Origin of the sequence: Streptomyces sp. NPDC088157 (genome assembly GCF_044741545.1) — a bacterium.
In the GTDB taxonomy this organism is placed as follows: Bacteria; Actinomycetota; Actinomycetes; order Streptomycetales; family Streptomycetaceae; genus Streptomyces.
This window is the reverse complement of the sequence record NZ_JBIUSU010000001.1, coordinates 402,693-459,013: the sequence shown is the minus strand read 5'-3', so window position 1 is coordinate 459,013 and position 56,321 is coordinate 402,693. Positions and strand designations below refer to the sequence as shown.

Here is a 56,321-nt window from a genome sequence, read left to right as displayed (position 1 = left end):
CGGCTTGGGAAGTTCCTCCCAGCGGACCTCGCTCGTCTCCGCGAGCTCTTCCTCGATGATCTCGTTGCAGAGATCGATGCACTCGTCGCAGATGTACACACCGGGCCCTGCGATGAGCTTCTTGACCTGCTTCTGGCTCTTGCCGCAGAACGAGCACTTGAGCAGATCGCCGCCGTCACCGATGCGTGCCACGGTGTGCTTCCCCTTCGCCTGGGAGACGACTGGACGCTTACGAATCCAGCGGCTCCTGGTGCTGCCTTATTCCGACGGTACCTTGCCTGGCCCCCCGTTCGGGCCCCCCTTGGCACGGTTCACTGTGACGTGGACCGTGTCACACCGTGCCGAGGGGCGCCGAACGGGACGACCGCGTGCGTCAAACGAGCGAGTTGTTGTTCAGCTTGCGGGTCGAGATGATCTGGTCGATCAGGCCGTACGCCAGCGCGTCCTCGGCCGTGAGGATCTTGTCGCGCTCGATGTCCTCGCGGATCTTCTCGATCGGCGTGGTCGAGTGCTGGGCCAGCATGTCCTCCAGCTGCGCGCGCATCCGGAGGATCTCGTTGGCGGCGATCTCCAGGTCGGAGACCTGACCGCGGCCGGTCTCGCTGTACGGCTGGTGGATCAGCACGCGCGCGTTCGGCAGCGCCATGCGCTTGCCCGGCGTACCGGCGGCGAGCAGGATCGCGGCGGCGGAGGCCGCCTGACCCATGCAGACCGTCTGGATGTCGGGCTTCACGAACTGCATCGTGTCGTAGATCGCGGTCAGCGCCGTGAAGGAACCGCCGGGGCTGTTGATGTAGACCGAGATGTCCCGGTCGGGGTCCATCGACTCCAGGCACAGCAGCTGCGCCATGACGTCGTTGGCGGAGGCGTCGTCGATCTGCACGCCGAGGAAGATCACGCGCTCCTCGAAGAGCTTCGCGTACGGGTCGTACTCGCGGACGCCCTGCGAGGTGCGCTCGACGAAGCGCGGGATGACGTAGCGGGATTCGGCGCGAGGGCCGGTGTACTCGGCCTCGGTGCGGGCGAAGAGGCCGCTGCCGGGGAAGTCGTTCACGGTGTCTCCTGGAAAGAGGGCTGGGGCGGGTGGCTGGAGGGGCTGGGTGGGGCACTGACGGCTTCCGAGGCCTTGGCGGCCCGGGAGGACCTCAGCGGCCTCGGCGGGCCCTGAGAGGTCCCCAGGGGCTCCTGAAGCCCTCCTGGAACCCCGGAGGGAGCTCCCCGGGGTCCCGGGCCCTCTGTGCGGCTCCCGGAAGTCCGCTGGGGTCCAACGGGCTTCCGGAGGCTCCGGAAAGGGCTCAAGGGGCTCCGCGGGGCATCCTGTGGGGCCACGCTGCCGTCAGTGGTCCTCAGGCCGCCCCGGTCCCGCCGCCGCCCGGCATGCCGGCAGCCGTCGGGATGACGTCGTCGATGAGGCCGTACTCCTTGGCCTCGAACGCGTCGAACCAGCGGTCGCGGTCCGAGTCGCGGGTGACCTGCTCGACCGTCTGGCCGGTGTGCTGGGAGGTCAGCTCGGCCATGCGCTTCTTGGTGTGCAGCAGCCGCTCGGCGTGGATCTTGATGTCGGATGCCGAGCCGGCCAGACCCGCGGAGGGCTGGTGGATGAGGATCTCGGCGTTCGGCAGCGCGAAGCGCTTGCCGGGAGTGCCCGCGCTCAGCAGGAACTGACCCATGGAGGCCGCGAGGCCCATGGCGATGGTCACCACGTCGTTCTTGATGAACTGCATCGTGTCGTAGATCGCCATGCCGGCCGTGATCGAGCCGCCGGGGCTGTTGATGTAGAGGTAGATGTCCTTGTCCGGATCGGCGGCAAGGAGCAGCAGCTGTGCAGTGATCTTGTTGGCGATGTCGTCGTCGACCGCCTGGCCGAGGAAGATGATCCGCTCGCCGAGCAGCCGGTTGTAGACCTGGTCGCCGAGGCCACCACCGATGGGGTCGCCGGCGGCTGTGGGCATCAGATTCGTCACGTATCCACCTGCTCGTCTATCGACGGCGCCGGGGCCGTCTCACGTGTACTGCCGGGGGCAACGGAGACTCCCCTGCCCTCGTACTCATGGACCCTAACGCGCGGGTCCCTTCGGGGAATCCCGGAGAGGAGGGTGTTCGCCGGGGGCGTAGACGTGGGGCTCCCGTCACGCGGTGGCCGCGGGCCGTCACGCACACGGTCCCGGCCGGTCGCGCTCCGCAGCGGAGCCGCACACCGGCACCCCGCCCCGCGCCCGTGCGCAGGCCGCCCCGCCGACCGCCCCCACGTCCGACCCGCCGGTCAGCCCGCCGGACCTCCCGCCGGGTCATCCCGCCGTATGACAGAAGGGCCCCGGAGCGCATACGCCCCGGGGCCCTCGTGTCTGCGTCAGAGCTGACGCGAGGCCGCTCAGGCCTCGGTCTTCTCCTCGGTGCTCTCCTCGGAGGTCTCCGCCTCGGCAGCGGCCTCCTCGGTGTCTTCCTCGTCGTCGTCCAGGTCGACGACCTCGCCGTTGGTGTCCTTCACCGTGGCGGACTCGACGACCGTGGCCAGAGCCTTGCCGCGGGCGACCTCGCCGACCAGGAGCGGAACCTGGCCGCCCTCGACGACCGCCTGGGCGAACTGGTCGGGGGACATGCCGGAGGAGGCGGCACGGCGCATGAGGTGCTCGGTGAGCTCCTCCTGGTTGACGTTCAGCTTCTCGCGCTTGACGAGCTCGTCGAGCACGAACTGGGTCTTGATGCCCTTGACCGCGGCCTCACGGGTCTCGGTCTCGAACTCCTCGGCGGACTTGCCCTGGATCTCCAGGTACTTGTCCAGGTCGAGGCCCATCTGGCCGAGCTGGTGGTGCTCCAGGTTGTGCTTGCGGGTGTTGACCTCGTCCTCGAGCAGCTTCTCGGGGACGGGCACCTCGACGAGCTCCAGCAGCTTCTCCAGGACGCGCTCCTGGGCCTGCGTGGCCTGGTCGTACTGCTTCGTGTTCTCGAGGCGCTTGCGGCTGTCCGCCTTGAGCTCCTCGAGGGTGTCGAACTCGGAGGCGAGCTGCGCGAACTCGTCGTCCAGCTCGGGGAGCTCGCGGGCGGCGACCTGGGTGACCTTGACGGTGACCTCGGCCTCCTTGCCGGCCGCCGAGCCGCCCTTGAGCTCGGAGGTGAAGGTGGTCTCGCCACCGGCCTCCAGGCCCTTGACGGCCTCGTCGATGCCTTCCAGCAGCTCGCCGGAGCCGATGGTGTAGGAGACGCCGCTGGCGACGCCGTCCTCGAGGATCTCGCCGTCGACCTTGGCCTCCAGGTCGACCGTCACGACGTCGCCGTCCTCGGCGGCGCGCTCGACCGGGGAGGTCGAGGCGAAGCGCTCGCGGAGCTGCTCGACCGCCTTGTCGATGTCCTCCTCCGACACCTCGACGGCGTCGACCTCGACCTCGATGGAGGAGAAGTCCTCCGGGAGCTCCAGGGCGGGACGGACGTCGACCTCGGCGGTGAAGTTCAGCGTCTCGCCGTCCTTCAGCTCCGTGATGTCGACCTCGGGCTGGCCGAGGACGTCGATCTCGGCCTCGTTGACCGCCTCCGTGTAGAACTTCGGCAGCGCGTCGTTGACGGCCTCCTCCAGCACGGCACCACGGCCGAAGCGCTGGTCGATGACCCGGGCGGGGATCTTGCCCTTGCGGAAGCCCTTCACCGTGACCTGCTGGTTGATCTTCTTGTACGCCGCGTCGAGGCTGTCCTTGAGCTCCTCGAAGGGCACCTCGATGCTGAGCCGAACCCGAGTCGGGTTCAGGGTCTCCACGGCGCTCTTCACGGTTCGGTCTCCTTGGGGGCTGACTTCTTGGTTTCTGCCGGAGCCAGACCGGCTCCCGCGGATTAGCCGCCCGGAGGACCTACCAGAGGTTGAGGCATACGGGCGTGCAGCTTGCATAGTAACGGCAGCGAGGACACGCCCCAAAGGCGATCAAGCGAGGTGGCCCCGCAGATGGTCGACGACGGCCGGTCATGGCCGTTCTCGGGCCGGTGCCTTCCGGGTCCGCGGCCGGTGATGTCCGGTGTCGTCCGGATGGGCGGCCGGCGCCGTCCGGGCCCGGGGCGCCGGCGGTGGCCGCCGACGGCCGTCGGTGGTCGGGGTGGCGGGATTTGAACCCACGGCCTTCCGCTCCCAAAGCGGACGCGCTACCAAGCTGCGCCACACCCCGTCTGGTGCGTCACGTAGGGTACATGGCCGCAAGCCGTCTGACCGCCGCTTTTACCGAGCCGCGGGGCCGGCGGCGGCGGACGGGCAAACGGGGTGTGCGCCGGGGGGTGCCGAACCGCTACGATGCTCGAAGTGCCGGGGTCGGCTGACCTGCGGCGCGTCATGTGCGGGCGTAGCTCAATGGTAGAGCACTAGTCTTCCAAACTAGCTACGCGGGTTCGATTCCCGTCGCCCGCTCTGTACGACGAAGGCCCGGGTGAGAGGTCGATTTCCTCTCCCCCGGGCCTTCGGCGTTCCTGGGGGCGTTCAACCGCTAGCCAAGGTGCCGCTTGACGGAGGGGCGAGATGGCAGACAAGAACAGTCGCAGTCGGTGGAATCACCCCCACTGGCACCTCGTGATCGTTCTACCGCTTCTGATCTTCCTGATCACCGAAGACGACCCGATCACGCGATGCTTCCTGGCTTCAGGGCTCACGCTGGCGGCTGTCCGCCACGGACGTGAGTCTGCGCGGTGGGCCCGAGTCGAGTCCGCCCCGGTTCCCGACACCGGCAACTGACACCCACAGCCGCGAACGACGACGGTCGAAGCCGAACCCCGGCGACCGACCGGCCGAGGCACAGCACCCGTTGACCGACAGCGCTCCGTGATCGACCTGTGGTGAGTTGATGCGGGGCCGCAGCCCGAGGTGGGGCAGACGTGCCAAGGGTGGCCACGGCCCGGATTCGAACCGGGGTTTCCGCATCGGGGCGAACCCGAGTGCGACGTCCTGGGCCGCTGAACGACTCATGGCCAGGCGGATCGTACTGACTCAGAAACCGGCGGGCCCATCCCTTTTACCGGGGTGACGCCTCAGGGCACCGGCTCAGGTCGAGCCCTTCGACTCGCCTGGATGGCCACCTGCGCCCCTGATCGTCGAAAGAGGCCAAATCGCGACCTACTGGGACCTGGTCGGATTCGCTCACACTCAAACACATGGGGGCGATTCGGGATCGTGACCAGTTGGCATGCCATCGCTGCGGGGAGACCGGCCACGCCGTGCGTGAGCGCGGACGGTTCGGCCTCATGGCGAGCTATTGCGAGAGGTGCTGGAACGCCTTCGCCAACGAGATGGCCGAAGCCGACGGAGCGACAGCCGCACCCGGACCGGATCCCGACCCCGACGACGTGACATGGATCGAGCCACCACTTTGCCCCGAATGCGGCGCATTGATCCGCGTGTATCCCACCAACTACGACCGATGGGTCAGTCTCGCCATGGTGCGGTTGCCCGCCAAAGACGTCCCAGAGGCCTTCAGGTGGCGCCTGACGAGGCTTCCGGGCCGATCCCTCATCCCCACGGACATCGTGGCCGTACGGGTCCGTGGAATCGATCCGCTACCGGGCGAACCCGTCGTTCCGGCTCACCGGATGATGTGTATCCCCGAGTGGGGTGAGCCGTAGAGCACACGGCAACGAGCAGGAGGCCCGGCCTCGTGCCCTCCGCGTGCCCGATCGAGCAGCGACCGGCGGGGGGGGTGGCGGGGAGTGGCGGGGAACACCGGAGAGGGACCCGAGAACCTGCACGTCAGCGACTTGCCGGCTCAGCCCGGGTCCACGTGCGCGATCTTCCAAACTGGCCACGCGGGGCCGGGCTCAGAAGCTGATCGAGTTGATCGTGTCCGCGAGGGAGTCGAGGAAGCGGTTGATCGACGGGGCCATGCCGGTCGAGGCGAGGAAGAAGCCGAACAGGATCGCGACTATCGCCGGGCCCGCCTTGATCGACCCTCCCCGGATCAGCACCACCAGGATGATCGCCAACAGCAGCACCACTGACAGTGAAATGGCCACAACTGATCACACACCCTCGGTCGGTCCGCACTCCCGAGACCATCGTGCCACCAACAGGGCCTCCCTATGCGGCCCGTGACGCATCATCGCGTGGCGTCCTCCCGTCGGGGGTGCGCCGCACAGCAATTCGAGTACGTACCCGCACAGGAATCGGGACAGTTCATTGCCGTGTCCACACAACGCCTGCGCAGGGAATTCGAATTGTGGCGACGGACGCGGCAACTCAGGCGCACAACCGGCGTTATGCACCTTTTAGTCGGTATGAATCATGACATCACGGTCGACCGCGCAGTGCGTTCATCTACCCCGGCGGGCAATACGGCGGTCAATGGGCGAGCAATCCGGAGGGCAATAACTGGGAATGACCTGGGGCGTTTTACGAATACGCCCGCGCGGCGCTAGGGTGCCTCAAATGTTCCACGCCGCCTCGTCTCTCGTTCCGAGCCCGCGCTCGCCCCAGAACCAGAACGATCAGCACGACCAGTCCAGGGACAGATCCGTCGAACGACCGTCCCCGCGGCCCGCCGCGAAGCGCGACGCGTTCTTCGACAACGCGAAGTACCTGGCGATCGTGCTGGTGGCCGTGGGTCACTCCTGGGAACCGCTCAAGGGCGACAGCCGGGTGCTGCAGGCCGCGTACATGCTCGTGTACGCGTTCCACATGCCGGCCTTCATCGTCATCTCCGGCTTCTTCTCCCGCAGCTTCGACGGCAGCCCCGGCCGGCTGAAACGGCTGGTCACCGGAGTCGCCGTGCCGTACGTCGTCTTCGAGAGCGCGTATCCGCTCTTCAAGCGCGTCGTCGACCACGACCCCCAGGCCGCCATCACCCTCCTCGACCCGTACTACCTGACCTGGTTCCTGTGCGCGCTGTTCATCTGGCGGCTGACGACCCCCATCTGGAAGATGGTCCGGTACCCGCTGCCGCTCGCGCTGGTCATGGCGATGCTGGCGTCCCTCACCCCGAACCTCGGCAGTGATCTGGACCTCCAGCGGGTCCTGCAGTTCCTGCCGTACTTCGTGCTCGGCCTGTGTCTCAAGCCCGAGCACTTCCGGACGGTCCGCCGCCGCTCGGTGCGGATCGCGGCAGTCCCGGTCTTCGCCTTCTCCCTGGCCTTCTGCTGGTGGGCGGTGCCGAGGATGGACACCGGGTGGCTCTACCACCGCGCGTCCGCGCAGGAGTTGGGCCTCCCCTGGTGGGTCGGCCCCGCCATGCAGCTCGCGCTGTTCGGCTGCTCGCTGCTGCTGACGGCCTGCTTCTTCTCCTGGGTGCCGGGCCGCACGATGTGGTTCACGGCGCTCGGCGCGGGCACGCTGTGCGGCTATCTGCTGCACGGCTTCCTGATCAAGGCCGCCGACTATCGCGGCTGGTTCGATCACGCCGCGCTGCACCGGCCGCTCGGCGAGATCGCCGTCACCGTCGCGATCGCCGCGGCCGTCACCCTGCTGTGCACCCCACCCGTACGGCGGGTCTTCCGGTTCGTGATGGAGCCGAAGATGGCGTGGGCCTTCAAGCGGGACGCCGCCGCACTCGCTCGGGAGCGCGAGACGCGGGAGGGGCAGGAGACGCGCGAGACGCGGGAGGGGCAGGAGACCCGGGAGACGCGAGAGGCGCGGCGGGCGAAGGCTGAGGCCTGACGTCTCAGTCCGTGTGGCCGGTGTGGTTCGTGAGGCCGAGGAGTGCGCGCATCCGTGCGTACTTCTCGGTCAGTCGCGCCCTGGTCGGCGCGTCCAGGACCGCCAGTCGCGCCGGGTCCGCGTTGTGCGCCAGGTCCGCCTCCTTCACCAACAGCGCGCCCGGCGTGGCCAGGACGCGCCCCGCGTACGCCTCAGGCGTCTCCCCCGCCCGTTTGGTGACCGCCAGGACGACGGCCTTCGTACGGTCGCTCAGCGCTGCCTCGTGCAGCCAGGTCTCGGACAGGGCGTCGTCCTCGACGGCGTCGTGCAGCCAGGCGGCCGCGATCTGCTCGGCGTCGCCGCCACGCGCGCGTACGCCCTCCGCGACCGCCCGGAGGTGCTCGGCGTAGGGCCGGCCCGCCTTGTCGGTCTGTCCCTCATGGGCGGCGCGGGCGAGGGTCTCGACCTCGGACAGGGTGAGCATGGTGGTTCTTCCCTCGGGAGTCGCGGCAGAGGTCAGGACAGCGGGACCGACTGGGAGGTCGGGCCCTCGCGGCAGACCAGCAGCAGGGCACGGTCGTCGTTGACGTCCTTCGCCACCGCCTCGATCAGGTGCCAGGCGGCGCCCTGGAAGCCACCGGCCACGTAGCGGTCGGCCTCGCCGGTGAGGCGGTCGATGCCCTCGACGATGTCCCGGTCGGAGGTCTCCACCAGACCGTCGGTGAAGAGCATCAGCACGTCACCGGGGCGCAGCGAGCCCTTCACCGGGTCGAACTGGGCGCCGTCGTAGACCCCGAGGAGGGGGCCCTCGGCGGCCTTCTCCTCCCAGCGGCCGCTGCCCGCGCTGAGCTGGAGGCCCGGCGGGTGTCCGGCGGAGTAGAGCTCGTAGTCGCCCGAGTCGAGGTCGAGGACCAGGTGGATGGAGGTCGCGAAGCCCTCGTCCCAGTCCTGGCGGAGCAGGTAGCCGTTGGCGGCCGGGAGGAAGGCGTGCGGGGGCAGGGAGCCGAGCAGGCCGCCGAAGGCGCCCGACAGCAGGAGTGCTCGCGAGCCGGCGTCCATGCCCTTGCCGGAGACGTCCGTGAGGACGACTTCCATGGTGCGGCCGCCGTTCGTCCGGGCCGCGACGACGAAGTCGCCGGAGAACGACTGGCCTCCCGCCGGCCTCAGCGCCATCTCGCGGTGCCAGCCCTGCGGCAGGCTCGGCAGCTTGCTCTGCACCCGGATGCGTTCGCGCAGGTCGAAGAGCATCGTGCCGCCGCGCCGCCAGGGCACGCCGACCCGACTGCGGAACTGGGCGATGAGGAGGCCGAAGAAACCGCATGCCGCGACGACCAGGACCACGCCCGGGGTGACTCTGGACGGGCCCTCCGTGTACGGGCCCAGCTGTACCGACTCCACGATGAGGGCCGTGGCCGCCGCCGCGTACAGGCCGAGCAGGCTCGACGGGCGCAGCAGCAGCCCGCCGGCGACGATCGGCAGGACCAGGGCGGCCGGTGAGCACCACACCGAGTTGGCGAGCGTGGTGACGGCGATCAGCGGGACCGTGAGCAGCAGGAAGGCCAGCGCGATCCAGTCCGAGCCGTCGCCGCGGAAGTAGTCCACGGCGCTTCTGCGCACGCCGGTGCGGACCCGGTGCCACAAGTGCTTCAACCGGGCCGTCAACGTCTCGGCTTCCGCGCGCCGCTGTCGTCCTACTGCCATTAGTTCGGGACCCTATCCATCGAACCCGCCGCTTGGCACGGGAGGTCCCACTTGTCCCCCCTCAGAGGCTCAACTTCACAGTGAACTTCACGGAAAGCGCTCGCGCCCCGAGGTGGGGGAAATTTGCTGGCTCGCCTCGCACCGGACTGCTAGGCATGAGTCCATGACAGGTGACGCGGCGGGCCGTTCGACCTCTTCCGCGGCCGGGCGGCGGGAACAGCGGAAGGTGCGGGAGATGCGGGAGTTGCGGGAACCACGGGTGCTGCGGCGGGACGAATGGGACGAGTGGTACGGAACCCTGCTCCGTGCCTTCGGCGGGATCGGGGAATCGGCCGAGGAACGGGACCTCTTCCGGGCGCTCACCTCGCACGAGCGCTCCCTGGGCGTGTGGGACGGCGACCAGTGCGTGGCCACCGCGGGCGCGTACGACTTCCGGCTGACCGTGCCGGGCGGGGCGTCGGTGCCGGCGGCGGGTGTGTCGATGGTCGGTGTGAGCGCGACCCACCGGCGGCGCGGACTGCTGACGTCGATGATGCGGCGGCAGCTGGACGATGTGCGGGCGTGGGGTGAGCCGCTCGCGATCCTCACCGCCTCCGAACCGGACATCTACGGACGGTTCGGGTATGCCGCGGCGACCTTCGGGCTGCACGCCGAGATCGACACCAGTCGGGTACGGCTGTCCGTTCCGGCCGGCACGGACGATGTACGGCTGCGGTACGTCGACCCCGGCACGGAGCTCGAGGTGTGCGAGGCGGTGTACGCGCGGACCGTGCCCGCCCGGGCCGGGATGCTCGCGCGCCGGCCCGGTTGGGAGCGGCTGGGCCTGCTCGATCCGGAGAGCGAGCGGGCCGGGGCGTCGCCTCTCCAGTGCGTCCTCGCGGAGCGGGAGGGGGAGGTCACCGGGTACGCCCGCTTCCGGGTGCGGCCCGAGTGGCGCGACAGCGGGCACAACGGGCGGGTGCTGCTCCAGGATCTGGCGGGGGTGGATCCGGTGTCGGAGGCGGCGCTGTGGCGCTTCCTGTTCGGGATCGACCTCACGACCTCGCTGAAGGTGCGGGGGCGGCCGGTGGACGAGGCGTGGCAGCATCTCGTCTCCGACATCCGGCGGTGCGAGCTGCGGGTGCGGGACTCGCTGTACGTGCGGCCGGTGGAGGTGGGCGCGGCGCTCGAGGCGCGGACCTATCAGGCGCCGGTGGACGTGGTGTTGGAGGTCGAGGACGCCTTCTGTCCCTGGAACTCGGGACGTTGGCGACTGTCGGGGGACGCCAAGGGAGCGGTCTGCGGGCGCACTTCCGACGCCGCCGATCTCGCCCTGTCGGTGCGGGAGTTGGGGGCGGCCTACCTCGGGGGTGTCAGCCTCGCCTCGCTCGCGGGGGCAGGGCGCGTGCGGGAGCTGACGCAGGGCGCCTTGGCGGAGGCCGCGGTGGGATTCGGCGCGGCCACGGCTCCTTGGCTGCCGCACGGGTTCTGACGGGCGCCGGGGCGTCGGCGGGGGCTGCGGGGCCCGGTCAGTTCTTCTGGCAGGTCGGGCACCAGAAGAGGTTGCGGGCGGCGAGGTCGGCGGTGCGGACGGCGTCGCCGCAGAGGTGGCAGGGCTGGTGGGTGCGGCGGTAGACGTACACCTCGCCGCCGTGGTCGTCCACGCGGGGCGGGCGGCCCATCGCCTCCGGGGTGTGCTGCGGGCGGACCGTGTCGATGCGGTTGTTGCGGACGCCCTCCCGCATGAGGGCGACGAGGTCGGCCCAGATCGCGTCCCACTCGGCGGGGGTGATGTCCCTGCCCGCGCGGTACGGGTCGATGCGGTGCCGGAAGAGGACTTCGGCCCGGTAGACGTTGCCGACGCCGGCGATGATCTTCTGGTCCATGAGGAGGGCGGCGATCGTCGTACGGCTGCGGGAGACGCGGGTGTACGCGGCCAGGGGGTCGGCGTCGGCGCGGAGGGGGTCGGGGCCCAGGCGGGCGTGTATCGCCTGCTTCTCGACGTCCGTGATCAGGGCGCAGGTGGTGGGGCCGCGTAGGTCCACGTAGGCGTCGGCGTCGGCCAGGCGGAGCCGGACCGTGTCCGTGGGCGGCGGTGCGGGGGCCGGGCCGAAGGCGACCTTGCCGAAGAGGCCCAGGTGGATGTGGATCCACCGGCCGCCGGTGAAGCCGAGGAAGAGGTGTTTGCCGTGGGCCTCGGTGTGGCTGAGGGGGGTGTCGGCGAGGAGGGCGGCGGCGTCGGTGAACTTGCCCTGGGGGCTGGTCACCCGGACGGGGTGGTGGGTGAAGCGGGCGTAGTCCTGCGCCAGCCGGTGAATCGTGTGGCCTTCCGGCACCGGTGTCTCCCCTTCCTTTCCCACCGCTCACCACGCGCCGCCGCCGGCCCGGTGGCGCCATGCGCGCGGTCCCGGGCCCGGCGGCGGTTCGGCCGTGGTTACTGCTGGGGGTGGTGGGACGGGATGTCCGGGAGGTCGCCCGTGGTCTCGTAGGCGGACAGCATGTCGATGCGGCGGATGTGGCGTTCGTCCTCGGAGAACGGGGTGGCCAGGAAGGTCTCGACGAACTTCGTCGCCTCGTCCTGGGTGTGCATGCGGGAGCCGACCGCGACGACGTTGGCGTTGTTGTGCCGGCGGCCGAGGGACGCGGTCTCCTCGCTCCAGGCCAGGGCGGCACGGACGCCCTTCACCTTGTTCGCCGCGATCTGCTCGCCGTTGCCGGAGCCGCCGATCACGATGCCGAGGGACTCGGGGTCCGCGGCCGTCCGCTCCGCGGCGCGAAGGCAGAAGGGCGGGTAGTCGTCCTGGGCGTCGTAGATGTGGGGCCCGCAGTCGACCGGGTCGTGACCCGCCGCCTTGAGCCATTCGACGAGGTGGTTCTTGAGTTCGAAGCCGGCATGGTCCGAGCCGAGATACACGCGCATGGGTCGAGTGTGACACGAGCGCCGCGGGGTAGCAGCGCCGGGTGCCGCGTCCGAAAACTGTGAGTGATCCTATGGAAGCTCAGGAAAACCTCAAGTAACGATCTGGAATCGAAGGTTCCCGAATTCATTTGCCTCGGATTCACTGGACCGGCTCGTACGCCCCCCACGCACGATCCACCTGATTCCCCTCACGCGGCGCAAAGGAAACCATCCTCATGACTTCGCAGCCGACCCTCACACAGGCCGACCGCGGCCCCGGAGGTTCCGGAGAACCCGGATCCGGATCCGGGCTTCAGGCAGGGCTCAAGAACCGGCATCTCTCGATGATCGCCATCGGCGGTGTCATCGGCGCCGGACTGTTCGTCGGTTCCAGTTCCGGTATCGCGACCGCCGGGCCGGGCATTCTGCTGTCCTACGCTCTCGTCGGCACGCTCGTGGTGCTGGTGATGCGGATGCTCGGCGAGATGTCCGCGGCCAATCCGACCTCCGGTTCGTTCTCGGCGCACGCCGACCGGGCGCTCGGCCGCTGGGCCGGGTTCTCCATCGGCTGGCTGTACTGGTTCTTCTGGGTCGTCGTGCTCGCGGTGGAGGCCACCGCCGGGGCCAAGATCCTCGAAGGGTGGATACCCGCCGTACCGCAGTGGGGGTGGGCACTCCTGGTGATGGTGGTGCTGACCGCCACCAACCTCGTCTCCGTCGGGTCCTACGGCGAGTTCGAGTTCTGGTTCGCCGGGATCAAGGTCGTCGCGATCGGCGCGTTCATCGTCGTCGGCGGGCTCGCCGTCTTCGGCGTGCTGCCCGGCGCCGACAGCGACAAGGCGGGACTCGGCAACCTCGCCGACCACGGCGGCTTCCTGCCGAACGGACCCGGCGCCATCCTCACCGGTGTGCTGCTCGTCGTCTTCTCCTTCATGGGCAGCGAGATCGCGACCCTCGCGGCCGGTGAGTCCGAGAACCCGCAGCGGGCCGTGACGAAGTCCACGAACAGCATCATCTGGCGTATCGGCGTCTTCTATCTCGGGTCGATCTTCGTGGTCGTCACGCTGCTCCCGTGGGACGACGCCTCCATCAAGGAGCAGGGCTCCTACGTGGCCGCCCTCGACTCCCTCGGGATCGCGCACGCCGGTCAGATCATGAACTTCATCGTGCTGACGTCGGTGCTGTCCTGCCTCAACTCCGGGCTCTACACGGCCTCCCGCATGGCGTTCTCGCTCGGTGAGCGGGGTGACGCGCCGAAGGTCTTCGCCCGGACGACGAGTCGTGGTGTCCCTCTCGCGGCGATCGTCGCCTCGGTGACGTTCGGGTTCGTCGCCGTCTTCTTCAACTACAGGTTCCCGGACTCCGTCTTCCTCTTCCTCGTCAACTCCAGTGGCGCGGTGGCCCTGTTCGTCTGGCTGGTGATCTGCTTCTCGCAGCTGCGGATGCGGAAGATCATCCAGGCCGAGGCGCCGGAGAAGCTGGTCGTGCGGATGTGGCTGTACCCGTATCTGACCTGGGCGACGGCCGCGCTGATCGTCTTCGTGCTCGGTTACATGCTGACCGACACCGAGGGCGAGAGCAGCGGGCGGACGACCGTGCTGCTGTCGCTGCTGGTCGCGGCACTCGTGGTCGCCGTCGCCTTCGTGAAGGAAGGCCGGGTCAAGGCCAGGGCCGAAGAAGGGGCAGGGGCCAGGAGCACGGTCGAGGTCGAGTAGCGTCGGAGGCCGACGAGAGTGTGCGAGGGGTCCGCTGCGGCGGGCCCCTCTTCTCCGACTCACCTCTCCTTGTCCCGCCTCGCCCCACCCTCACTCACGTCACCGTGAAGCTGTCCTTGGCCTTCTCGTACGTCTTCAGGGCCTCCGCCTCGGCCCCGGGCTGGTACCAGGTGTTGATCTGGTACGACTTCCCGCTCTCGTCGAAGCCCAGGAGCCGGGCGTGCCAGGACGTGCCCTCGAGGGTGAAGGTGTACTCCCAGACGACTGCCGGGCCGCCCCGGAACGTCGTCTCCTCCAGGCGGATCTTGCTGTAGTCCCGGCCCTCGCGGGCGTTGCGTTCGGAGGTCTGCCAGGTGTCCATCAGGTCGCCTCGGGCCAGGGAGGACTTGGCGACGAGTTCCTGGGTGCCGTCGGGGGACGTGTAGTGCACCTCCGCGCCCGTTTTCACATCCCGCCGCCAGCCCTTGGGCGTCGCCCACGCGAAGCCTCCGGCCTCCTGGTGCGTGCCCGGGGGCAGGCTCGGCGGTCTGAAGGTCCCCTCGACGGTGGGCGAGGCCGAGGGGCTCGAGCCGGAGCCGGAGCCGGAGCCGATGCCCGAGCTCGGGCCGGTGACCGACGGCTTGGGCGAGGCGCCGCCCGCCTGGCCGTCACCGTCGTGCGAGCCGGGGGCCGACACGAGCACGACCGCGAGGACCGTGCCCACGGCGACGACTCCGACGGCGGCGACCGCGCCGGTGCGGCGGCCATTCCACCCCCCGGCACGTCCGGTACGGCGTCCGGCATCCCCTCCCGGTCCGGCATCCCCTCGCGCAGGGCGCCTGCCCGTACCGGGACCGGCCGGGACAGCGGGGCCGCCGGGCAGCTCACCGACGGGCGGCACGCCCACTCGACGGGTCGGTGCGTCCGGGCTCGATGCCGGGGCCGAGCCGGCCTGCGCGTCGGGGCGGGGGGCGGAGGCCGGCTCGGCCTCCGGAGCGACGTAGGGGTCCGGGGCGGCGTACGGCTCGGGAGCGGTGTACGAGGCCGGGGCGATGTACGAGGCCGGGGCGCCGTACGGGTCCCGGGCGGAGTACGGGTCCGGGGCGGAGTACGGGTCCGGGGCGGTGTACGAGTCCGGAGCGGTGTACCTCTCCGGGGTGGGGCCGCTTTCCGTCACCGCCTGGGAACGGGCGAGTGAGATTCCGGAGCGTGGGGGCGGGCCCACCGGCGGGCTGGGCGACGGGGGTTCGGAGCCCGACTCCGAGCGCGACTCCGAAGCCGCTTCGGTGGAGGCTTCAGGGGGGTCGGGTGGGTGGTGCGCCCCGACGGCGTCGACCGGAGTCCCCTCAGCCGCGCCCGACGGTCCCGCGCCCGGTCCCGGGCCCGGTCCCCTGCCCGACTGTCCCGGGCCCCCTTCTTCCCCGGTCACCGTCACCGTCGGTACAGGGGGCGGGAAGGCTATGGGGTCGAGGGCGGTTTCCAGGTGGGTGAGGGTGGGGCGGGCTGTGGGGTCCTTTGCCAGGAGGGCCGTGAGGATGTCGTACAACGGGCCCGCGTGGGCGGGGAGTCGGGGCTCCTCGTAGAGGACCGCGTGCAGGGTGGCCAGGGTGGTGTCCCGGGAGAAGGGGGAATGGCCGGCCAGGGCGGCGCAGAGAGTCGCTCCCAGGGACCACACGTCGGAGGGTGGGCCCTGCGGATGGCCCGAGATGCGCTCGGGGGCCATGTAGTCGGGGGAGCCGACCAGCATGCCGACCATGGTCAACGCCTTCGTGTCCTGGATCGCGGCGATACCGAAGTCGGTGAGGACGACCCGTCGGCCGCCGGTCTCCCCGTCGCCCGAACTCCCCCCGCCTGCCCGGCTCACCCCGCTCCCCCACCTCCCCCCGCTCCCTTCCACCAGGACGTTGCCCGGTTTGATGTCGCGGTGCAGTACTCCTCTCGCGTGCACCTGGCGCAGTGCCGTGACCAGGCCGAGGCCGATCCGTGCGGTTTCACGGGGGCCCAGCGGGCCTTCCTCGGCCATGATCCGCTCGAGGGAGGGGCCGGCCACCAACTCCATGACGATCCACAGGCGTTCGCCCTCGTCCACGACGTCGTAGACGCGCACCACGTTGGGATGATCGATCCGGGCGGTGGCCCTGGCCTCGCGCAGGGTCCGTTCGCGGCGGGTGCGGGCATCCTCCGAGTCGAGGCCGTCGATGCGCATCTCCTTCACCGCGACCTGCCGGTCGAGCACTTCGTCGGTGGCTCGCCACACCCGTCCCATTCCCCCCTGACCGATACTCTCGACCAGTCGGTAGCGCCCCGTCACCAGTAACCCGGAGAAACCACCACTCCCCGGATTCCCCGTGTTCCCGGTGGTCTCCGGATTCCCCCCGATCTCCGGACTTCCCGCATTCACCGGATTCTCCGCGTTTCCCGGACTTCCCGCGCCTCCCGTATTTCCCGGCAATCCGCTGCACCCCCTCCATTGCCCGGCCCCCGAAACACAATAGTCACACTTAATGCCGCACAAGCATAGTGGCGAGAAATCTTGTGGTACCTCTTCCAGTACTGCGAATTCAGGCGCAGCCAAGGGGGGCGAACATGAGTTCTCGTCGCGCGAAGACCGTCGCCGGATCGCTGGTCGTGGCATCTTTCTCGGCGGTGTTGATCCTTTCCTTCCCCGCCGGAGCGGACGATCAGGGGCCGGGAAGCGGCAAGGGAGGAAAGCCCGTCGACGAGGCGCCCGCGGGCGTGCGGACGACGACGACACTGCCGGAGCGGATCTCGGTCGACAACAGTTCCAGGAAAACGGAGATCACCGCCACGGTGAAGAACGAGGGGACCAAGGACAGCGGACAGATAAGGCTTTTGGTCGTCGGTTTCGACGGCCTTGCGGTCAAAAGCGTTCAGGGGTGTGCCGCCATCGCGGAGAAGGATCTTCCGGAAGGATCCAACAGCGGTTTCTCCTGCCCCATCGACAATCTCGCGGCCGGGGCGTCGAAGTCCTACGCCGTCGACGCGACCTTCGATCTGAGCAAGACCGGGAAGATCTGCCTGCCCGTCCAGACCAGCGACGGGAAGAAGACGTTCTGGCAGCAGGGCCCGGTGCCGTTCGGTACGACGAACCCGTCGCCGAACGCGCCCGCCACCCCGCTGCTCCTCGGCACCGACAACACGCCCGTGGGGCCCGGCGGCGACGAACTGCCCAAGACGGGCGTCGGCCGCGACATGTTGCCGCTCGGCGCGGCCGGAGCCGCACTGCTCGCGGCGGGCGCGGCCGGACTGTGGTGGTCCGGACGACGGCCGGAGCAGCGGACGGGCTGAGCCGGCCCTACGTGGAAAAGGGGTTCGCCGGGTCGGGTCGCGCAGTGCGACCTCGACCCGGCGAACCCCTTCGCAGGCGCCTGCGGGCGGTTACTCCTTGACGAGCTTCCACGCCGTGGGGAGCAACCCCATCGCCAGAGCCGCCTTGACGGCGTCGCCGATCAGGAACGGCGTGAGGCCGGCCGCGATCGCGGCGGAGGCGGACATGTCGGCGGCGTAGGCCAGGTACGGGACGCCGACGAGGTAGATGATCGCCTCACCCAGCAGCATCGTGCCCGCCATGCGCGGCACGGAGCGGTCGGCGCCTCGGCGGGCCAGGGCGCCCACGGCGGCGGTCGCCAGGACCATGCCCAGGATGTAGCCGAAGGAGACGGAGACGCCGGAGCCGCCGCCCGCGAACCACGGCACACCGGCGAGACCGGCCAGCGCGTAGACGGCGAGGGAGGAGACCCCGCGGCGGACGCCGAGGGTGGTACCGACGAGCAGCGCGGCGAAGGTCTGGCCGGTCACCGGGACGGGGCTGCCGGGGACCGGGACCGCGATCTGGGCCGCGAGGCCGGTGAGCGCGGCACCGCCGAGCACGAGCGCGACGTCCCGGACGTGGGAGGCGGGGAGGAGGTCGGCGAGGACCTTTCCGGGACGGGCGGGGGTGACGGCGGCGGTGCTCATGGGGACTCCGCGGGACGGGAACGGACGGGACACGGCGACGCTATCCCAGGGGGGTCGAGGCGATCACCGTCAGCGCTCGACAAACGGTCGAACGCCAGGTTGGTGGGCTCCTGACAAAGGGTGGGGGTTACACGCGGTACGAGGTGACCCCGGTCACTGAGGTGAAGTGGTTCGGGATACGCAGGCGCCCTGGGCGGCCTCTGTAGGGTTTCGCCAATCGAACAGCGGCCGTCTCGCCCGTCGGTCGCCATCTGGGCAGGGCTGGTCCGCTTTGCTAGCTTCGAGCCATGGTTGCCCAGGCCCAGTCCCTGAACTTCTCGTCGCGTCGCCACGTCGACCTGCGACGCGTGGGCGCGGCCGCCTGTCGCCCTCCGGTGTGAGGCGGGCGGAGCCGATCATCCGGCGCGTCACGCTCCACAGACGGCGCAGTGTCGGACCGGCTCCCGACTTCCGAGGAAGTTCCCCATGCCCCGTACAGCGGCTCCTCCCGCCCTGACCTCTCCCGTTACCCGGGTCGCGGACAGCGACCGGCGGCGCACGAGCGCCAGTGTGATCCTGCGGTCCGTGCTGGAGCACGGACCGGTCGCGCGTTCCACCATCGCCCGGCTCACCGGGCTGTCCCCCGCCTCCGTCACCGATCACTGTGCCCGGCTCACCGGGCTCGGGCTGATCCGGGAGGCGGCGGTGCCCCGGCGCAGCAACGGGGTGGGCCGGCCGCACGTGCCCGTGGACCTGGACGACTCGCGGTTCGTGGTGGGCGGGGTGCATGTGGCGGTGCCGTACACGACCGTCTCGCTGCTTGATCTGCGCGGCCGGGTGGTGGCGCGGCGGGAGTTGAAGCATCGGAGCCTCGAACCGTCCGAGGTGCTGGCGCGGGCCGCCGACGGGATCGACGCGCTGCTGGAGGAGACGGCCGGCTGCCGGGCCCTGGGGGTGGGGGTCGCCGTGGGCGGCTGGGTGGACCGGGATTCGGGGACCGTGGTCGAGCATCCGCTGCTGGGCTGGCGGGACGTGCCGGTGCGGGAGCCGATCGGCGCGCGCACCGGGCTGCCGGTCCAAGTGGACGGGCACGCGCGGGCGTTGGTCAACGCTGAGCGGTTGTTCGGGCGGGCGCGCGGCAGCCTCAGTGTGCTGCATCTGTTCGTCGGGAACGTCGTCGACTCCGCGTTCGCCACCCACGACGAGGTGCATCACGGGCCGCGTTCGCAGGCGGGCGCCATCGCGCATCTGCCGTTGGCCGGCGGTACGGAACCCTGCGACTGCGGCCGGGCCGGCTGCCTCCAGGTGGAGCTGAGCGAGCGGACGTTGTGCCGGCGGGCCCGGCGGGCCGGGGTGATCGACGGGGTGAACCCGATGCATGTGGTCGCCGCGGCGGACGCCGGGAACCCGGTGGCCGTACGGCTGTTGCGGGAGCGGGCGCGGATGGTGGGCCGGGCGGTCGGGCTGCTGCTGGACGTGCTCAATCCGGAGCGTGTGGTCGTCACCGAGGTGGGTGTGCTGTACCGGGAGGACTGCCTCGCCGCGCTGCGGGACGAGGTCGGGGCGGGGCGTTCCGCCGCCGTCCAGCCGAGCAGCTTCCCCGAATCCGTGCTGGCCATGGCGGGCGGGGCGGTGGCGCTGGACGTGCTCTACCGGGATCCGCTGGCCTCCCCACCGGGCGTCCCACCCGAGCCGAGTTAATTCAGAAACTCCGAATGTTGACAGGCCCCGCACGTGGACAGGAACATCTATCTCATGAGCTGTCGCACCTTCTGTTGCTGACGCCCCGGTGCGCCGGGAGCGCGCCCTTCTCCTGCCTTTCGCTGCAGGAAGTCCTCGCGGATTCCCTGCGGATACCCGCGGTTCGTCACGGATTCTTCGCGATTCGTTGCGGATTCTTCGCGGTTCCCACCGGTTCCAAACGCTTCCTTTTGGTTCCCCGTGGTTCCTCGCACGAATCCGCTGCGTGAATTCCCTGTAACGAACCCTGCCGTGGCCCGGCGTCCCGCCCGACGCCGCCCGCTCCTGCCCGCCTTGTCTCCGAGCTCCGTGATCCGTTTTCCCTTGGGGGTTCTCCCGTGCCTGTTTCCCGTACGTCCGGTGTCGACCGGCGTCTCTTCCTCGCCTCTCTGCTGGGGGCCGCCGCCGGTGTCGCCGGACTCAGCGGCTGCGCCGAGAGCAGCGCCGCCACCGGTGGGAAGGGCGCCTCCACGGCCCCGCTCGCCGACAAGGTGCCCACCGGCACGAGCCTGAAAATCGCCTCGTTCCAGGGCCAGCAGCAGTTGCAGATCAAGCTGGCGAAGCTGCCCGAACTGCCCTTCACGGTGTCGAACTGGCTGAACATCGGGGCCGGTCCCGACGTCATCAACGCGTTCCGCGCGAAGTCCCTCGACCTTGCCAACAACGCGGGTATTCCGCCGATCCAGGCGCATTACCAGGGATTCGACGCGAAGATCGTCGCGATCAACATCACGCGTAAGCCGAACTACGTCTTCGCAACCAAGCCGGGCAGCGACATCAGGACCGTCGACGACTTCCGCGGAAAGAAGCTGGCTTTCTCGCAGGGACAGGCGCAGGGCGTCGTCCTGCTGCGGGCGCTGAAGAAGGCCGGCCTGAAGTACGACGACGTGAAGCTGGTCCCGCTGACCAGCAACCAGTTCCTCACCGCCCTGCAGTCGGGCCAGGTGGACATCGCCCCGCTCGGCAACACCCAGTCGCCCGCCTACCTCAAGCAGTACGAGTCCAAGGGCGCCCGCGTCATCACCACCGACGTCGTCGACCTGCTCAGTCTGCTGTGGGCGCCGACGTCCGTGCTGAACGACAAGGCGAAGGCGGCCGCCGTGGCCGCGTTCATCCCGCAGTGGGCGCAGGGCCTGGTGTGGAGCTACGAGAACCCGGACGCCTGGAACGAGGAGTTCTTCGTCAAGACGCAGAACCTGACCCTCGACCAGGCCAAGTCGATCACCGCACTCGCCAACAAGCCCCTCTTCCCGCCGAGTTGGGACGAGGCCATCAAGTGGGAGCAGGAGACCGCGGACCTCCTCGCGGAGGGCGGCTTCGTCAAGCGGTTCGACGTCGCCTCGCTCTTCGACCACCGCTTCGAGGGCATCGCCGCCAAGTCCGTGGCAGCCGAGTACCGGAGTTGACCGCCATGACCACCAGTGCAAGCACGACGACGCGCACGACCACCGACACCGGCCCGGCCGCGAGCACGACCGCGACCACGGCTCCCGTCGGCGACGCCACAGCCAAGGGCGACAGGTCCCTGGTCCGTCGCCGCCGACGCCGCGGACTCGCTCCCGGAAAACCGTGGCCGGCCTCCCGGCTCGTCGGGCCCCTGCTGCTCATCGCCCTGTGGGCCGCCGCCTCGGCCGCCGGACAACTGGACACCGGGGCGATCCCGGCGCCCTGGACGGTAGTGCGGACCGGCGTCCACCTGTGGACCGACGGAACGCTGACCACCGACATCCTCACTTCGCTGGAGCGTGCCGCGTACGGCTTCGCGATCGGCCTCACCGCCGGGGTCGTCCTCGCCCTCGCCTCCGGGCTGACCCGGACCGGGGAGGCGCTGATCGACGGGAGCGTGCAGCTCAACCGGGCGATCCCGACCCTCGGTCTGATCCCGCTGTTCATCCTCTGGCTGGGCATCGGCGAGACCTTCAAGATCGCGATCATCGCCATCGTCGTCTACATCCCGATCTACCTCAACACGCATGCCGCGCTGTCCGGCATCGACAACCGGTTCGTCGAACTCGCCGAGGTGCAGGGCCTGTCGAAGGTCCAGTTCATCCGGCAGATCGTGATCCCCGGCGCGCTGCCCGGATTCTTCGTGGGACTCCGGCTCGGGGTGACCGGCTCCTGGCTGGGACTGGTGGTCCTGGAGCAGATCAACGCCACCAGCGGCCTCGGCTACATGATGTTCCAGGCCACGAACTACGGCCAGTCGGACGTCATCCTCGTCGGTCTCCTCATCTACGGCGTCTTCGGTCTCCTCTCCGACAGCGCGGTCCGTCTCATCGAACGGAGGGTGCTGTCGTGGCGCCGCACACTGAGCAGCTGACCCGCTCCACCGCAGTCCAACTACGTGGCCTGACACGATCGTTCGAGGATCGCACGGTCCTCGACGCCATCGACCTGGACATCCCCGCCGGACAGTTCGTGGCGCTCCTCGGGCACAGCGGGTCCGGCAAGAGCACCCTGCTGCGGGCGGTCGCCCACCTCGACCACGAGGTCGCCGGCAGCGGACGGCTCACGGCCCCGGAACGGGTGTCGGTGGTCTTCCAGGATTCCCGGCTGCTGCCCTGGCGGCGGGTGCTGGACAACGTACTGCTGGGGCTGGACGGCAAGGAGGCGGACCAGAAGGGCCGCGAGGCCCTCGCCGAGGTGGGGCTGAAGGGCCGCGAGCGGGCCTGGCCCAACGAGCTGTCCGGCGGCGAGGCGCAGCGCGCCGCCCTGGCCCGTTCGCTGGTCCGTGAGCCCGAACTCCTGCTGGCGGACGAGCCGTTCGGAGCGCTGGACGCGCTCACCCGGATCAAGATGCACACCCTGCTGCGTGAGCTGTGGGAGCGCCACCGGCCTTCCGTACTGCTCGTCACCCACGACGTGGACGAGGCGATCGTGCTCGCCGACCGGGTCCTCGTCCTCGACCACGGCCGCATCGGCCTCGACCTGACCATCGACCGCCCGCACCCTCGCTCGTACCGGGACCCACTGCTCGGCGAGTACCGCGAACGACTGCTCGCCGCCCTGGGCGTCACGGAGGACCACAAGTGACCACGGCTGACAACCGACGACAGCTCCACCTCAACGCGTTCCTGATGAACACCGGACACCACGAGGCGTCCTGGCGGCTCCCGGAGAGCGACCCGTACGCCCACGTGGAGCTGGACCACTACGTCCACCTGGCCCGGATCGCCGAACGCGGCACCTTCGACTCCCTGTTCCTCGCCGACGGGCCACAGCTGTGGGGCAACATCGCCCAGCGTCCGGCCGGCGCCCTGGAGCCGCTCACGCTGCTCACCGCGCTGGCGACGGCCACCCGGCACATCGGCCTCATCGCCACCGCCTCCACCTCCTACAACTCCCCCTACAACCTGGCCCGCAAGTTCGCCTCCCTCGACATCATCAGCGGCGGCCGGGCCGGCTGGAACATCGTCACCACCGCCGGCGCCGAGGCCGCCCGCAACTTCGGTCTGGACGCCGAGCCCGCGCACGCCGAGCGGTACGCCCGCGCCGGTGAGTTCCTCGACGTGGCCCTGAAGCTCTGGGACAGCTGGGAGGACGACGCGATCGTCGCCGACAAGGCGGCGGGCGTCTGGGGGGACGACGCGAAGGTCCACCCGCCCCGCCACCAGGGGACGTACTTCAGTGTCGAGGGCGCCCTCAACGTCCCGCGCTCGCCCCAGGGTTATCCGCTGCTGGTGCAGGCCGGGTCGAGCGAGGACGGCAAGACGTTCGCGGCCCGGTACGCGGAGGCGGTGTTCACCGCGCAGCAGACGCTCGCCGACGCGCAGGCCTTCTACGCCGACCTGAAGTCCCGAACCCGGCAGGCCGGCCGGGATCCCGAGCACATCAAGGTGCTGCCCGGGATCGTCCCGGTGATCGGCTCGACGGAGGCCGAGGCGCGCGGATACGAGCAGGTCCTGGAGGACCACATCGTGCACACGCACGGGGTCCAGCGGCTGGAGCAGCTGCTCCAGCTGGAGCCCGGCGCTCTGGAGCTGGACGCGGAGCTGCCCGCCGATCTGCCGCCGGAGAGCGCGATCGAGGGCGCCAAGAGCCGCTACACCCTCGTGGTGGAGCTGGCCCGGCGCGAACGCCTCACCGTGCGGCAGCTGATCGGGCGGCTCGGCGGCGGGCGCGGGCATCTCACCTTCGCGGGCACGCCCGAGCAGGTCGCCGACGCGATCGAGACCTGGTTCACCCAGGGTGCCGCCGACGGGTTCAACATCATGCCCGCGGTCCTGCCCTCCGGCCTGGACGCCTTCGTCGACCACGTCGTCCCGATCCTGCGCGCCCGCGGCCTGCTGCGCGGTGAGTACGGCCCGCGCACCACGCTGCGCGAGAGGTACGGCCTCCCGCGCCCCGCCAACCAGTACGTGACCGCTGCCGCTCCCGCACCCGTCCTCGTCTGACCCGTCCGAAAGGCCCTTCCATGAGCATCGAGATCCGCAAGGTCACCGCGAACATCGGCGCCCAGGTCAGCGGCGTCGACATCGCCAAGCCGCTCGACGAGGAGACCTACGCCGCCCTGCGTGAGGCGCTCAACGTCCACAAGGCCCTGGTCTTCGACGACGTGAACCTGGACGACGAGGGCCAGCAGGCCTTCGTCCGCCACTTCGGCGATCTCACCGGCGCCCACCCGACCGTGCCGGCCGTCGACGGCGCCCCGAACGTGCTGCCGGTCGACAGCGAGCGCGGCCGCGCCGCGAACCACTGGCACACGGACGTCACCTTCGTCCTCAACCCGCCGCAGGCCAGCACCCTGCGCAGCCTGGTGCTCCCGCCGTACGGCGGCGAGACCCTGATCACCAGCTCGGCGGCGGCCTACCGCCAGCTGCCGGAGCCGCTCAGGCAGCTCGCCGACACCCTGTGGGCCGAGCACACCAACGACTACGACTACGCGGTGCCCCAGGAGGCGGTCGACGAGGAGCAGGCCGCCGCGCGCGCCCAGTTCACCTCGATCAAGTACCGCACGGTCCACCCGGTGGTCCGCGTCCACCCGCTGACCGGCGAACGCGGCCTGTTCATCGGCGGGTTCGCGCAGCGCATCGTGGGCCTGTCGGTGGCCGAGTCCCGCAAGATCCTCGACCTGCTCCAGTCGTACGTCACCCGGCCGGAGAACATCCTGCGCCACCGCTGGTCGGAGAACCAGCTGGTCCTGTTCGACAACCGCATCACCCAGCACTACGCGGTCGACAACTACGACGGCCGGCCCCGCCGGCTGCACCGGGTGACGGTCGCGGGCGACATCCCGGTCGGCATCGAGGGCAAGGAGAGCTACTCGATCGAGGGTGACGCGGCGCACTACACCTCCGTAGCCGCTTAGGGCCTGTCCGGCGGACCATGCCCAAGACGCGGGACCACTGCCTGAGGCGGCTGTCCCCGCCCGCACCCTGTCGGCCCCCACGTGGAGACACGTGGGGGCCGTCCTGTTGCCCGGAACCGTCCTCTTGTTGCTAGCCTGCACTTGCAAGTAAGTTGCAATAAGGCTTGAGGGGACCCCGCCATGCCCGTCTACACGCTGCCCGACCTGGCGTTACGAGGCCGCGAAGTCCCGCGCGAACGTGTTGCTGCTCGCCCCCTGAGGCAGCCGTGAAGCGTCCTGCCTCGTGATCGTCTTCTCACCCTTCACGGCGGCAGGCGGACTGAAGGGGCGGCCCCGCGAGGACATGACTCGCGGGGCCGCTTCCTGTTCGCGCCGCGCCCGTATGCGCCAGTCCGTGTGCGCGGGCGGGCGCGGGGGCTTCCCATGGGTGGCGTTCCGGGTGACAGTGGCCAGCATGGGTCTTCCGAAGAGGCGTTGCCCCAACTGCGGGGACACCGAGCAGCACTTCCGGCACCTGCGGGGCGACGAGCGGACCTTCGCCCTGAATCACGCGCAGGTGCTCAGGGCGGATCTCGGCAAGTACCGGCGCTGTACCCGCGAAGGCTGTGTGCGGGTGCAGTCCTACTTCAACTGGAAGTCCGGCTTCGATCTTCCGGAGGAGTTCCGCAAGGCCCCGCAACCGGCCGGCTAGGAACTGCCCCGACCGGGGGCTTTCCCCCGGCTCCGGGTCCACCGATCGGTGGACGGCAAGTTCAACCGGGCACCTCTGTCGGCCAACGGCCCTGGCCGACCAGGCTCTTGGGCATGAACTCACTCACTGTGCGCATGGCGCGTTCCAGCGCGCGGCATCCCTGGCGGGCGATCGTCGGCTGGCTGGTGTTCGTGGTGTTGTGCCTGGCGGCCGGCAGCGCCGTCGGGATGAACAGCGCGAGGACGGCCGACTACCGGGTCGGCGAGGCCGGCCGGGCCGAGGCCATGGCGGCCGACGGACAGCTGGAACGCAGATCCGCCGAGCAGGTGCTGATCTCCGCGCGGTCGGGCCCCCTGCGCGCGGAAGCGGCCCGGGCCGCCGTCCGGGATCTCACCGCCCGGATGGAGCGGCTGCCCGAGGTCGCGGAGGTGGCCGCGCCGGTACGCTCCTCCGACGGCCGGATCCTCATGGTCGAGGTGGCCCTCGAGGGCGAGGAGCGGGACGCCAAGGACAAGGCCGACACGGTCGCCGCGCAGACCGCCGGCGTCCAACGGGCCCATCCGGATCTGCTGCTCGAGGAGACCGGCAGCCCCTCCATCAGCAAGGGGGTCGACGAGCAGCGCGGTGACGACCTCGCGCTCTCCGAGAAGATCACCCTGCCGGTCACCCTGCTGACCCTGCTGCTCGTGTTCGGCTCGCTCACCATGGCAGCCGTGCCGCTGCTGCTCGCGCTGTCGTCGATCGCGGCGGCCGTCGGCCTGTCGATGGTGGCCTCGCACATCTCCCCCGACACCGGGGTCGGCACCAACGTCATCCTGATGATCGGCCTCGCCGTCGGCGTCGACTACACGCTCTTCCATCTGAAGCGGGAGCGCGAGGAGCGGGCCCGCAGCGGGGGGCGGTTGAGCTCCGAGGCGCTGGTGGAGCTGGCGGCGGCCACCTCGGGCCGGGCGGTGGTGGTCTCCGGGTTCGCGGTCGTCGCCTCCACGGCCACGCTGTACCTGGCCTCGGACGTGATCTTCTCCTCGCTCGCCACCGGCACCGTCGTGGTCGTCCTGGTCGCGATGGCCAGCTCCCTGACGGCGCTGCCCGCGCTGCTGACGGTACTGGGCAAGCGCGCGGAGCGCGGGGCCGCGCGCCGTGCGGAGCGGGGCAGGTCCTCCCGCCGCCCCCGCGGCGAGAGCGGCGGCCGGGTCTGGACCGCGCTGCTGCGCCCCGCCGCCCGGCACCCCCTCGCCACCCTCTGTGTCTCCGTCCTCGCCCTGCTCGCACTCGTCGTCCCGCTGGCCGGCCTGAAGATCACCGAGATGAGCCGGGACACCCACTCCCGCGAGATCCCCGCGATGCGGGTGTACGACCGCCTCAACGAGGCGTTCCCCCAGCACCGGGTCACCCACCAGGTGGTCGTGCGCGCCGACGCGACGCAGAACGGCGAGGTGACCGAGGCGCTGGACGAACTGGCCCGGCTCGCCGACGGTGATTCCCTGTTCACCGGTACGCCCCGGCTGCGCACCTCCGCCGACCACCGGATCAGCACGCTCGAACTGCGCGTGCCGTACCTGGGCGACTCCGGCCGGGCCCGCGCCTCCCTCGACCACCTGCGCGACGACTACCTGCCCGCCACCGTCGGCCGGATCGGCGGCGCCGAGTACGGCGTGAGCGGCGACGTGGCCCGGTACACCGACTATCCGGCCCACCAGAACGGCAAACTGCCGCTTGTCCTGGGGGCGTTGCTGCTGGTGACCTTTCTGATGACGCTGTACGCGTTCCGCTCCGTCACCCTCGGTCTGATCGGCGTCGTACTGAATCTGCTGTCGGCGGCGGCCGCGCTCGGGCTGCTGGTCCTCGTCTTCCAGCACACCTGGGCCGAGGGGCTGCTGGACTTCCAGTCCACCGGCTCGATCGGGTCGCGCGTCCCGCTGTTCCTGTTCGTGATCCTCTTCGGACTCTCGATGGACTACCAGGTGTTCGTCGTCAGCCGGATCAGGGAAGCCGTGCTCGCGGGGACCCCGACCCGGCAGGCGGTGCTCGATGGGGTCCGCCGGTCGGCGAGCGTGGTGACCAGCGCGGCGGTCGTGATGACGACGGTGTTCGTGAGCTTCGTCTTCCTCCACATCATCGAGATGAAGCAGATCGGGTTCGTGCTCGCCGCGGCCGTCCTGCTGGACGCCTTCGTCGTACGCATCCTGATCCTGCCGTCGGCGATGCTGCTGCTGGGCGAGCGGAGCTGGTGGCCGTCGCGGCCGGACCGGGGAACGACGGGCCCGCGCGCCCAAGTGCCCCCCGAGCGGCCGGTGGTCGACGTACGTTGATCGGTATGACCGCTCTCGCCGGGCCCTCCGCCGACGTCTTCTGGGCCACGTCCCTGCGCCGCTGGAACGCGGTGTGCTGGGTGCTGTTCGCCGCGATGGCCGTCGGGATCACCGTGCTCGGCCGGCCCGGCGGAGGCATGTACGAGGCGCTCGGGCTGCTGGGCAGCGTGGTGCTGAGCTACGCGCTCCTCGACCGCTTCCCGGACAACCGCGTCGTACGGCCGCACGGCTACCTCACGGTGCTGGTGCTCGCGCTCGGCGGGCTGGCCTATCTGCGCACCAGCTACGCGGCGCTGTTCATGGTGACGCTGCCGCACTACTGGATGTTCGGGCGGACCACGAGGATCTCCATGGGGTTCCTCGGGCTCGCCACCGCCTCGACCCTGCTGGGCAGCTGGCTCCAGCAGGGCTGGTCCGCCGAGTTCCTCGGCGAGACGGCCGTGTCCACCCTCATCGTCGTCGCGGTGGGGGTGCTGATCGGACTGTGGGCGCATTCGGTGGTCGCGCAGAGCAGCGAACGGGCCCGGCTCATCGAGGAGTTGGAACAGACCCAGGCGCGGCTGTCCGAGGCGCACCAGCGGCAGGGCGCGGCGGACGAGCGGGAGCGGCTGGCACGCGAGATCCACGACACGCTCGCGCAGGGCTTCGCGTCGATCGTGGTGCTGGCGGAGGCGTCCCGGGCCGGCCTGGCGGACGATCCGGCGCGCAGCGCCCAGCAGTTGCGGTCGATCGAGTCGACGGCCCGCGAGAACCTCGCGGAGGCACGGGAGTTGGTGGGCTCGGGCGGGCAGCCGGGCACGGTCGTGGCAGGCTCGGTGGTGCCGACCCTGCGGCGGGTCCTGGACCGTTTCGTCGAGGACACCGGACTGACCGTGGAAGCCGACCTGGCGGACCTCGACTGCGACCGGCGGACCCGGATCACGCTGCTTCGCTGCACCCAGGAGTCCCTGGCCAACATACGCAAGCACGCCCGGGCCTCCACGGTCGGCGTGGTGCTGGCCCGGCGGCCGTACGGGGTCGAGCTGGAGATCACCGACGACGGCGCGGGGTTCGTGGTGGAGGAGTCGAGAGGCTTCGGACTGGACGGGATGCGCAAGCGGGTGGCGGAACTGGGCGGACGGCTCACGGTGACCAGCTCGGTCGGGGACGGGACGCGGATCCTGGCGTCGGTCCCGCCGGCCGTGGGCGTGGAGGGAGCGGCATGAGCGAGGGGACGACGACGCTGCGGGTCGTCGTGGTCGACGACCACACCGTGATGCGGGCCGGGGTGGTGGCCCTGCTGGCCGGTGAGGACGGGATCGAGATCGTCGGTGAGGCGGGCGACGGGCGCGCCGCCCTCGACCTCGTCGAGCGGCACGACCCCGACGTGGCTCTGGTCGATCTGCGGATGCCGGTCCTCGACGGCGTCGCGACGACGACGGAGATCGTCGCCCGCCATCCGCGCACCCGGGTGCTGATCCTGACGACGTACGACACGGACGCGGACATCGAGCGCGGGGTGGAGGCCGGCGCCATCGGCTATCTGCTGAAGGACACCACGCGTGAGCAGCTCGTCGACGCGATCCGCGCGGCGGCGCGCGGGGAGACGGTGCTCGCGCCCCGGGTGGCGGAGAAACTGGTCGCCCGGCTGCGGCGCCCGGTCCAGGAGGCGCTGACCGCCCGGGAGACGGACGTCCTCGGCGCGGTCGCCGACGGGCTGACCAACGCCGAGATCGGCCGTCGTCTCGTCATCTCGGAGGCCACCGTCAAGACGCATCTGCTGCGCCTGTTCGCCAAGCTCGACGTGAACGACCGGACCCGCGCCGTGGTGGTGGCCATGGAACGCGGACTGCTGCGCCGACCGTGACGCCTACCGCGGCCCGGACGCCCTGGCCGCGGGGCCGGTTCCGGGGCCGTGACGCCGAAGGCGCGGCGCCTGCCGCAGGACATCGAGGCCCGGGGCCCAGCGCCTGCCGGAGGGCCATGACACCGGGGAGCGACGCCTGAGCCGTGATGCCCGGGGAGCGACGCCGGCACCGGGGTCATGACGCCGGTTCCCAGGCCGTGACACCCGGGGCACGGGGCCGGTTCCGGGACCGGCCCCGTGCACCGAGAGCCCTGCCGGTCCTACGGCTTGCGGCCCACGCCGCCGTGCTGGCCGATCGGGAGCGGGGGCGTTCCGTCCGGGCGCCACAGCGGTACGGACACCACGCCCGGTTCCACCAGTTCGAGCCCGTCGAAGTAGCCCTCGATCTGCTCGACCGGACGCAGGAAGTACGGGACGGCGCCGGTCTCGTTGTAGGCGTCCTGGGCCTGCTCGTAGGCGGGGTCGGTGCCGCGGGAGCCGTCGTTGACACAGAGGTGGCTGCCGGAGGGCAGGCCGGACAGCAGGGCCCGGACGAGGTCGCGGGCGCGGTCGTAGCCGTCGACGTGGCCGAGGATGCCGCTGAGGATCAGGGCCGTGGGACGGGTGAGGTCCAGGATCTTGCCGGCCGCCTCCAGGATGCGCGCCGGCTCGTACAGGTTCAGGTCCTCGTACGCGGTGACGCCCTCGGCGGTGGAGGTGAGCAGGGCACGGGCGTGCGCGAGGACCAGGGGGTCGTTGTCGACGTAGACGATCCGCGACTCGGGGGCGAGGCGCTGGGCGACCTCGTGGGTGTTGTCGACGGTGGGCAGCCCGGTGCCGACGTCGAGGAACTGACGGATGCCCGCCTCCTCGACCAGATAACGGATGCTGCGGCCGAGGAAGGCGCGGCTGCTGCGGGCGATGGTGACGATGCCGGGGAAGACGGCGGTGTAGGCGTCGCCGGCCTCCTCGTCCACCGGGTAGTTGTCCTTGCCGCCCAGCCAGTAGTTCCAGATGCGGGCCGAGTGCGGCACCGAGGTGTCGATCTCCGTCATGGGTCCATGGTGCCCCGGGAGCGGCGCTCCCGGGGCAGCACGGCCGTTACAGATTGCTGAAGTCCGGGCCCTTGGTGCGGGTGCGCTTGATCTCGTAGAAGCCGGGGACCGAGGCGACCGCGAGCGTGCCGTCCCAGAGGCGGGCCGCCTCCTCGCCCTTGGGGGCGGGGGTGACGACGGGACCGAAGAAGGCGATCTGCTCGCCGTCGGGGCCGGGGACGGCGATGACGGGGGTGCCGACGTCCTGGCCGACCTTCTCGATGCCCTCCTTGTGGGAGGCGCGCAGCTGGGCGTCGAACTCGAAGTCCGACTGCTCGGCGTACTCGATCAGGGACGCGGGCAGACCGACGTCCTCGAGCGCGCCCGCGATGGCTTCCACGGTCGGGCCCTCGCCCTTGTTGTGGATGCGGGTGCCGAGCGCCGTGTAGAAGGGGCCGAGGACGTCGGCGCCGTGCAGCTGCCAGGCGGCGGTGACCACGCGCACCGGCTGCCAGGCCTTGACCGCGAGCATCTCGCGGTACTCCTCGGGCAGCTCGTCGAGCTTGTTCTCGTTGAGGACGGCGAGGCTCATCACATGCCAGCGCACCTCGATGTCACGGACCTTCTCCACTTCCAGCACCCACCGGGAGGTCATCCAGGCCCACGGGCACAGCGGGTCGAACCAGAAGTCGACGGGGGTCTTCTCGGACATGTCTCTCCTCAGGAGTAAGCCTTTCCCCGTGAACACCGCCGCCCGTGCCACGCATTCCCTGCTGCCCGGCGTCAGGGGCGCATGGCAGGATCGCTGCTGTCCGAGAAGCCCATGCTCAACGCACCGAGGAGTACCGCCGTGCCCGGTGAGAACCTGTCCCGCGACGAGGCCCGGGAGCGGGCCGCCCTGCTGTCCGTCGACGGGTACGACGTGTCCCTCGACATCCGGTCGGCGGTGGGCGACCGGCCCGGGGAGGAGCCTCGCACCTTCAGGTCGGTCACCACGATCCGCTTCCGCTGCAACGAGCCCGGGGCGTCGAGCTTCGTGGACCTGATCGCGCCGAGTGTGACGTCCGTCTCCCTCAACGGCCGCGACCTCGACCCCGGTGAGGTCTTCGACGGCACCCGGATCCTGCTGGAGGAGCTGGCCGCGGAGAACGAGCTGGTCGTGGACGCCCGGTGCGCCTACTCCCGCACCGGCGAGGGCCTGCACCGCTTCGTCGACCCCGAGGACGGCGAGGTCTATCTGTACACGCAGTACGAGCCGTCCGACGCCCGCCGGGTCTTCGCGGGCTTCGAGCAGCCCGACCTCAAGGCCCCGTTCCGCTTCGAGGTGCGGGCGCCCGAGGAGTGGAAGGTGTGGAGCAACGGCGTCGGCGAGCGTGCCGACGGGGTGTGGCGCTTCGCGGAGACGAAGCCCATCTCGACGTACATCACCTGTGTCGTGGCCGGCCCGTACCACTACGTGACGGACACGTACGCGCGCGACCTGGGTGACGGCACCACGCTGGAGATCCCCCTCGGCGCGATGTGCCGCAAGGGTCTGGCGCCGCACTTCGACTCCGCGGACGTCTTCCTCGTCACCAAGCAGGGCCTGGACTTCTTCCACGACCACTTCGACTACCCGTACCCGTTCGGGAAGTACGACCAGGCGTTCGTGCCCGAGTACAACCTCGGCGCGATGGAGAACCCGGGTCTGGTGACCTTCCGCGAGGAGTACATCTTCCGCGGAAAGGTGACGCAGACGTCGTACGAGGCACGGGCGAACGTCATCCTGCACGAGATGGCGCACATGTGGTTCGGCGACCTGGTCACCATGGTGTGGTGGGACGACCTGTGGCTGAAGGAGTCCTTCGCCGACTTCATGGGCACGTTCGCGAACGTCGGCGCGACCCGCTTCACCGACGCCTGGATCACCTTCGCCAACCGCCGCAAGGCCTGGGCCTACCGCGCGGACCAGCTTCCCTCCACGCACCCGATCACCGCCGACATCCGCGACCTCCAGGACGCGAAGCTGAACTTCGACGGCATCACCTACGCCAAGGGCGCCTCCGTCCTGAAGCAGCTGGTGGCGTACGTCGGCCAGGACGCGTTCCTCGAGGGCGCGCGGCGCTACTTCAAGCGGCACGCGTACGGCAACACGCGCCTCGGTGACCTGCTGTCGGTGCTCGCGGAGACCAGCGGCCGGGACATGGGCGGCTGGGCGCGGTCCTGGCTCCAGACGGCGGGTGTGAACGCGCTGACCCCGCAGGTGCTGCTGGACCCGCGGGGCCGCATCGACGAGCTGGCGGTGCTCCAGGAGGCCGCCGAGGCGTACCCGGAACTGCGGCCGCACCGGGTCGCGATCGGCCTGTACCGCCGCGAGGACGGCCGGCTGGTGCGCTACGCGCGCGCCGAGGCGGACGTGGACGGCCCGCGTACGGTCGTGACGGAGCTGGCGGGCGCCGAAGCCCCGGACCTGGTGCTGGTCAACGACGACGACCTGACCTACTGCAAGATCCGCTTCGACGAGACCTCGCTGGCCACGCTGCGCGAACACCTGGGCTCGATGACCGACCCGCTGGCCCGCGCCCTGTGCTGGTCGGCGCTGTGGAACCTGACCCGGGACGCGCTGCTGCCCGCGTCCGACTTCGTGGACCTGGTGACGCGGTTCGCGCACCGCGAGTCCGACATCGGCGTCCTGCAGATGCTGCACGCGTGGGCCGGCTCGGCGCTGGTCCACTACGCGCCGCGGTCGTGGCGCCGGACCGGCGAGGAGTTGGTGGCCGACATCGCGCTGCGGGACCTGCGGGCGGCCGAGCCGGGCAGCGAGCAGCAGTTGGCCTGGGCGCGCTTCTTCGCGACGGTGGCGTCCTCCGGGTCCGACTTCGAGCTGCTCCAGGGTCTCCTGGACGGCACCGCGGAGATCGACGGCCTGGCGGTGGACCAGGAACTGCGCTGGGTGTTCCTGGAGCCGCTGGTCGCGCACGGCCTCGCCGACGAGAAGGCGCTGGCGGCCGAACTGGCCCGGGATGACACGGCGTCCGGCAAGCGGCATCAGGTCCGCTGTCTCGCGGCCCGACCGTCGGCGGCGGTCAAGGGGCAGGCGTGGGCCCAGCTGGTGGAGTCGGACTCGCTGTCGAACGCGCTGGTGGAGGCGACGATCGCGGGCTTCGACCAGCCCTCGCAGCGGGAGTTGCTCGCGCCGTACGCGGAGAGGTACTTCGCGTCGATCGAGCGGATCTGGGCCGAGCGGTCGATCCAGATCGCGATGACCGTCGTCAAGGGCCTCTTCCCGTCGCTCCAGGACTCACCGCAGACGCTGGAGGCGACGGACGCGTGGCTGACGGCGCACGAGTCGGCGGCCCCGGCGCTGCGCCGGCTGGTGCTGGAGGCCCGCGACGACCTGGCGCGGTCGCTGCGGGCGCAGGCGGGTGGCCCGGAGGCGAGCGACGCGGCGGGCGAAGGCGTGGAGGCGAGGGGCTCCGAGGCCGTCACCGACTGAGATCTTTGGCCATGAATTCCGCTGACGGTCACCGTTACGGAATTCAGCCAATCAGACCCGTAACCCCTGGCGCCCCCGTTCGGGACCAGGGGTTTTCGGCGCCTATCGGCATCCGAACACCCGTCCTTTAGGGCGAACTTGTCCCGGTTTGTCGACGGGCGTGTAACAGCGGTTAGGAGGCCCGCCCAGCGCGGAATCCACGTTGCATGAACCACCACAACACCCCGCTCCCCCAGGTCCCCTCGGCGTCCCCCCGCCCCGTCCGCCACCTGTCGGAGGTACAGCGCCGCGTCACGACGGCGGGTCGGCTCCGCTCGCAAGGCATCGCGGTGGCCGAGGCGAACGAGCAGTGCCGTCCCGGCGGCCCCTGGCAGCAGCTCCTCCCCGGCGTGTATCTGCTCCACCCGGGCCCGCCGACCAGCGAGGAGCGGCTGCACGCGGTGCTGATGTACGCGGGCCGCGACACGGCGACGCCGCCGCCCGCGGTGCCGGCCCAGCCGGGCTCGGGGGACCCGCACCGGCCGGTGTACAAGGAAGCGATGATCACCGGGCTGGCGGCCCTGAACCTGTACGGGCTCCCGTCCGCTCCCCCGCTCATGTCCCTGGAGTACATCGACGTCCTGGTCCCGCGCCTGCGCCGGCTGCGCTCGACGGGCTGCGCCCACGTCGTCCGTGCGGGCACCCTGCCCGCTCCCGAGCAGGCGACGGGAGTCCCGGTGGCGCCGGTGCCCCGCGCGCTGGCCGACGCGGTGGCACAGCTGACGGACGCGACGGTGGTACAGCGGCTGCTGTCGGAGGCGGTACGCGGGGGCCACTGCGAACCGGCGGCGGTGGTACGCGAGTTGAACAACGCCAAGTTGCTGAGCCGCCCGCACGTGGTGGACGCGGTGGACTCGCTGCTGGCGGAGGGCCGCGCGATCGCGGAGGACCGCCTGTACACGATGGTCTGCGAGTACGGCCTCCCCGACCCGGTGTGGAACGTGGACCTGCGCCTGCCGGGCGGCCCCCACCTGGGCGGTCTGGACGCGTACTGGCCGGAGCAGGCGGTGGCGGTCGAACTGGACACCCGGGCGCCGAGGCAGGACGAGGACGCGCTCTGGTCGGAGTACGCCCGCAAGCGGGAGCATCTGGAGCGGCTCGGCATCACGGTCGTGTACATCAGGCCGAAGAAGCTGAGGGACGCGATGGAGCAGCAGGCGGTGGTGGTGCGTACGGCGTTGATGGCGTCGGGCGACCGGGATCCGGCCGCGTATGTCGTGGTTCTGCCCCGGTAGTGACGGACCGGGACAGAACCGGGAGGGGAGAGGAGGGACCGCCGGACCCGACACCGGCGGCCCCTCCTCATGCCGTCACCGCAGGCGCACTGTCACGCGGTCACGCCCGGTCACGCCCGGTCACGCCGGTCACGCCGGTCACGCCGGTCACGCCATCGTGCGGTCAGGCGGTCACGCGGTCGGGCGGTCAGGCGGTCACGCCGTCGGGCGGTCGCGCCGTCGGGCGGTCACGCCGTCGTGCGGCCGTGCGGCCGTGCGGTCACGCCATCGTGCGGTCATGCCGTCGTGCGGCCGTGCGGTCACGCCATCGTGCGGTCATGCCGTACGCAGGGGGCAGCCGGTGCCGACGCGGTCGGTGAGTTCGGCTCGGAGTGCGGCGAGTTCGGCCATCCGGGCGTCGACGATCCGGATCTTCTGCTCGAAGAGGGCGGAGAGGGCCTCCGCGGAGTCGGGGGCCTCGCGCAGTTCCTCGCCGTGCCGGGCGATCTCCGCGAGGGTGAATCCCAGCGCCTGCGCGGTACGGACGTAGGCCAGCCACTCCACCGTCTCCGGCGCGAAGTCGCGGTACCCGTTGGACAGTCGGCGGCCCTCGACGAGGCCGACCTTCTCGTAGAAGCGGATGGTGTCCCGGGTGGTGCCGGTGCGGGCGGCCAGTTCTCCGATGCGCATGCGTGAGGCTCCGTCAGGTAGCGGTCCGGCGCTTGACCTTGGAGCGTAGTCCAGTGTTTAGCGTCGGCCTCATGACCACTCCCACACCCGCTCCCGCCCCCATCCCCACTCCGTCTCCCGCCCCCGCACCTCTCCTCGGTCCCGGCCGCCCCTCGTACCTCCGTGTCGTCCGCGCGAGCGCCTGGTACGACCTCGTCGTCACGGCCGGTTTCGCCACGCCGTGGACCTACGCGCTGGTCCATGACGTGCTGTCGTCGTGGAGCAGGGCGTGGGAGCTCGGCTCCTTCCCCGGACTCGACCCGGTGCAGACCCTGTTCGCGAACCTGATGGGTTCGGTGGTGGTCGTCTGGGCGCTGCTGCGCCTGGTCGGGACACTGCCGGTGCACGGCCTCTACGACGGCGCCGCCCGCGCCCTGTTCTCGGCCTGGCTGACCTACGCGGCGGCCCATGGCGCACCGGGGGTGCTGTGGCTGTTCCTGGCGGTCGAGGCGGCGTTCGGGGTGGCGCAGCTGGTGCCGTGGCTGCGGCCGAGGGGGCGGCTCGCTCCCGCCGCGGCCGCGCCCCTCGGCCGCCCTTCGAAGAGGTGACGTTCGGTAACCGGTGGGGCCGGCCACCTTCCCGCAGTCCCAGCACCACATCGCCGGGTCGCCGGGTGCGGCTCACGCCTCCGGGGCCACCGGTGGCGGCACGGGCAGCCGTCCGCCCACCGGCCGTTCGCGCCACAGTCCCAGCGCCACGTCGACCAGCCGGACCCGGGTGAGGGCGGGCACCGCGTCCAGGTCGTGCCAGGCGGCCAGGTCGGTGGAGCCGTTCACCTCGTTGCGCAGTTCGCCTCCGGCGACCCGGCCCTCGTAGACGATGCGGACGCCGTGATGATCCACGGGGCCCCGCAGCCCCTCGCGGCGGAACGTGTGCCGGGCGGAGTCGATACCGAGGAGCCCGGTCACCTCGACGCGGTAGCCGGTCTCCTCGTCCAGTTCGCGCACGACGGTGTCGAGGGGGTCCTCGCCGTGCTCCATGCCACCGCCGGGCAGCACCCACTCGGGGGTGCCGTCGGGGGCCGGTGAGCGGGCGAGCAGGAGCTGTCCGTCACGGACGCAGACGGCATAGGCCGCCACCCTCAACCTCTGGCGCATGGGGGGACGTTAGCCGTTCGGGCCCGGATCCGCAGGGGAGTATTCGGGCGCGGACCAGCGCAGCGGGAGCGCGGAGGGCGTGTCGACCGCCTCCGTGACGGTGCAGAGGACCGTGCGTCCTCCGTCGGGGCGAAGCTCGTGCGGGCCTCGCCGGTGAGCTGGAGGGTGCGGCCGCCCTCGCCGATCGTCCGGCCGACGTGACCGGCGAGGTCGCCGTCCTCTCGGACGAGCTGCGGACATAACCCCTCTGATCGAATTCAACGGTTAGAGGCGAACGCGGCAACCGGTCACGTACTCTTAGACGGTTAGAACGAAAGGAGCCCCGATGTCCGCCGCAGCCCCCGACCCCCGCCCCCTCGCCGGGGAACCCCTCGCGCTCGACCTGCTCAACACGCGGTGGACGCAGGAGGGAGCCGTGCGGGATCTGCTGCGGGACACCGACGGGCTCGGCGTGTGGCTCGCCGCGAACGGGATGGGCGAGCGGTTCGCGGCCGACGCGGCGACCCTGCGGCACACCCTGCAGGCGCGCGACGCGATCAGGGCGGCGGTGGACCGCCCGGCGGACACCGTCGGCGTCGACACCGTGCTCGGGCACGGGCGGATCCGGCCCACCCTCACGGGTGAAGGGCCCGGCGAGCGGGCCGAGTTCAGGGACGACGCCTGGGGCCCGGGCTGGCTGGCCGCCCGGAACTACCTGGAGCTGCTCACCGCCGCCCCCGACCGGATCCGCGGCTGTGCGCACGAGACCTGCGTGCTGCACTTCTTCGACACCTCGCGCAACGGCACCCGCCGCTGGTGCTCCATGGCGGCCTGCGGCAACCGCGCGAAGGCCTCCCGGCACTACGCCCGCGCCAAGGACGCCTGAACCGAAACCCGCACAACCGGCGAACAGCCGTCGCACAGGGGGCTCGTAGAGGGTTTTCCCCATACATCCATATCGATTCGGTCAACTCTCCCCAAACAGCTGTCCCTTAGGTAAAGCTTTGCGGTCATCCGGGACCGCGTTCCGGACGACCGTGATCAGGCAGGAACGGCCTGGTCACGTGCTGCTCGTTCCTTTACCTACAAGGGATGCCGATGACCCTCACCCCCCAGCGTGAACCGATATCGGGCGCAAGACGTGTGGCCCGGATAGCCGTGGCCGCCGGCCTGGTGGCCGCGCTGTCCGCGGCCGGGCCGATACCCATGGCCTTCTCCGCCGACGCCGGCCAGACCCCCGCCGCGGCCGACCCGGGCGCGAAGTCCGCCCACGACAAGCTCGGCTCCGACGACGCCGACCTCCTCGCCGAGGCCAAGGCCGCCGGCGACAAGAACGTCACGCTGATGGTCGCGACCGCCCCCGGCCAGACCGAGCAGGTCGCCAAGGAGCTGGACGCGGTCAAGGGCGGCTCCGTGGGCCAGTCCTACGACAAGGTCGGCTACGTCCGCGCCACCGTCCCGACGGGCCGGGCCGACGCGGCGATCGCCGCCGCCGCCAAGCTGTCCTCGGTGCACGCCATCGACCTGCGGCAGGACATCGTCCTCGACGACCCGACGCCGAGCGCGGACACCGCGAAGGGCGCCAAGTCCGCCGCGACGCAGACCTACGCCGCGCCGAACAAGAACACCCCCGCCGAGAACCCGTACAACCCGTCCTTCGAGACGGGCGCCGTCGACTTCGTGAAGGAGAACCCGAAGGCGGACGGCCGCGGTGTCACCATCGGCATCCTCGACTCCGGAGTGGACCTGGCGCACCCCGCGCTCCAGAAGACCACCACCGGTGAGCGCAAGATCGTCGACTGGGTGACGGCCACCGACCCGATCCTCGACAGCGACGCCTCCTGGCGCCCGATGACGACCTCCGTGGCCGGGCCCAGCTTCACCTTCGGCGGCCGGACCTGGACGTCGAAGCCCGGTTCGTACCAGGTCAACCTCTTCCGGGAGTCCGCCACCGCGGGCGGTGACGCCAAGGGCGACGTCAACCGCGACGGCGACACCACCGACGTGTGGGGCGTCCTGTACGACGCGGCCGCCGGCACGGTCACCGTCGACGTGAACAACAACGGCGACTTCACCGACGACACCGCGATGAAGCCGTACAAGGACGGCTACCAGATCGGGTACTTCGGCACCGACAACCCGGCGACGGACGTCGCCGAGCGCCAGCCGTTCGTCGTGCAGATCCGCAAGGACGTGCCGATGGACCCGTACGGCGGTGACTGGGTCGGCAAGAAGGCCGACTTCGCCAACATCGGTCTCATCGCCAGCGAGCACGGCACGCACGTCGCCGGCATCACCGCCGCGAACGGGCTGTTCGGCGGCAAGATGAACGGCGCCGCGCCCGGCGCGAAGATCGTCTCCTCCCGCGCCTGCGTCTTCGGCCCGGGCTGCACCAACGTCGCCCTCACCGAGGGCATGATCGACCTGGTCGCCAACCGCGGTGTCGACATCGTCAACATGTCGATCGGCGGTCTGCCGGGGCTGAACGACGGCAACAACGCGCGCGCCGAGCTGTACACGCGCCTCATCGACACCTACGGCGTCCAGCTGGTCATCTCGGCCGGCAACGAGGGCCCCGGCGCCAACACCATCGGCGACCCCGGTCTCGCCGACAAGGTGATCTCGGTCGGCGCGGCCATCTCCAAGGAGACCTGGGCCGCCAACTACGGCTCGCAGGTGGAGAAGAAGTACGCGCTGCTCCCCTTCTCCTCGCGCGGCCCGCGTGAGGACGGCGGCTTCACGCCGACGCTCGTCGCCCCGGGCGCCGCGATCAACACCACGCAGACCTGGCTGGAGGGCGCCCCGGTCGCCGAGTCCGGCTACACCCTGCCGGCCGGCTACTCCATGCTCCAGGGCACCTCGATGGCCTCCCCGCAGGCCGCGGGCGCCTCGGCGCTGCTGATCTCGGCCGCCAAGCAGGCGAAGGTCGCGCTCACCCCGGCGATCCTGCGCACGGCCCTGACCTCGACCGCCGACCACATCGCGGGTCTCCAGGCGTACGAGGAGGGCGCGGGCGCCATCAACATCGTGGACGCCTGGAAGTCCATCAGGAAGGGCGCCACCGCCCACGACTACACCGTCAAGGCCCCCGTCGACACCGCGCTCGACTTCGCACTGAAGACGCCGGGCTTCGGCACCGGCATCTACGACCGCGAGAGCGGCCTGAAGGCCGGCCAGAAGAAGACGTACGACGTCACCGTCACCCGTACGTCCGGCGCCGACAAGGCGATCCGCCACAAGCTGAGCCTCGAGAACAACGCGGCCCACACCTTCAAGATCCTCAGCGCGGGCGAGGTCGACCTGCCGCTGAACAAGCCGGTGACCGTCACGATCCAGGCCAAGCCGAAGGCCGCGGGCATCGCCAGCGTGATTCTCGAGGTCGACGACCCGGCGACCAGGGGCGTCGACAAGCAGATCCTGAACACGGTCGTCGTCTCGACACCGGTGAACTACGCGTTCCACGCGTCGGACACCGTGCAGCGCAACAGCTCGCAGTCCTACTTCCTGACCGTGCCCGAGGGCGCCAAGGCGTTCGAGGTCGCGATCGGCGGGCTGAAGGACAAGAGCCAGACCCGGTTCATCTCGATCCACCCCTACGGGGTCGCGGTCGAGGACAGCTCCACGATCTACTGCTACAACAACTACCTCGACGGCAACGGCTGCAAGCCCGACGCCCGTTCGTACCAGGACCCGCAGGCCGGGGTCTGGGAGATCGAGGTCGAGTCGCGCCGCACCTCGCCGCTGCTCGACAACCCGTACACGCTGGACGCCACCGTCTACGGCGCCGCCTTCGACCCGGCGACCGTGACCGTGCCCGAGGCGAAGGTCGGCACCCCGGCCCCCGTCTCCTGGAAGGTCACGAACAACTTCGCCGCCATCGACGGCAAGCTGGCCGGCGGCCCGCTCGGCTCGTCCAAGTCGGACCGTCCGACCATCGCGAACGGCGCGACCCGGACCACCACGGTCGAGGTCCCGGCCGGCGCCAAGTCGCTCGACGTCTCCATCGGCAACGTCTCCGACGCCTCCGCCGACCTGGACCTGACGGTCTTCGACGCGGCGGGCAACCAGGTCGCCCAGCAGGCCGACGGTGACTCGGAGGAGGCGGTCTCCATCCCGTCGCCCGCCGCGGGCACGTACACCATCGAGGTCGCCGGCTACTCGGTCCCGGCCGGTACGACGGCGTACGACTACCTGGACGTGTTCTTCTCGTCCTCGCTCGGCACCGTCACCGTCGACGGGTCGGCGCCGGTGAAGCTCGGCACGGGCGCCTCGGCGTCGGTCTCCGCGACCGTCACCGCCGCGGCCGCCGCGCCCGCGGGCCGGGCCTTCTTCGGCCAGGTCCAGCTGGTGAACGCGCGGGGCACCGTCGCGGGCATCGGCAACGTGGCGATCGAGAAGGTCACCCCGTAACCGGTACCGGTAGAACGGTCGACCGGTAGTGGTCGACAGGGGCGGGCGTCCACCAGGGCGCCCGCCCTCCGTCGTCGCGCCGCGGGCCCGGCTCATTCGCAGGTGACGCCCTCCGTCTCGGGCAGGGCCCGGTCGAGCGCCGCTCGTTCGGAGGCGATGTCGGCCTCGCCGACCGCCCAGACGTCCGGGGTGGCGGACCCCTTCGGCAGGGCCACCAGGACGTGGTCGCCCGTGCGCAGCAGCGGGTCCATGTCCGCCTCCATCACGAAGTCCACCTCGGGCCCGCTCCCGGCCGGCCGGTAGGCGTGGGTGACGTGCAGGGTGACCCGCTCCCGGGTGGTGCCCGCCACCCGGTCGACGGCGGTGACGTCCCCCTCGACGACGAGCCGGGCACAGGCCAGATAGCCGGGGTCGCCGAGGAGGCTCGCGCCGTCGCCCGCCGACGCGTCGGCCTTCTCGTCGGACCCGGCCGCGCTGTCGGCGCTCTTGCTCGACTCGACGCCGGCCACCCCCTGGCCGATCTGGACGACCACCCATCCGCCCCCGAGGACCAGCGCACCGGCGGCAGCCACGCCGGCGAGCCGCAGGGCGAGCGGGCGGACCCGGCGCGCCGGGCGTGACTGCCGCACCGGGGCGGTCTGCGGGATCCGCGCCCGCTCGCGCAGCGGCTCCGTCAGCACGTCGGCGAGGACGCCGAGCTGCTCGCGCAGGAGCGCCACGTCGGCGGTCGCCGAGCGGTGGGCGGCCAGATAGGCGGAATCGGCGCGGGCCTCCTCGGAGAGGCCGGAGAGGGGCACGTCCAGGACGGCGGCCATCAACGCGTCCATACCGTCGTACCCCTCCTGTCCGTCCCGGCCCTCGAACTCGCCGGGGCTCTGGTGATCGTTCCGGTTCCCGCGTTCGTTCCGGTTCCCGTGTTCGTTCCGGTTCCCGGCGTGCGGTTCGTCGTGCGGTTCGTCGTGCGGTTCGTATCCGTGTCCGGGTCGGGCGGTCACGTCACACCACCTCGTCTTCGTGCAGGCGGGCGCGCAGGGCCCGGACCGCCGTGTGCAGGCGGCTCTTGACCGTGCCCTCCGGGACGCCCAGTTCCCGGGCGATCGAGCGCACCGGCAGGTCGGCGTAGAAACGCAGGACCAGCACCTGGCGCTGGGCGTCGGGCAGGTCGTCCAGGCCCTGCGCGACGGCGAGGGAGAGCACGCTGGTGTCCTCGCCGGAAGGGTGCTCGTGCTGGCGCAGCGAGGCCAGCCGCTCCCCCAGCCGCTCCTGGCGGCGCTTGGCGCGGTGCCAGTCCATGGCGAGGTTGGACGCGACGACCGCCGCCCACGCGGAGACGTCGCGCGGCGTCTCGTACCCCTTCGCCGCGCGTTCCAGCAGCCGCAGACGTACCTGCTGTACCCCGTCCAACAGGTCCGCCTGCGGCACCCCGCCCAGCGCGAGCACCGCCCGCACCCGGCGTTCCTGCGCCGCGTCCAGCGGGTCGTCGCCGTGTTCGGCCGAGTCCCCCTGGGCGCGCCGGGCCTTTCTGCGCAGCACAGCACCCCTCCCTACCGCGTTTCCTCTACGACGCCGTGGCGCGTGAAAACGTTCGACGAAGCCGTGGGAAATCCTTCGGAGGCGTACGTCACACCGTCGGGCGTCCCAGTACTCGGGCATGGTGGGCAAAGAATTGGACAGGTGGGCCGGGGTCGGCCGCATGATGGGAAAAGCCCGTCCAGAGCCGTGAACAGAGCAAGGAGTCGCCGTGAGGGTCGGAATCGTCGGAGCCACCGGTCAGGTCGGCACGGTCATGCGCAGGATCCTCAAGGAGCGCGACTTCCCCGTCACGGAGCTGCGTCTGTTCGCGTCGGCCCGTTCGGCGGGGACGCTGCTGGACGGCGTGACGGTGGAGGACGCGGCGACGGCCGACTACACGGGCCTCGACATCGTCCTGTTCTCCGCGGGCGGCGCGACCTCCCGGGCGCTGGCCGAGAAGGTCGCCGCGCAGGGCCCGGTCGTGATCGACAACTCGTCGGCGTGGCGCAAGGACCCCCAGGTTCCCCTGGTCGTCTCCGAGGTGAACCCGCACGCGATCGTGGACCGCCCCAAGGGCATCATCGCCAACCCGAACTGCACGACGATGGCCGCGATGCCGGTCCTGAAGCCGCTGCACGCGGAGGCCGGTCTGGAGGCGCTGGTCGTCGCGACGTACCAGGCGGTGTCCGGCTCGGGCCTCTCGGGCGTGGCCGAGCTGCACGGGCAGGCGCAGAAGGTCGTGGCCGACGCCGACCGGCTGACGCACGACGGCGAGGCGGTCGAATTCCCGGAGCCGCAGGTCTACAAGCGCCCCATCGCCTTCAACGTGATCCCGCTCGCGGGTTCGGTCGTCGAGGACGGCCTGAACGAGACCGACGAGGAGCAGAAGCTCCGCAACGAGTCCCGCAAGATCCTGGAGATCCCCGGGCTGAAGGTCTCCGGCACCTGCGTCCGCGTCCCGGTCTTCTCCGGCCACTCCCTCCAGGTCAACGCCCGGTTCGCCCGCCCGATCAGTGCCGAGCGCGCGACCGAGCTGCTGGGCGGTGCCCCGGGCGTGGCCCTCAGCGACATTCCCACCCCGCTCCAGGCGGCCGGCAAGGACCCGTCGTTCGTGGGCCGCATCCGCCAGGACGAGACCGTGGAGCACGGCCTCGCGCTGTTCATCTCCAACGACAACCTGCGCAAGGGCGCGGCGCTGAACGCGGTGCAGATCGCGGAGCTGGTGGCGGCGGAGCTCAAGTCCGCCTGACCTCATAGAGGAAGCAGCCGTACTCGACGGCCCTGACGTGCACGAACTCCACGTCCGGGTCGTCGAACGCGTTCCGGAGCGCCACGTCGAGCCCGCCGACGCCGACGAGCGCGCCGCCCAGGATGCGGCCCTGGGCGGAGTAGCGCCGCACGGTACGGTGCGCCTGGGCGAAGGGGTGCCCGTCCCCGGCGAACCCCGCGCAGTCGCCGGCGTGCACGAACACGGGCCCCTGCTCGTCGTAGGCCCCGGGGTCGACCCCCGCCCCGGCTGCCCAGCGGCGCAGCGGGGCGTAGGAGACCAGCGCGATCCTCTCCCCCGCGGCACTGCGCCGCAGACAACACCGCAGCGGGGCGCCGCCCTCTTCGTCGGCGAATGACTCCGTCCGCCGTCCGGCGTCATCGACGACCCGAAGCTCGTCGAGCACGCCGGACGGGATGGGCCGTGGCGCGTACGCCACGTCGTTGGCTGTGAAGGTCATACCTCCACCCTGACGGCGAGCGGCCGACGAGACCGGCGGCTTCCGGACACCACGCTCGAGAGCGATCCCGACGACGTTCCGCGGTGGGACACCAGGAACGCACGAAACTTCGGTGTCTCGACTCGGACATGCCATGCCATCCGCGCACCGATCGGCTCCGCCCCGGGCGAGGGAAAGCAGATCCAACGGGACCTTGATCGACAAGCCCGATCCCGTCCGACCGGACCCGGGAGTACCTCGCGGGCGCAGTCACAGGCGTGTCGTCGGCGTGGGCGGCCTGCACCGCGCCGGACAGGGACAGCCTGCCGAGCGCGGCGGCCGACGTGGTGCTCGGCATCATGGTGCGCAGGGCGGCTCTCACCGCCCCTCCGGCGCCGGGAGGGCGGACGGCCGCCCGGAACGTCGTCGCCCCGGGCAGGTGTCACGTGGAAGGATGACGCAACCGACACATATCCGAGGAGATGACCGCGTGCCTGGCACAAACCTGACTCGCGAAGAGGCGCAGCAGCGGGCGAAGCTGCTCACCGTTGACTCGTACGAGATCGATCTCGACCTCTCCGGCGCGCAGGAGGGAGGGACCTACCGGTCCGTCACGACGGTGCGCTTCGACGTCGCGGAGGGGGACACGGAGTCCTTCATCGACCTGGTGGCGCCCACCGTCCACGAGGTCACGCTGAACGGGGACGTCCTCGACGCGGCGGGGCTGTTCAAAGACTCCAGGATCGCGCTGCCGGGCCTGCTGACGGGCCGTAACGTCCTGCGCGTCGTCGCGGACTGCGCCTACACCAACACCGGTGAGGGTCTGCACCGCTTCGTCGACCCGGTCGACGAACAGGCGTACCTGTACACGCAGTTCGAGGTGCCTGACGCCCGTCGCGTCTTCGCCTCCTTCGAGCAGCCTGACCTGAAGGCCACCTTCCAGTTCACCGTGAAGGCGCCGACCGGCTGGACCGTCGTCTCCAACTCCCCGACGCCGGAGCCCAAGGACGACGTCTGGGTCTTCGAGCCGACCCCGCGGATCTCCAGCTACATCACCGCGCTCATCGTCGGGCCGTATCACAGCGTCCACAGCGTGTACGAGAAGAACGGCCAGTCGGTGCCCCTCGGCATCTACTGCCGGCCCTCCCTCGCCGAGTACCTCGACTCGGACGCGATCTTCGAGGTCACGCGGCAGGGCTTCGACTGGTTCCAGGAGAAGTTCGACTACGCGTACCCGTTCAAGAAGTACGACCAGCTGTTCGTGCCGGAGTTCAACGCGGGCGCGATGGAGAACGCGGGCGCGGTCACCATCCGCGACCAGTACGTGTTCCGGTCGAAGGTGACCGACGCGGCGTACGAGCTGCGCGCGGAGACGATTCTGCACGAGCTGGCCCACATGTGGTTCGGCGACCTGGTCACCATGGAGTGGTGGAACGACCTGTGGCTGAACGAGTCGTTCGCCACGTACACCTCCATCGCCTGCCAGGCCTACTACCCGCAGTCGCGCTGGCCGCACTCGTGGACCACGTTCGCCAACTCCATGAAGACCTGGGCGTACCGGCAGGACCAGCTGCCTTCCACCCACCCGATCATGGCCGAGATCCGCGACCTGGACGACGTCCTCGTCAACTTCGACGGCATCACCTACGCCAAGGGCGCGTCCGTCCTGAAGCAGCTCGTGGCCTACGTCGGCATGGACGAGTTCTTCGCGGGCGTGCAGGCGTACTTCAAGCGGCACGCGTTCGGCAACACCCGCCTGTCCGACCTGCTCGGCGCGCTGGAGGAGACCTCCGGCCGTGACCTCGGCACCTGGTCGCAGAAGTGGCTCCAGACCGCCGGCATCAACATCCTGCGCCCCGAGATCGAGACGGACGCCGCCGGTGTCATCACGTCCTTCGCGATCCGCCAGGAGGCCCCCGCGCTCCCGGCCGGCGCCAAGGGCGAGCCGACGCTGCGCCCGCACCGCATCGCCGTCGGTCTGTACGAACTCGACGACGACAGCGGCAAGCTGGTGCGTGACGAGCGCGTGGAGCTGGACATCGACGGCGCGCTGACGGCCGTGCCGCAGCTGGTCGGCAAGCGCCGTCCGGATGTCGTCCTGCTCAACGACGACGACCTGTCGTACGCCAAGGTCCGCCTCGACGAGCAGTCGCTCGCCTTCGTCACCGAGCACCTCGGCGACTTCGCGTCGTCCCTGCCGCGCGCCCTGTGCTGGGCGTCGGCCTGGGACATGACCCGGGACGGCGAACTGCCCACCCGCGACTACCTGTCCCTGGTGCTGTCCGGCATCGGCAAGGAGTCCGACATCGGCGTGGTCCAGTCGCTGCACCGCCAGGTCAAGCTCGCCATCGACCTGTACGCCGCCCCGACCGCCCGCGAGGCCCTGCTGACCCGCTGGACGGATGCCACGCTCGCCCACCTGCGGTCCGCCGAGGCGGGCAGCGACCACCAGTTGGCGTGGGCGCGGGCGTTCGCGGCCACCGCCCGTACGCCGGAGCAGATCGACCTCCTGGAAGCGCTGCTCGACGGAGGCCAGACCATCGAGGGCCTGGCCGTCGACACCGAGCTGCGCTGGGCGTTCGTACAGCGTCTGGTGGCCGTGGGGACCTTCGACGAGGCGGACATCGCCGCCGAGTACGAGCGGGACAGGACGGCCGCCGGTGAGCGGCACGCGGCGACCGCCCGGGCCGCCCGGCCGACCCCGGAGGCCAAGGCGGAGGCGTGGGCGTCGGTCGTGGAGTCCGACGACCTGCCGAACGCCGTGCAGGAGGCGGTCATCGGCGGCTTCGTCCAGACCGACCAGCGTGAGCTGCTCGCGCCGTACACGGACCGGTACTTCGACGTCGTCAAGGGCATCTGGGACTCGCGTTCGCACGAGATCGCCCAGCAGATCGCGGTCGGCCTCTACCCGGCGGTCCAGGTCTCCCGGGAGACGCTGGACAAGACGGACGCCTGGCTGGCCTCGGCCGAGCCGAACGCGGCCCTGCGCCGTCTCGTCTCCGAGGCCCGCGCGGGTGTGGAGCGCGCGCTGAAGGCCCAGGCGGCGGACGCCCAGTAGTCCAGGCAGTCCTTAGCAGCGGAGGGCGCCCGATGTCGCATCGGGCGCCCTCCGCCACACCCGGACCACGGCGCGCTCACCGCCACACCCCGACCCCAGCGCGCTCACCGCCACACCCCGACCCCAGTGCGCCCTCCACCACACCCCGACCCCAGCGCGCCCTCCACCACACCCCGACCCCAGCGCGCTCACCGCCGGAGCGCCGGGCCTGTCACGTCCGGCCGGTGCCGGTCGTCCCGGGCGCTCCTCCCTGCGGGCCCGAACGTGCGTACGGCCGTCCCGCCTGTCCGCGACTGCCCCGCCACCGTCGCCCCGAAGGCCAGCGCCATGCCCGTCAGCTGTACCGGCGTCAGCGCCTGGCCGAGGGCGGCCCAGCCGACGACGGCGGCGGTCAGCGGGGAGAGCGGGCCGAGGAAGGTGACCTGGGTTGCGGTGAGCCGGCCGATGCCGCGGAACCAGAGCCAGTACGAGATCGCCGTGTTCGCCAAAGCGAGGTAGAGGTAGCCGCCCACCGCGCTGCCGTCCAGAGCGGGCGGGGCGCCCTCGACGAGGAAGGCGAGCGGGGCGATGAGCAGGCCGCCCGCGGTGAGCTGCCAGCCGGCGAGGGCGAGCGGACCCACACCGTCCGGACGGCCCCACTTCTTGGTGAGGACCGTGCCGGCCGACATCGAGGCGGTGGAGGCGAGCGCCGCGAGTACGCCGAGCGTGTCCAGCGCCCCGGCCGCCTTCAGCACCACCAGGCTGACGCCGAACGCGGCCAGGACGCCGGCCAGCACGGTCCGGACGGTCGGCCGCTGCCCCAGCAGCAGCGCCGAGAGACCGACGACGAACAGCGGTCCGACCGAGCCGACGACCGCCGCCATGCCGCCGGGAAGCCGGTAGGCGGAGAGGAAGAGGAGCGGGAAGAAGGCACCGATGTTCAGCGCGCCGAGCACCGCGGCCTTCCCCCACCAGACGCCGCGCGGCAGCACCCGGACGAGGGCGAGGAGCAGCAGCCCGGCGGGCAGGGCCCGCATCAGGCCGGTGAACAGGGGGCGGTCGGCGGGGAGGAACTCGGTGGTGACGGCGTAGGTGGTGCCCCAGGAGACCGGGGCGAGAGCGGTGAGCAGAACGGTCGTGGGCCTCTTCATGAGAATTAGCTTAGCGCCAAGCTACTTACCGTCAAGTGGCTTAGCGCCTATCGTCTTAGTGCCTATCGTCTTAGTATCGAGCGGCTTAGTATCGAGCGACTTAGCGGAGGCCCACTTTCTCGTCGGCGACCGGGCTGAGGGGATACTCGTCCCATGAGCAGCCCGCAGCCCCCGCGCAAGGACCCGGTCGACGCGATCATCGAGCAGTGGGCGACGGTCCGGCCCGACCTCGACACCGGCGCCATGGAGGTCTTCGGCCGGATCTCCCGGCTCGCGCGCGCGATGGGCGACAAGATGGAGAAGGCGTACGCGGCTCTCGGCATCGGACGGGGCGAATTCGACGTACTCGCCACCCTCCGCCGCTCCGGCGAGCCCTACACCCTCTCGCCCCGCCAGTTGTCGGCGACGCTCATGCTCACCACCGGCGGCATGACCGGCCGCCTGGACAAACTGGAACGGGCCGCCCTGCTGCGCCGCTCCCCCGACCCGCACGACCGCCGGGGCCTCCAGGTGACCCTGACCGAGAAGGGGCTGGAACTGGTCGACCGGGCGGTCGGCGCGGGCCTCGCCGCCCAGACCGAGGCCCTGACCGCCGCACTGGACCCCGAACGGGCCGGCCAACTGGCTGAGCTGTTGCGGGATTTGCTGTTGGCCACGGAGACGCCCGGGAGTTGAACCGCGGACCTGCCCCGTCGATCGGAGGGTCGGTCGGCCGCCGCGGGGCACGGGACCGGGACACGGTGCGGGCGGGACGGCCCTGACCGGGCGGCGCCCCGGAGCGGACGGTGCCCGGAAACGAGTCGAGGGCGTCGGCCCCGCCACGTACGGCATACGCGTACGTGGCGGGGGCCGACGCCCTCGGGCCCGGAGACCGGGCCGGAAGTCAGGGGGCCGAAAGTCAGGCCTTGGCCTTCGCCCGGCCCTTGACGGTGATGTTGGAGCTGGTGGTGTCGCCCCTGTCCTTCGACTTGTCCAGGACCCACACCAGTCCGGCGATCAGCAGGAACAGCCCGATGGGGGCCACCACGTAGAGGCCCAGCGTCTCGACGACGCTCAGACCCGGGCCGGGGTCGTCTCCGTCGTCGCGGGTCAGCGCGAGCGCGGGGGACGACATGAGCAGCATCATCAGCGTCGTACCGGCGGCCAGGGCGCCGGCGCGCAGGGCGTTCTTCTTGTCCACGGTGCCCAAGTTAGCGAACGGTGTCGGGGAGCGCGCGCCCGGGGTGCCGTATGAGCCTGCGGGACGCTTGTGCGACCGCCCCCGCGGGCTGCCGCCTCGTCCTCAGGTTCCCTCGGAGGCGGCGCCCCCGGGTGGGCCGTCCTGCTCCCGCAGTACGTCGATCAGCGCCCGCAGCCTCGGCGAGGCCGCCAGCTCCTCCAGAGTCACCGGGCGGCCCTGCGCGTCGGCGATCGGCAGCCGCCAGTTCGGGTACTGGTCCCAGGTGCCCGGGAGGTTCTGCGGGCGTCGGTCGCCGACGCCGTCCGGGAGCCAGACGCCGATCATGCGGGCGGGGGTGCGCAGCAGGAAGCGGTGGACGGCCTGGACCTCGGCCTCCTCGGAGGAGCGGTCGCCGCCCCCGCCGGTGCCGGCCAGGAGTCCGAGACGGGTGAGCAGGCCCAGCCACTCCGCCGCGTCGTTGGCCGCCTCGGCGCGCTCCTCCTCCACGGGCCGGGTCAACAGGCCCAGCCGGTCACGCAGTTCGACGTGCTCGCCGGTGAGCCGGGCGGCGGTGGACGGCAGGTCGTGCGTGGTGGCGGTGGCCAGGCAGTCGGCGCGCCAGCGGTCGGGGGACAGGGGTCGCCCGTCGCCGTCCCAGTCGCGTTCGAACCACAGGACGGACGTGCCGAGCACCCCTCGTTCGCGCAGGGTCTCGCGCACGCCGGGCTCGACGGTGCCCAGGTCCTCGCCGATGACCAGCGAACCGGCCCGCGAGGCCTCCAGTACCAGGACGGCGAGCATGGCCTCGGCGTCGTAACGGACGTACGCGCCCTCCGTCGGCGGCTCGCCCTGCGGGACCCACCAGAGGCGGAACAGACCCATGACGTGGTCGATGCGCAGGGCGCCGGCATAGCGGAAGAGTGCCTTCAGCAGGCGCCGGTAGGGGGCGTAGCCGGAGGCGGCCAGCCGGTCCGGGCGCCAGGGGGGCAGGCCCCAGTCCTGGCCGCGGGCGTTGAAGGCGTCCGGCGGTGCGCCCACCGACATGCCGGCGGCGAAGTACTCCTGCTGCGCCCAGGCGTCGGCGCCCTCGGGGTGCACGCCGACCGCCAGGTCGTGCACGATCCCGACGGGCATGCCCGCCTCCCGCGCGGCGCGCTGGGCGGCGGTGAGCTGGGCGTCGGTGAGCCAGGCCAGGCGGGAGTGGAAGTCGACGCGGTCCATCAGCTCGCCGCGGGCGCGGGTGGTCTCGGCGGAGCGCGGGTCCCGGAGTCCGTCCGGCCACTGCCGCCACTGGGACCCGTGCACCTCGGCGAGCGCGCACCAGGTGGCGTGGTCCTCCAGGGCCTGTCCCTGCTCGGCGAGGAAGTCGCAGTAGGCGGCGCGCCGGCCGGGCCCGAGCGGCACGCGGGCGACCAGTTCCAGAGCCTGCCGCTTCAGCTCCCACACGGCGTCGCGGTCGATCAACTCGCCCTTCTCCAGGACGGCTTCGCGCAGCCGCCCGGCGCGCTCGAGCAACGCGGGCCGCAGGCCGTCGTCCTGGACGTGGGCGAACTCGGGGACGTCCTCGATGCGCAGGTGCACCGGGTCGGGGAAGCGGCGTGAGGAGGGCCGGTACGGGGAGGGGTCGGTCGGGGCGCCGGGCACAGCCGCGTGCAACGGGTTGACCTGCACGAATCCGGCCCCGAGCGCCCGCCCTGCCCAGGCGGTCAGCTCGCCGAGGTCACCGAGGTCGCCCATGCCCCAGGAGCGCCGGGAGAGGAGGGAGTACAGCTGGACGAGGAGTCCGTACGAGCGCCCCGCGGGTGCGGGCAGGCGGGGCGGGGCCACGACGAGGTGGGCGCGGCCGGTGCGCCCGTCCGGTGCGGTGACCGTCAGCTGGTGCACCCCGAGCGGGAGTTGCTCGACGGAGTCGCGGCTCTCGCCCTGCTCGGTCCGTACACCCAGGACGGTGCCCTCGGGAAGGGCGGCGAGGGGCTCGCAGGGGCTTCCGCGCCAGCACACCACCGTGGGCGGCAGCAGCCGCTCGCCCAGCTCCCGTTCCCGGGCGGCGAGCGCGGCACGCACGGCCTTCGGGCTGCCCGCGTCGACGCCGAGGGCGGCCAGGGCGCGGGTGACGGCGCCGGCCGAGGCCGTCACCGTGCGGTCCGGGGAGGGCTGGTAGGAGGTGGCGACGCCGTGCAACGCGGCGAGCCGGGCGAGCTCCTCTCCGGGGGGTGCGGTCATCTAGGGCCTCGTGGAGTCGGAGTCCGCGACGGCGAGCGGCGGCTCGCTGGTCAGGGGCTCGGCGTCGGGCAGCGGGGGTTCGCTGGTCAGCGGGGGTTCGGCGCAGGTCCCCTCGGCGCTGAAGGCGCAGAGACGGGGGTCCTGGAACTCGGCGGGGGCGGTGGCGGAGGGCTCCGCCAGGCGTTTGGAGCGGGCCGGCGCGATCACGGTGGCCTCCTCGTCGGGGATGTCATCGGTTACCCCAGCCCTACCCAGCGGACGCGGGGACAGACGTCCTCACGTCATTACACGCTGCCACACGCCCCCGGAGCCCGCCCCGACACGGCCGACCTGCGCACCGGCGGCACCACCGCCGCCGGGATCCCCCTGCTATTCACTCAGTACATATAGCGAGTATATAGTCGCCACCATGAGCACCCGGCACGTCCTCCTGGGGCTGCTCGCGGCGGGGCCGAGCCATGGCTACGACCTCAAGCGACGCCATGACGAACGCTTTCCGCAGGCCCGTCCGCTGGCCTACGGCCAGGTCTACACAACGCTGCAACGGCTGGTCCGCGACGGTCTCGCCGAGGTGGACCGCACCGACGCGGACGGCGGTCCGGAACGGACGCTGTACCGCTCGACGGACACCGGTTCGCGCGAGCTGGCCCACTGGGCGGGCGAGATCGCCCCGCCGGCGCCCTTCGTGACGAACGAGATCTTCGCCAAGGTCGTCGTGTCGATCCTGGCGGGCGGCGACCCGGCCGCCTATCTCCGCGCCCAGCGCGCCGCGCACATGGACCGGATGCGGGAGCTCACGGCCGTCAAGACCGCCCCGGGCTCCGACCTGGCGACCGTCCTCTCGGCGGACTACGCCCTCAACCACCTCGACGCCGACCTCCGCTGGATGCACACGACGGCGGCCCGGCTCACCACTCTGACCGCGGAGGTCGACCCAGCATGAGCAACAAGGGGGACGCCCTGGCACCGCTGCTTGCGGGCCGGGACCTCGTCAAGGAGCACGGCAGAACACGGGCTCTGCGGGGCGCCTCGGCGGAGCTGTGGGCCGGCGAGATCCTCGCCGTGACGGGGGCCAGCGGCAGCGGCAAGTCGACGCTGCTGCACTGCCTGTCCGGCATCGTCCGCCCGGACGGGGGCTCGGTCGTCTACGCCGGGCAGCGGCTCGACCGGCTGCCGGAGAAGCGGCTGAGCGAGCTGCGCCGCACGGAGTTCGGCCTGGTCTTCCAGTTCGGCCAGCTGATCCCCGAGCTGACGGCCGTGGACAACGTGGCGCTGCCGCTGATGCTCGCCGGAGCCGACCGCGCCGGGGCCCGGGAGCGGGCCGGCCGGTGGCTGGAGCGGTTCGGGGTGCGCGGCCAGGAGGAGCTGCGGCCGGGCGAGCTGAGCGGCGGCCAGGGCCAGCGGGTCTCCCTGGCCCGGGCACTGGTGACCGGCCCGAAGGTGGTGTTCGCCGACGAGCCGACGGGGGCGCTCGACTCGCTGGCGACCGAGCAGGTGATGACGGCCCTGGTGCACACGGCCCGCGAGTCGGGCACGGCGGTGCTGTTGATCACGCACGACGCGCAGGTGGCCGCGTACGCGGATCGCGAGGTGCGGCTGAGTGACGGCGCCGTGGCGTCGGCGGAGGTGACGGCATGACCTCGGACATACGCGGCGGATTCCGAGGCGGCGCGGCTGCCGACGTCCGGCTCGCCTGGGCGCTGACCCGGGGGTCGAACCGCCAGGAGTGGTGGCGGGCCGGGCTGACGGCGGCGGGGGCGGCGCTGGCGACGGGGTTCGCCCTCGCGGCCGTCGCGCTGGGCTCGCTCCGGGGTCACCACCGGGTGCCGTTCGCACACGGCCTGTTGGACCAGCCGGGCGAACGCTCGGGTGTGATCGTCAGCCTGCTGCTCCTGCTGGTACCGGTGCTGGGGTTCCTCGGGCAGTGCGCCCGGATCGGCGCGGTGCACCGGGACCGACGGCTGGCGGCACTGCGGCTGGCGGGGGCCACCCCTGCCCAGGTGCGCCGGATCGCCGCGCTGGAGACAGGTCCGGCCTGTCTGTCGGGGTCGGTCCTCGCCACCGCCGTCGCGGTCCCGGTCCTGCTGGGGATGTGGGACAGCCCGTCCCTGTGGACCTGGGCCGGATTCGCGCTGGTCCTGCTGGGAGTGCCCGCGCTGGGGGTGGCGGCGGGTGTGCTGGCGCTGCGCCGGGTGGTGGCCTCGCCGCTCGGGTGGGTGCGCCGGGTGCGGCCGACCAGCGGCAAGGGGCCGGCAGTGCTGTTCACGGGCGGTGTGCTGGTGGTGCTGCTGCTCGCCCTGTGGGCCGTGGGGAACGCCTCCGGCACCGGCCGGGAGGGGGTGCCGGAGGCGGTGCTCGGTCTGGTCCTCACGGTCGGCGCGGGCACGGTGTGGCTGTCCGGGGCCACGGCCGGGGCGGTCGGGCGGCTGCTGGCGGGCCGGGCCCGTTCCGCGGCGACGCTGATCGCGGCGGAACGGCTGCGCGACGATCCCTGGGCGGCGGCCCGTACGCACGCGGCGGTCCTGCTGGTCACGGTCGTCGGCACGGGATTCGTCGGATTCCGGCAGGCGTTTCTGGCCGATCTGCACGCCACGAGCCGCAGGAACCAGCTCGGCATGGACATGGCCTTCTACACGACCGGCGTCGATCTGACGGCCGCCGCGATCCTGGTGGGCCTCGCGATCACCCTCTCCGGGCTCGCCGTCGGCACCGCCGAGTCGCTGGCGAACCGTCGCCGCGCCCTGGCCGCGCAGGTCGCCGCCGGGGTACCGCGATCGGTCCTCGGCCGGGCGCTGCTCCTGGAGACGGCGCTGCCGCTGGCCCCCGCGGTCGCGTTGGCGGGCGCGGGCGGCATGGCGATCGGCGTCTGGTACGGCTCACTGGCCCAGGAGTACGTCGGCCGGCCGGTGCCGTACGCCGCGCTGCTGGTCCCGGTGGCCGTGTACGCGTGCTGCCTGCTGGCGGCGGCCACGTCACTCCCCCTGCTGCGCCGCTGCGCGCACCCGGCGGAGCTGCGCTACGCGTGACGCTCCGGCTCCGGGGGCACGGGGGACCCCCGGAGCCGGTCACACCCGGCAATGGGCGGTGGTGACACGGTGCGAAGACCCGGACGGCGCAACGCAAAGACCCGGATCGTCAGGCGGAGATGCCGTCGATCCGGGCCAGGGCGTCGTCCGCGCCGAACGGCTGCAAGTACGGAAGCCAGCGCGGGTCGCGGTGTCCGGTGCCGATGATGCGCCAGGCGAGGCCGGAAGGGGGCGCGGGTTTGTGGCGCAGCCGCCAGCCGATCTCGACGAGGTGCCGGTCTGCCTTGACGTGGTTGCAGCGACGGCAGGACGCCACGACGTTGTCCCACACGTGTTTGCCCCCACGGCTGCGCGGGACGACGTGGTCGACGCTGGTTGCGACGCCACCGCAGTACATGCACCGGCCCCCGTCGCGGGCGAACAGCGCCCGCCGGGTCAGAGGAACGGGCCCCCGATAGGGAACCCGGACGAATCGCTTGAGCCGGACCACGCTGGGTGCGGAAACCGTGACGGTCGCGCTGTGCATGAAGGCGCCGGATTCCTCGAGGGAGACTGCCTTGTTCTCCAGGACGAGGACGAGCGCGCGGCGGAGCGGTACGACGCCGAGCGGCTCGTACGACGCGTTGAGGACCAGGACATGCGGCACGGATGCCTCCTTGGGCGTCGGCGGCGCGTGGCTCGCGCCGGGACGATCTGTGGTCAGTCTCCCCTCTTGCCTGGTGGACGCGCCACCATGTCCCGGTAACGGGCCGGGAGTGTTTTCGACCACACCCACTTTCTCCCCCGGATCATGGCCTGTTCAAGCGCAGGTGAGGACCGTCTCTCCTTCACGG

Annotated in this window: 49 protein-coding genes, 3 tRNA genes and 1 pseudogene (1 of these 53 only partly in view); 27 read left to right on the top strand and 26 right to left on the bottom strand. The window is 71.2% G+C overall.

Annotation, left to right across the window (positions count from 1 at the left end; all coding sequences use genetic code 11):
* From clpX to ACIPFH_RS01980, 5 genes are all read right to left on the bottom strand, one after another.
* On the bottom strand, window positions 1-192 hold the 5' end (the start) of the coding sequence (clpX, locus tag ACIPFH_RS02000; RefSeq protein ID WP_356249114.1) for an ATP-dependent Clp protease ATP-binding subunit ClpX. The gene continues 1,098 nt to the left of window position 1, outside the view; the window shows 192 of its 1,290 coding nt (coding positions 1-192); its start codon is at window positions 190-192; its stop codon lies off the left edge, out of view.
* A 181-nt stretch (window positions 193-373) separates the two neighbouring features.
* Complete coding sequence (locus tag ACIPFH_RS01995) at window positions 374-1,054, bottom strand: ATP-dependent Clp protease proteolytic subunit (RefSeq protein ID WP_401822133.1); 681 nt, start codon at window positions 1,052-1,054, stop codon at window positions 374-376.
* A gap of 292 nt (window positions 1,055-1,346) precedes the next feature.
* The gene (locus tag ACIPFH_RS01990) at window positions 1,347-1,952 is read right to left on the bottom strand and encodes an ATP-dependent Clp protease proteolytic subunit (RefSeq protein WP_028806515.1); all 606 of its coding nucleotides are present in this window, start codon (window positions 1,950-1,952) and stop codon (window positions 1,347-1,349) included.
* A 419-nt stretch (window positions 1,953-2,371) separates the two neighbouring features.
* Window positions 2,372-3,760, bottom strand: a complete 1,389-nt coding sequence (tig, locus tag ACIPFH_RS01985; RefSeq protein WP_356249117.1) for a trigger factor — start codon at window positions 3,758-3,760, stop codon at window positions 2,372-2,374.
* A 311-nt stretch (window positions 3,761-4,071) separates the two neighbouring features.
* A tRNA-Pro gene (locus ACIPFH_RS01980) sits at window positions 4,072-4,148 on the bottom strand.
* Between the two features lie 165 nt (window positions 4,149-4,313).
* Here ACIPFH_RS01980 and ACIPFH_RS01975 point away from each other — a divergent pair.
* Window positions 4,314-4,384: transfer RNA gene (locus tag ACIPFH_RS01975), tRNA-Gly, on the top strand.
* Between the two features lie 471 nt (window positions 4,385-4,855).
* Here the strand turns inward: ACIPFH_RS01975 and ACIPFH_RS01970 are convergent.
* Window positions 4,856-4,940, bottom strand: a tRNA-OTHER gene (locus tag ACIPFH_RS01970).
* A gap of 181 nt (window positions 4,941-5,121) precedes the next feature.
* Here ACIPFH_RS01970 and ACIPFH_RS01965 point away from each other — a divergent pair.
* A complete protein-coding gene (locus tag ACIPFH_RS01965) occupies window positions 5,122-5,589 on the top strand; it encodes a DUF6083 domain-containing protein (RefSeq protein WP_401822131.1) in 468 nt (155 codons plus the stop codon).
* A gap of 192 nt (window positions 5,590-5,781) precedes the next feature.
* Here ACIPFH_RS01965 and ACIPFH_RS01960 read toward each other — a convergent pair whose 3' ends face one another.
* The gene (locus ACIPFH_RS01960; RefSeq protein WP_030779494.1) at window positions 5,782-5,976 is read right to left on the bottom strand and encodes a hypothetical protein; all 195 of its coding nucleotides are present in this window, start codon (window positions 5,974-5,976) and stop codon (window positions 5,782-5,784) included.
* A gap of 412 nt (window positions 5,977-6,388) precedes the next feature.
* On the opposite strand from ACIPFH_RS01960, the gene ACIPFH_RS01955 reads away from it, so the two are divergent.
* A complete protein-coding gene (locus ACIPFH_RS01955; RefSeq protein ID WP_401822129.1) occupies window positions 6,389-7,612 on the top strand; it encodes an acyltransferase family protein in 1,224 nt (407 codons plus the stop codon).
* 4 nt (window positions 7,613-7,616) lie between these two features.
* On the opposite strand, the gene ACIPFH_RS01950 is transcribed toward ACIPFH_RS01955, so the two are convergent.
* Entirely contained in the window at window positions 7,617-8,075 is a 459-nt protein-coding gene (locus ACIPFH_RS01950; protein ID WP_389497935.1) for an HD domain-containing protein, read from the bottom strand.
* 32 nt (window positions 8,076-8,107) lie between these two features.
* Entirely contained in the window at window positions 8,108-9,292 is a 1,185-nt protein-coding gene (locus ACIPFH_RS01945; RefSeq protein ID WP_356249123.1) for a PP2C family protein-serine/threonine phosphatase, read from the bottom strand.
* Window positions 9,293-9,527: 235 nt separating this feature from the next.
* Between ACIPFH_RS01945 and ACIPFH_RS01940 the strand changes: the two genes are divergently transcribed.
* Entirely contained in the window at window positions 9,528-10,763 is a 1,236-nt protein-coding gene (locus ACIPFH_RS01940) for a GNAT family N-acetyltransferase (protein WP_401823699.1), read from the top strand.
* A 37-nt stretch (window positions 10,764-10,800) separates the two neighbouring features.
* On the opposite strand, the gene ACIPFH_RS01935 is transcribed toward ACIPFH_RS01940, so the two are convergent.
* Together ACIPFH_RS01935 and ACIPFH_RS01930 are read right to left on the bottom strand one after the other, a co-directional pair.
* Window positions 10,801-11,607 (bottom strand): Fpg/Nei family DNA glycosylase, encoded by an 807-nt coding sequence (locus ACIPFH_RS01935; protein ID WP_401822126.1) that lies wholly within the window; start codon window positions 11,605-11,607, stop codon window positions 10,801-10,803.
* Between the two features lie 98 nt (window positions 11,608-11,705).
* A complete protein-coding gene (locus ACIPFH_RS01930) occupies window positions 11,706-12,191 on the bottom strand; it encodes a ribose-5-phosphate isomerase (RefSeq protein ID WP_401822124.1) in 486 nt (161 codons plus the stop codon).
* 215 nt (window positions 12,192-12,406) lie between these two features.
* Here ACIPFH_RS01930 and ACIPFH_RS01925 point away from each other — a divergent pair, with 215 nt between their 5' ends.
* Window positions 12,407-13,885 (top strand): amino acid permease, encoded by a 1,479-nt coding sequence (locus ACIPFH_RS01925; protein WP_401822122.1) that lies wholly within the window; start codon window positions 12,407-12,409, stop codon window positions 13,883-13,885.
* 94 nt (window positions 13,886-13,979) lie between these two features.
* Here the strand turns inward: ACIPFH_RS01925 and ACIPFH_RS01920 are convergent, their stop codons facing one another.
* Window positions 13,980-16,130: a protein kinase gene (locus ACIPFH_RS01920; RefSeq protein WP_401822120.1), complete on the bottom strand. Its 2,151-nt coding sequence runs from the start codon at window positions 16,128-16,130 to the stop codon at window positions 13,980-13,982.
* A gap of 320 nt (window positions 16,131-16,450) precedes the next feature.
* Here ACIPFH_RS01920 and ACIPFH_RS01915 point away from each other — a divergent pair, with 320 nt between their 5' ends.
* Complete coding sequence (locus ACIPFH_RS01915; RefSeq protein WP_401822119.1) at window positions 16,451-17,173, top strand: LPXTG cell wall anchor domain-containing protein; 723 nt, start codon at window positions 16,451-16,453, stop codon at window positions 17,171-17,173.
* 90 nt (window positions 17,174-17,263) lie between these two features.
* On the opposite strand, the gene ACIPFH_RS01910 is transcribed toward ACIPFH_RS01915, so the two are convergent.
* Entirely contained in the window at window positions 17,264-17,842 is a 579-nt protein-coding gene (locus ACIPFH_RS01910) for a biotin transporter BioY (protein WP_356252916.1), read from the bottom strand.
* Between the two features lie 465 nt (window positions 17,843-18,307).
* On the opposite strand from ACIPFH_RS01910, the gene ACIPFH_RS01905 reads away from it, so the two are divergent.
* The 10 genes from ACIPFH_RS01905 to ACIPFH_RS01860 all read left to right on the top strand — a co-directional run bounded on the left by ACIPFH_RS01905 (window position 18,308) and on the right by ACIPFH_RS01860 (window position 29,718).
* Window positions 18,308-19,522, top strand: a complete 1,215-nt coding sequence (locus ACIPFH_RS01905; RefSeq protein WP_401822117.1) for an ROK family protein — start codon at window positions 18,308-18,310, stop codon at window positions 19,520-19,522.
* 377 nt (window positions 19,523-19,899) lie between these two features.
* A complete protein-coding gene (locus tag ACIPFH_RS01900; RefSeq protein WP_401822114.1) occupies window positions 19,900-20,967 on the top strand; it encodes an ABC transporter substrate-binding protein in 1,068 nt (355 codons plus the stop codon).
* A 5-nt stretch (window positions 20,968-20,972) separates the two neighbouring features.
* Window positions 20,973-21,881: an ABC transporter permease gene (locus ACIPFH_RS01895; protein WP_401822113.1), complete on the top strand. Its 909-nt coding sequence runs from the start codon at window positions 20,973-20,975 to the stop codon at window positions 21,879-21,881.
* Window positions 21,857-22,594 carry an ABC transporter ATP-binding protein gene (locus tag ACIPFH_RS01890; RefSeq protein WP_401822110.1) on the top strand — a complete coding sequence of 246 codons (738 nt, stop codon included), beginning with the start codon at window positions 21,857-21,859 and terminating at the stop codon, window positions 22,592-22,594. The genes ACIPFH_RS01895 and ACIPFH_RS01890 overlap by 25 nt, the downstream gene beginning before the upstream one ends.
* Window positions 22,591-23,955, top strand: a complete 1,365-nt coding sequence (locus tag ACIPFH_RS01885) for an LLM class flavin-dependent oxidoreductase (RefSeq protein WP_401822108.1) — start codon at window positions 22,591-22,593, stop codon at window positions 23,953-23,955. The genes ACIPFH_RS01890 and ACIPFH_RS01885 overlap by 4 nt, the downstream gene beginning before the upstream one ends.
* A gap of 20 nt (window positions 23,956-23,975) precedes the next feature.
* The gene (locus ACIPFH_RS01880) at window positions 23,976-24,869 is read left to right on the top strand and encodes a TauD/TfdA dioxygenase family protein (protein ID WP_401822106.1); all 894 of its coding nucleotides are present in this window, start codon (window positions 23,976-23,978) and stop codon (window positions 24,867-24,869) included.
* A 454-nt stretch (window positions 24,870-25,323) separates the two neighbouring features.
* Window positions 25,324-25,560: a hypothetical protein gene (locus ACIPFH_RS01875; protein WP_356252892.1), complete on the top strand. Its 237-nt coding sequence runs from the start codon at window positions 25,324-25,326 to the stop codon at window positions 25,558-25,560.
* 113 nt (window positions 25,561-25,673) lie between these two features.
* On the top strand, window positions 25,674-27,872 hold the full coding sequence (locus ACIPFH_RS01870) for an MMPL family transporter (protein ID WP_401822105.1): 2,199 nt from the start codon (window positions 25,674-25,676) through the stop codon (window positions 27,870-27,872).
* 5 nt (window positions 27,873-27,877) lie between these two features.
* Window positions 27,878-29,077: a sensor histidine kinase gene (locus ACIPFH_RS01865; RefSeq protein ID WP_401822103.1), complete on the top strand. Its 1,200-nt coding sequence runs from the start codon at window positions 27,878-27,880 to the stop codon at window positions 29,075-29,077.
* Complete coding sequence (locus ACIPFH_RS01860; protein ID WP_401822101.1) at window positions 29,074-29,718, top strand: response regulator; 645 nt, start codon at window positions 29,074-29,076, stop codon at window positions 29,716-29,718. Before ACIPFH_RS01865 ends, ACIPFH_RS01860 begins: the two co-directional genes overlap by 4 nt.
* A gap of 260 nt (window positions 29,719-29,978) precedes the next feature.
* Here ACIPFH_RS01860 and ACIPFH_RS01855 read toward each other — a convergent pair whose 3' ends face one another.
* Together ACIPFH_RS01855 and ACIPFH_RS01850 are read right to left on the bottom strand one after the other, a co-directional pair.
* Window positions 29,979-30,752 (bottom strand): SAM-dependent methyltransferase, encoded by a 774-nt coding sequence (locus ACIPFH_RS01855; protein ID WP_401822099.1) that lies wholly within the window; start codon window positions 30,750-30,752, stop codon window positions 29,979-29,981.
* Window positions 30,753-30,798: 46 nt separating this feature from the next.
* Window positions 30,799-31,443 carry a DsbA family protein gene (locus ACIPFH_RS01850; RefSeq protein ID WP_356252877.1) on the bottom strand — a complete coding sequence of 215 codons (645 nt, stop codon included), beginning with the start codon at window positions 31,441-31,443 and terminating at the stop codon, window positions 30,799-30,801.
* A 138-nt stretch (window positions 31,444-31,581) separates the two neighbouring features.
* Here ACIPFH_RS01850 and pepN (ACIPFH_RS01845) point away from each other — a divergent pair, with 138 nt between their 5' ends.
* Window positions 31,582-34,206, top strand: coding sequence for an aminopeptidase N (gene pepN, locus ACIPFH_RS01845; RefSeq protein ID WP_401823696.1), 2,625 nt, complete (start codon window positions 31,582-31,584; stop codon window positions 34,204-34,206).
* Between the two features lie 206 nt (window positions 34,207-34,412).
* The gene (locus ACIPFH_RS01840; protein WP_401822096.1) at window positions 34,413-35,480 is read left to right on the top strand and encodes a hypothetical protein; all 1,068 of its coding nucleotides are present in this window, start codon (window positions 34,413-34,415) and stop codon (window positions 35,478-35,480) included.
* Window positions 35,481-35,795: 315 nt separating this feature from the next.
* On the opposite strand, the gene ACIPFH_RS01835 is transcribed toward ACIPFH_RS01840, so the two are convergent.
* Window positions 35,796-36,149 carry a MerR family transcriptional regulator gene (locus tag ACIPFH_RS01835; RefSeq protein WP_401822095.1) on the bottom strand — a complete coding sequence of 118 codons (354 nt, stop codon included), beginning with the start codon at window positions 36,147-36,149 and terminating at the stop codon, window positions 35,796-35,798.
* Window positions 36,150-36,220: 71 nt separating this feature from the next.
* Here ACIPFH_RS01835 and ACIPFH_RS01830 point away from each other — a divergent pair, with 71 nt between their 5' ends.
* Window positions 36,221-36,736 (top strand): hypothetical protein, encoded by a 516-nt coding sequence (locus ACIPFH_RS01830; RefSeq protein ID WP_401822093.1) that lies wholly within the window; start codon window positions 36,221-36,223, stop codon window positions 36,734-36,736.
* Between the two features lie 72 nt (window positions 36,737-36,808).
* Here ACIPFH_RS01830 and ACIPFH_RS01825 read toward each other — a convergent pair whose 3' ends face one another.
* The gene (locus tag ACIPFH_RS01825) at window positions 36,809-37,285 is read right to left on the bottom strand and encodes an NUDIX hydrolase (RefSeq protein WP_401822092.1); all 477 of its coding nucleotides are present in this window, start codon (window positions 37,283-37,285) and stop codon (window positions 36,809-36,811) included.
* Window positions 37,286-37,294: 9 nt separating this feature from the next.
* Window positions 37,295-37,458: pseudogene (locus ACIPFH_RS01820) on the bottom strand (pyridoxamine 5'-phosphate oxidase family protein); the annotation flags it as partial.
* A 152-nt stretch (window positions 37,459-37,610) separates the two neighbouring features.
* On the opposite strand from ACIPFH_RS01820, the gene ACIPFH_RS01815 reads away from it, so the two are divergent.
* Window positions 37,611-38,150 (top strand): CGNR zinc finger domain-containing protein, encoded by a 540-nt coding sequence (locus tag ACIPFH_RS01815; protein WP_401822091.1) that lies wholly within the window; start codon window positions 37,611-37,613, stop codon window positions 38,148-38,150.
* A 212-nt stretch (window positions 38,151-38,362) separates the two neighbouring features.
* Window positions 38,363-41,674, top strand: a complete 3,312-nt coding sequence (locus ACIPFH_RS01810) for a S8 family serine peptidase (protein WP_401822088.1) — start codon at window positions 38,363-38,365, stop codon at window positions 41,672-41,674.
* Window positions 41,675-41,766: 92 nt separating this feature from the next.
* On the opposite strand, the gene ACIPFH_RS01805 is transcribed toward ACIPFH_RS01810, so the two are convergent.
* Both ACIPFH_RS01805 and ACIPFH_RS01800 read right to left on the bottom strand, forming a co-directional pair.
* Window positions 41,767-42,669: a hypothetical protein gene (locus ACIPFH_RS01805; protein WP_401822086.1), complete on the bottom strand. Its 903-nt coding sequence runs from the start codon at window positions 42,667-42,669 to the stop codon at window positions 41,767-41,769.
* Window position 42,670: 1 nt separating this feature from the next.
* Entirely contained in the window at window positions 42,671-43,207 is a 537-nt protein-coding gene (locus tag ACIPFH_RS01800) for a sigma-70 family RNA polymerase sigma factor (RefSeq protein ID WP_401822083.1), read from the bottom strand.
* A gap of 208 nt (window positions 43,208-43,415) precedes the next feature.
* On the opposite strand from ACIPFH_RS01800, the gene ACIPFH_RS01795 reads away from it, so the two are divergent.
* Window positions 43,416-44,435 carry an aspartate-semialdehyde dehydrogenase gene (locus tag ACIPFH_RS01795; protein ID WP_356252852.1) on the top strand — a complete coding sequence of 340 codons (1,020 nt, stop codon included), beginning with the start codon at window positions 43,416-43,418 and terminating at the stop codon, window positions 44,433-44,435.
* On the opposite strand, the gene ACIPFH_RS01790 is transcribed toward ACIPFH_RS01795, so the two are convergent.
* Window positions 44,422-44,913 (bottom strand): DUF1203 domain-containing protein, encoded by a 492-nt coding sequence (locus ACIPFH_RS01790; RefSeq protein ID WP_401822081.1) that lies wholly within the window; start codon window positions 44,911-44,913, stop codon window positions 44,422-44,424. The genes ACIPFH_RS01795 and ACIPFH_RS01790 overlap by 14 nt on opposite strands.
* A 469-nt stretch (window positions 44,914-45,382) precedes the next feature.
* On the opposite strand from ACIPFH_RS01790, the gene pepN (ACIPFH_RS01785) reads away from it, so the two are divergent.
* On the top strand, window positions 45,383-47,950 hold the full coding sequence (pepN, locus tag ACIPFH_RS01785) for an aminopeptidase N (protein ID WP_401822078.1): 2,568 nt from the start codon (window positions 45,383-45,385) through the stop codon (window positions 47,948-47,950).
* A gap of 188 nt (window positions 47,951-48,138) precedes the next feature.
* On the opposite strand, the gene ACIPFH_RS01780 is transcribed toward pepN (ACIPFH_RS01785), so the two are convergent.
* A complete protein-coding gene (locus tag ACIPFH_RS01780; protein WP_401822076.1) occupies window positions 48,139-49,080 on the bottom strand; it encodes an EamA family transporter in 942 nt (313 codons plus the stop codon).
* A gap of 153 nt (window positions 49,081-49,233) precedes the next feature.
* Between ACIPFH_RS01780 and ACIPFH_RS01775 the strand changes: the two genes are divergently transcribed.
* Entirely contained in the window at window positions 49,234-49,755 is a 522-nt protein-coding gene (locus ACIPFH_RS01775; RefSeq protein ID WP_401822074.1) for a MarR family winged helix-turn-helix transcriptional regulator, read from the top strand.
* Window positions 49,756-49,978: 223 nt separating this feature from the next.
* Here ACIPFH_RS01775 and ACIPFH_RS01770 read toward each other — a convergent pair whose 3' ends face one another.
* The 3 genes from ACIPFH_RS01770 to ACIPFH_RS01760 all read right to left on the bottom strand — a co-directional run bounded on the left by ACIPFH_RS01770 (window position 49,979) and on the right by ACIPFH_RS01760 (window position 52,669).
* Complete coding sequence (locus ACIPFH_RS01770) at window positions 49,979-50,260, bottom strand: hypothetical protein (RefSeq protein ID WP_401822072.1); 282 nt, start codon at window positions 50,258-50,260, stop codon at window positions 49,979-49,981.
* Window positions 50,261-50,362: 102 nt separating this feature from the next.
* On the bottom strand, window positions 50,363-52,462 hold the full coding sequence (malQ, locus tag ACIPFH_RS01765) for a 4-alpha-glucanotransferase (protein WP_401822071.1): 2,100 nt from the start codon (window positions 52,460-52,462) through the stop codon (window positions 50,363-50,365).
* On the bottom strand, window positions 52,463-52,669 hold the full coding sequence (locus ACIPFH_RS01760; protein WP_401822070.1) for a hypothetical protein: 207 nt from the start codon (window positions 52,667-52,669) through the stop codon (window positions 52,463-52,465).
* A 202-nt stretch (window positions 52,670-52,871) separates the two neighbouring features.
* Between ACIPFH_RS01760 and ACIPFH_RS01755 the strand changes: the two genes are divergently transcribed.
* Genes ACIPFH_RS01755 through ACIPFH_RS01745 form a run of 3 tightly spaced genes read left to right on the top strand, consistent with a single transcriptional unit; the run spans window position 52,872 to window position 55,488 of the window.
* Window positions 52,872-53,405 (top strand): PadR family transcriptional regulator, encoded by a 534-nt coding sequence (locus ACIPFH_RS01755; RefSeq protein WP_401822068.1) that lies wholly within the window; start codon window positions 52,872-52,874, stop codon window positions 53,403-53,405.
* Complete coding sequence (locus ACIPFH_RS01750) at window positions 53,402-54,100, top strand: ABC transporter ATP-binding protein (RefSeq protein WP_401822066.1); 699 nt, start codon at window positions 53,402-53,404, stop codon at window positions 54,098-54,100. Before ACIPFH_RS01755 ends, ACIPFH_RS01750 begins: the two co-directional genes overlap by 4 nt.
* Window positions 54,097-55,488: an FtsX-like permease family protein gene (locus ACIPFH_RS01745; protein WP_401822063.1), complete on the top strand. Its 1,392-nt coding sequence runs from the start codon at window positions 54,097-54,099 to the stop codon at window positions 55,486-55,488. The genes ACIPFH_RS01750 and ACIPFH_RS01745 overlap by 4 nt, the downstream gene beginning before the upstream one ends.
* A gap of 109 nt (window positions 55,489-55,597) precedes the next feature.
* Here ACIPFH_RS01745 and ACIPFH_RS01740 read toward each other — a convergent pair whose 3' ends face one another.
* Window positions 55,598-56,134: an HNH endonuclease gene (locus tag ACIPFH_RS01740; protein ID WP_328481826.1), complete on the bottom strand. Its 537-nt coding sequence runs from the start codon at window positions 56,132-56,134 to the stop codon at window positions 55,598-55,600.
* Window positions 56,135-56,321: the final 187 nt, after the last annotated feature.

Coding starts and splice junctions, on each gene's coding strand:
- ACIPFH_RS01895 (WP_401822113.1), top strand. CDS start 20,973: ATGACCACCAGTGCAAGCACGACGACGCGCACGACCACCGACACCGGC.
- ACIPFH_RS01835 (WP_401822095.1), bottom strand. CDS start 36,149: ATGCGCATCGGAGAACTGGCCGCCCGCACCGGCACCACCCGGGACACC.
- ACIPFH_RS01745 (WP_401822063.1), top strand. CDS start 54,097: ATGACCTCGGACATACGCGGCGGATTCCGAGGCGGCGCGGCTGCCGAC.
- ACIPFH_RS01940 (WP_401823699.1), top strand. CDS start 9,528: ATGCGGGAGTTGCGGGAACCACGGGTGCTGCGGCGGGACGAATGGGAC.
- ACIPFH_RS01855 (WP_401822099.1), bottom strand. CDS start 30,752: ATGACGGAGATCGACACCTCGGTGCCGCACTCGGCCCGCATCTGGAAC.
- ACIPFH_RS01860 (WP_401822101.1), top strand. CDS start 29,074: ATGAGCGAGGGGACGACGACGCTGCGGGTCGTCGTGGTCGACGACCAC.
- ACIPFH_RS01905 (WP_401822117.1), top strand. CDS start 18,308: ATGCCCCGTACAGCGGCTCCTCCCGCCCTGACCTCTCCCGTTACCCGG.
- ACIPFH_RS01875 (WP_356252892.1), top strand. CDS start 25,324: ATGGGTCTTCCGAAGAGGCGTTGCCCCAACTGCGGGGACACCGAGCAG.
- ACIPFH_RS01965 (WP_401822131.1), top strand. CDS start 5,122: ATGGGGGCGATTCGGGATCGTGACCAGTTGGCATGCCATCGCTGCGGG.
- ACIPFH_RS01925 (WP_401822122.1), top strand. CDS start 12,407: ATGACTTCGCAGCCGACCCTCACACAGGCCGACCGCGGCCCCGGAGGT.
- ACIPFH_RS01775 (WP_401822074.1), top strand. CDS start 49,234: ATGAGCAGCCCGCAGCCCCCGCGCAAGGACCCGGTCGACGCGATCATC.
- ACIPFH_RS01955 (WP_401822129.1), top strand. CDS start 6,389: ATGTTCCACGCCGCCTCGTCTCTCGTTCCGAGCCCGCGCTCGCCCCAG.
- ACIPFH_RS01755 (WP_401822068.1), top strand. CDS start 52,872: ATGAGCACCCGGCACGTCCTCCTGGGGCTGCTCGCGGCGGGGCCGAGC.
- ACIPFH_RS01830 (WP_401822093.1), top strand. CDS start 36,221: ATGACCACTCCCACACCCGCTCCCGCCCCCATCCCCACTCCGTCTCCC.
- ACIPFH_RS01945 (WP_356249123.1), bottom strand. CDS start 9,292: ATGGCAGTAGGACGACAGCGGCGCGCGGAAGCCGAGACGTTGACGGCC.
- ACIPFH_RS01880 (WP_401822106.1), top strand. CDS start 23,976: ATGAGCATCGAGATCCGCAAGGTCACCGCGAACATCGGCGCCCAGGTC.
- ACIPFH_RS01910 (WP_356252916.1), bottom strand. CDS start 17,842: ATGAGCACCGCCGCCGTCACCCCCGCCCGTCCCGGAAAGGTCCTCGCC.
- ACIPFH_RS01780 (WP_401822076.1), bottom strand. CDS start 49,080: ATGAAGAGGCCCACGACCGTTCTGCTCACCGCTCTCGCCCCGGTCTCC.
- ACIPFH_RS01815 (WP_401822091.1), top strand. CDS start 37,611: ATGTCCGCCGCAGCCCCCGACCCCCGCCCCCTCGCCGGGGAACCCCTC.
- ACIPFH_RS01865 (WP_401822103.1), top strand. CDS start 27,878: ATGACCGCTCTCGCCGGGCCCTCCGCCGACGTCTTCTGGGCCACGTCC.
- ACIPFH_RS01915 (WP_401822119.1), top strand. CDS start 16,451: ATGAGTTCTCGTCGCGCGAAGACCGTCGCCGGATCGCTGGTCGTGGCA.
- ACIPFH_RS01750 (WP_401822066.1), top strand. CDS start 53,402: ATGAGCAACAAGGGGGACGCCCTGGCACCGCTGCTTGCGGGCCGGGAC.
- ACIPFH_RS01950 (WP_389497935.1), bottom strand. CDS start 8,075: ATGCTCACCCTGTCCGAGGTCGAGACCCTCGCCCGCGCCGCCCATGAG.
- ACIPFH_RS01790 (WP_401822081.1), bottom strand. CDS start 44,913: ATGACCTTCACAGCCAACGACGTGGCGTACGCGCCACGGCCCATCCCG.
- ACIPFH_RS01920 (WP_401822120.1), bottom strand. CDS start 16,130: ATGGGACGGGTGTGGCGAGCCACCGACGAAGTGCTCGACCGGCAGGTC.
- ACIPFH_RS01825 (WP_401822092.1), bottom strand. CDS start 37,285: ATGCGCCAGAGGTTGAGGGTGGCGGCCTATGCCGTCTGCGTCCGTGAC.
- ACIPFH_RS01850 (WP_356252877.1), bottom strand. CDS start 31,443: ATGTCCGAGAAGACCCCCGTCGACTTCTGGTTCGACCCGCTGTGCCCG.
- ACIPFH_RS01870 (WP_401822105.1), top strand. CDS start 25,674: ATGAACTCACTCACTGTGCGCATGGCGCGTTCCAGCGCGCGGCATCCC.
- ACIPFH_RS01840 (WP_401822096.1), top strand. CDS start 34,413: ATGAACCACCACAACACCCCGCTCCCCCAGGTCCCCTCGGCGTCCCCC.
- ACIPFH_RS01810 (WP_401822088.1), top strand. CDS start 38,363: ATGACCCTCACCCCCCAGCGTGAACCGATATCGGGCGCAAGACGTGTG.
- ACIPFH_RS01930 (WP_401822124.1), bottom strand. CDS start 12,191: ATGCGCGTGTATCTCGGCTCGGACCATGCCGGCTTCGAACTCAAGAAC.
- malQ (WP_401822071.1), bottom strand. CDS start 52,462: ATGACCGCACCCCCCGGAGAGGAGCTCGCCCGGCTCGCCGCGTTGCAC.
- ACIPFH_RS01990 (WP_028806515.1), bottom strand. CDS start 1,952: ATGCCCACAGCCGCCGGCGACCCCATCGGTGGTGGCCTCGGCGACCAG.